Source organism: Pseudomonas sp. S1(2024) (assembly GCF_046557535.1).
In genome coordinates, this window is record NZ_JBKGFP010000114.1 from 1 (window position 1) to 46,690 (window position 46,690).

The following is a 46,690-nucleotide window of genomic DNA, read 5'->3' on the forward strand; positions in this document are numbered from 1 at the left end:
GCGCCCGCGAAGGGCTGCAACGCAGCCCCATTTTCACCTTGCTCCGGCACCGAAACAGGGCCGAAGCACGCCCCTGCCTTGTGCGCCATCCCCCCGTATGCCCGATGCCAGAGCGGCCATGGCAAATCCTTCATCTTCGTTCACCTGCGGAGTTGGCCCGCAACCTGCTATATCCAGCCTGCGAATTTGATCGAGTGGTCAGGGCGCGCACGCCGTAGCCGTGCGTGCCTGCCACTCTAAACGGCCAGCAGGCCACGGATTTCAGGGGCCGCAGGATGTCGCTCGCGGAGCAGATCGAACAACAACACGACGATGCCGGCTGGAGTGCTCACCTGCAGTTGCGCTTCGTCAGACGCGACAAGGTGACCCGCCTTGGTGCGTGGCGGCATTTCGGACCTCTTTTGGTGCAGCGACCGTTCTATCCGGAAGGTGCACCGTGCCATGTCTACGTGCTGCACCCTCCTGGAGGGATCGTCGCTGGCGACCGCCTGGAGCTGGATATCCAGCTGGAGCCGGGCAGCCACGCGCTGCTGACCATGCCCGGCGCCAGCAAGTTCTACCGCAGCATCGGCCCGACCGCGCGGCTGGTCCAGCGTTTTCACCTGGGCGCCGACAGCACCCTGGAGTGGCTGCCGCAGGACAGCATCTTCTTCTCCGGCGCCCGCGCCAGCCTCGACAGCCGTTTCACCCTCGAACCGGGGGCGCGCCTGCTGGCCTGGGAAACCCTGTGCCTGGGGCGCCCGGTGATGAGCGAGCGGTTCGATCACGGAGCCCTCGACAGCCGCTTGCACATCGAACTGCCCGACGAAGTGGGCCTGCACGAGCGCCTACGCGTCGAAGGCGGGCGCCTGAGCAAGCTTGGCGGGCATCCGCTGCTGGCCACCTTCTGCGCCGCACCCGCCGACCAGGCCGTGCTGGATCTGGTGCGCCCGCTGCTCGATGAGATGGCCAACCCGGCCGGCGCGACCCTGCTCGGGTCGTTGCTGGTGATTCGCGTGCTCGACCATGACAACCAACACCTGCAACGCACCCTGCAACGCCTGTGGCATGTGCTGCGCCCGGCCGTCCTCGGCCTGCCGGCCTGCCCGCCGCGTATCTGGGCCACCTGAGAGAGCGCCATGGAGCTGACCCCGAGAGAGAAAGACAAACTGCTGCTGTTCACCGCCGCGCTGCTGGCGGAGCGGCGCCTGGCCCGTGGCCTGAAACTCAACTACCCGGAAGCGGTGGCGTTGATCAGTGCCGCCGTGCTCGAAGGCGCCCGTGATGGCCGCACCGTCGCCGAGCTGATGAGCCTGGGGCGTGAAGTATTGAGCCGCGAGCAGGTAATGCCTGGCATCGCCGAAATGCTCCACGACGTGCAGGTCGAAGCGACCTTCCCGGATGGCACCAAGCTGGTGACCGTGCATGACCCCATCGTTTGAAGTTGCCCAGGAGCCCCGCATGATCCCAGGTGAAATCCAGGTCGCCGCCGGCGACATCGAGCTGAACAGCGGCCGCGCGACAGTCAGCGTCAGCGTGGCCAACCATGGCGACCGGCCGGTGCAGGTCGGCTCGCACTACCACTTTTACGAAGTCAACGAGGCGCTGGTGTTCGAGCGCGCGCCTACGCTGGGCTTTCGTCTGGACATCCCCGCGGGTACCGCCGTGCGCTTCGAGCCTGGCCAGGCGCGTACCGTGCAACTGGTGGCATACGCCGGCAAGCGCGAGGTCTACGGCTTCCAGGGCAAGGTGATGGGCGCGCTGGAGGGCAGGGCATGAGCCGCATTTCCCGCCAGGCCTATGCCGACATGTTCGGCCCCACCGTGGGCGACCGCGTGCGCCTGGCCGACACCGCGCTGTGGGTCGAGGTGGAGCACGACTTCACCATCTATGGCGAAGAGGTGAAGTTCGGTGGCGGCAAGGTCATCCGCGATGGCATGGGGCAGGGCCAGATGCTGGCTGCCGAAGCCATGGACCTGGTACTGACCAATGCCCTGATCATCGACCACTGGGGCATCGTCAAGGCCGATATCGGTATCAAGCACGGGCGTATCGCGGTGATCGGCAAGGCTGGCAACCCCGATGTGCAGCCGGGCGTGAACGTGCCAGTGGGCCCCGGCACCGAGGTGATCGCGGCCGAGGGCAAGATCGTCACCGCCGGTGGTGTCGACTCGCACATCCACTTCATCTGCCCGCAACAGGTGGACGAGGCGCTGAACAGCGGTGTCACCACCTTCATCGGCGGCGGTACCGGGCCGGCCACCGGCACCAACGCCACCACCTGCACGCCCGGCCCCTGGTACCTGGCGCGCATGCTCCAGGCTGCCGACAGCCTGCCGATCAACATCGGCTTGCTGGGCAAGGGCAACGCCTCGCGGCCGGAAGCGCTGCGCGAGCAGATCGCAGCCGGCGCCGTGGGCCTCAAGCTGCACGAAGACTGGGGTTCGACACCAGCAGCCATCGACTGCTGCCTGGGCGTGGCCGAGGAAATGGACATCCAGGTGGCGATCCACACCGACACCCTCAACGAGTCCGGCTGCATCGAAGACACCCTGTCGGCGATCGGCGACCGCACCATCCACACCTTCCACACCGAGGGTGCTGGTGGCGGTCACGCCCCGGACATCATCCGCGCGGCAGGGCAGGCCAACGTGTTGCCGTCCTCGACCAACCCGACCCTGCCGTACACGGTCAACACCGTGGACGAGCACCTGGACATGCTCATGGTCTGCCACCATCTGGACCCGAGCATCGCCGAAGACGTGGCCTTTGCCGAGTCGCGCATCCGCCGCGAAACCATCGCCGCCGAGGACATCCTCCACGACATGGGCGCCTTTGCCATGACTTCGTCCGACTCCCAGGCCATGGGCCGGGTTGGCGAGGTGGTGCTGCGCACCTGGCAGGTGGCCCACCAGATGAAGCTGCGCCGCGGGCCACTGGCGCCGGACACCAGCTACAGCGACAACTTCCGGGTCAAGCGCTACATCGCCAAGTACACCATCAACCCGGCCCTGACCCACGGCATCGGCCACGAAGTGGGCTCGGTGGAAGTCGGCAAACTGGCCGACCTGGTGCTGTGGGCGCCAGCGTTCTTTGCGGTCAAGCCGGCCCTGGTCATCAAGGGCGGGATGATCGTCACCGCGCCCATGGGGGACATCAACGGTTCCATCCCCACGCCGCAACCGGTGCATTACCGCCCGATGTTCGGCGCCCTGGGCGCGGCGCGGCATGCCACGCGCATGACCTTCCTGCCCCAGGCGGCGATGGACCGTGGCCTGGCCGAGGAGTTGAACCTGCGCAGCCTGATCGGCGTGGCCCACGGCTGCCGCCGGGTGCGCAAGCCCGACATGGTCCACAACACCTTGCAGCCGCTGATCGAGGTCGATGCGCAGACCTACCAGGTGCGTGCCGACGGTGAACTGCTGGTCTGCGAACCGGCCCGCGAACTGCCGCTGGCCCAGCGTTACTTCCTGTTCTGAAGGAGCACCGATGATTGTCTTGACCCGCCGTATCACCGAGCCCGGCCAGCTGGGCGAAACCGGCACCGTCACCCTGGACGTGGACAGCCGCATCAAGAGCCGCCTGCGGGTGACCCTGGATGATGGTCGCGAGGCCGGGCTGATGCTCGAACGCGGCCACCTGCTGCGCGGAGGCGAACTGCTGGCCGATGCCGAGGGCACCCAGCTGATCCGTGTGCTGGCGGCGCCCGAGGCGGTGTCCACGGTGCGCTGCGCCGACCCGCACCTGCTGGCCCGCGCGGCCTATCACCTGGGCAACCGCCATGTACCGCTGCAGATCGAACCCGGCCTGTTGCGCTTCCAGCACGACCACGTGCTGGACGACATGTTGCGTGGCCTGGGCCTGACGGTAGAGGCCGAACAGGCGCCGTTCGAGCCTGAAGCGGGCGCCTACCAGAGCGCACCGCACAGCCACAGCCATAGCCATGCCCACGGCCACGATCACCCGTTCGTGCGCCTGCCTGCCCATTCCTGAACTGCCTGGAGCAACCGATGAAAAAGACTTTCGCCCTGTTTCTGCTGATGCTGGCTCTGCCTGCCTTCGCCCACCCCGGGCACGACGCCAACCCGCTGCAGGACGGCCTGCTACACCCGCTGACCGGTCTTGACCACCTGCTGATGCTGCTGGGCACCGGTGCGCTCGCCGCGCTGACCCGGCGCAACCTGACGCTACCCCTGGCAACCCTGGCGGCGATGTTTGGCGGCGCGGTGTGCGGCCACCTGTTCGGCGATGTACTGGGTATGGAAACCCTGATTGCTGTGTCGCTGCTGGTGGCTGCCGGTGCCGTGCTGCTGCCCAGCCGCCAGCTGCTGCTGGCAATGGCCATGCCGGTGTTCGCCCTGTTCCATGGCTGGGCCCATGGCGTGGAAGCCACGCCAAGCGCGTTCTGGCAGTTCAGCGCCGGCTTCGTCACGGTCAGCGGCCTGTTGCTGGCGGCCGGCTTTGCGGTCGGTTGCCTGTTGCGCAGGCATAGCGGCCTGCAGAAGGCCTTTGGCGGCGGCCTGCTGGCCGGCGCCGCGCTGGTACTGGCTGGTTGATGGACAGCGACCTGGCGCTGTTGCGCCTGCTGCAGCTGGCCAGCCCTGGCTTGCCGGTGGGTGGCTTCACCTACTCGCAAGGCCTGGAGTGGGCGGTCGAGGCGGGCTGGGTACGGGACGTGGATGGTTTCGCTGCCTGGCAGCGCGAGCAGATCGACGACACCCTGGCCTGCCTCGACTGGCCGGTGCTGGCGCGCTTGTACCACGCCTGCCAGGCCGAGGACGCCGAAGCCTTCGGCCACTGGAGCCGCTTTCTGCTGGCCAACCGTGAAACCGCCGAGCTGCGCCTGGAAGAACAGCAGCGCGGCGCGGCGCTGGCACGGCTGCTGGACGGCTGGCAACTGGGCCAGGCGCCGGCCTGGCGGGCCAGCCTAGAACTCACCCAGCTGGGCGGTATGGCCTGGCTGGCTGCGCACTGGGCGATCCCACTGCGCCAGTTGGCCCTGGGCCATGGTTTTGCCTGGCTGGAGGGCGCGGTAATGGCCGGGGTCAAGCTGGTGCCGTTCGGCCAGCAGGCCGCCCAGACCTTGCTGCGCGACCTGGGGGCAGGGCTGCCCGCGGCCCTCGACCAGGCACTGGGCCTGGGCGATGACCAGCTTGGCGGTGGCCTGCCATTGCTGGCCATTGCCTCATCGCGTCACGAAACCCAATACACCCGTTTGTTCCGTTCCTGAGGACTGCCTGCATGCAAAGCTATCAACAACCCCTGCGCGTCGGTGTCGGCGGCCCGGTCGGCTCCGGCAAGACGGCGCTGCTCGAAGCCTTGTGCAAGGCCATGCGCGACCATTACCAGATCGCAGTGGTCACCAACGATATCTACACCAAGGAAGACCAGCGCATCCTGACCGAAGCCGGGGCCCTCGAGCCGGAGCGCATCGTCGGCGTGGAAACCGGCGGCTGCCCGCACACGGCGATACGTGAAGACGCCTCGATGAACCTGGCGGCGGTCGAAGCACTGGCGCGCAAATTTGGCAACCTCGAGGTTATCTTTGTCGAAAGCGGCGGTGACAACCTGAGTGCCACCTTCAGCCCTGAGCTGGCCGACCTGACCATCTACGTGATCGACGTGGCCGAAGGGGAGAAGATCCCGCGCAAGGGTGGGCCAGGGATTACCAAGTCGGACTTCCTGGTGATCAACAAGACCGACCTGGCGCCCTATGTGGGGGCTTCGCTGGAAGTGATGGAGCGCGATACCCAGCGCATGCGCCCGGAGCGGCCATGGACCTTCAGCAACCTGAAGAAGGGCGAGGGGCTGCAGGCGGTGATCGACTTCATCGTCGAGCGCGGGATGCTGGGTGTGCGCGGCTGACATACCGCGGCCCCAGTGGGAGCGGGCGCGCCCGCGAAACAGGCGATGCGGTGCCTGGCACCGGCTTTGCCGGTGTTCGCGGGCATGCCCGCTTCCACAAGGGATATGTGTTGCCTCACGTTATTTGTGGCAGCAGTTAGGCTTGTCCGGCTGCCCTTCATAACGGTCGTGGTGCCGCACCCAGTCCATGGTCCCGGCCTCGTTGCGCCCCAGTGGCGCGATGTCGAGGAAGTTGTAGGTGTTGACCAGGATGTCCAGCCCGCGGGCATAGGTCGAGTAGGTGTGGTACACGCTGCCGTCCGGCTCGCGGTAGAACGCACTCAGCCCGGGAAGCTCGCTTTCATCGCCCTCATATGGCTCATAGTTGTACTGCCGCTGGCCCTCGCTGCCGACGCTGACGCCAAAGTCCTCGTTGAAGCCGCTGCCATGTGACGAATACCAGGGAAACTGCCAGCTCATGCGCCGGCGGAATGCCTGGAACTCGGCATACGGCGCACGCGACACCGCCACCAGCGACACGTCGTGATGGGCCAGGTGCAGGTTGGCGCCGTCAAAGTGGTCGGCCAGGAATGAGCAGCCGTGGCAACCTTCGCTCCAGCCTTCGGCGAACATGAAGTGGTAAACCAGCAGTTGGCTGCGGCCTGCGAACAGGTCGGCCAGGCTCAGTTCGCCGTCGGGCCCCTGGAAGCGATAGTCGTGCTCCACCTTGACCCAGGGCAGGGCGCGACGGGCTGCGGACAGCGCGTCGCGGTGGTGGGTGAAGGCCTTTTCGTGCAGCCACAGCTGCCGGCGGGCCGCCAGCCACTGGCTGCGGGAAACCACCGGGTGCCTGCTTTCGCTCGTGCTCATGGTGTTATCTCCACATTGGGTGATTCACACACTAGTCGAGCACGGGCGGGTTGAATCGACAGGTCGCGGCGGCCCGGCGATGAGTGGTACCGTTCAGCCCGAATGGGCGATATGCCCTTCGGTCAGCTCATCCGCTGCTTCATCTTCCCCTGGCAGCGCGGTTATCACACTGAAGTCGCTGATTTCCACCTGGCCACCACCATAGCCCAGCAAATGGAAGGAAAACGCTTTGCGCGCGGTCGGGTTGTCGAAGCTGAACTCCATTTCCAGCGGCTCGTCGGCGGTGACTTTCACTTCGTAAGGCAAGCCTAGCGGTACGTCCTGCTCCAGCTGTTTGGCCTTGAGCTGGATATAGGCTGCGCGCTTGGGGTCCAGCGATCGTACCTTGACCCGTACGCGGGTATGCGAACCCTCGGGCATTTCCAGGTACTGGGCGCCGATCAGGTTGTCGGCCCAGTCATCTTTGATGCGCTTGCGCAGCTGGATCGGCGATGGGCCGCCGAACTGGTAACGCAGGTTGAGCGGTGTCTGCAGCAGGGACTGGTCGAGCACCCCCGCGAGGGCACCGATCTGCTGGCCCAGCAGGCTGTCGCCCAGCCCAAGGTAACGTGCCTGGTCGGCGATGAAGCCCTCGCTGGCGTAACGCCGGCAGCGCTGCTGGAAATCGCATTCGGTGAACACACCCCGGCCGTCGTGATAGCGCAGCATGCCGTTGGTGTAGGAGATCATTTCACGACCGCTGTCGTAATCGCGGTACAGCGAGCGACCGCCGAGCGCCATGGGGATGGGCAGCGCAAAATAGTCGAGCAGGGAGGTGGCCAGGTCGATATGGCCGTAGGTACCCCGCTTGATCCGTGGCAACTGCGCCTGCTCCGGCGCCAGAGTAAGGTTGAAGCCCCAGGACGAGGCCAGGCGCACACCGTCGATGCCGTGGGACTCGTCGGAAGTCACCACCACCAGGGTGTCCTTGAGTACGCCCTGGCGTTCGAGGTTGTCGAGGAATGCACCGAGCGCATCGTCCAGGTAGGCGACTGCCGCCTGTTTCGGCGTGTCGTAGCGCTCCATGTACTCGAACGGCGCCGAGTAGGGCTGGTGGGTGCCCACGGTGAGCAGGGTCAGCATCCATGGCTTGTCCTGCTTTTGCAGCTGGCCGACGTAGTCCAGCGCCCCCTCGAAGAAGGAGCGATCATCCTTGCCCCAGGGGAAGTCCAGGTAGTTCTTGTTGCGGAACCACTCCTGGCCGTGCACCGAGTCAAAGCCGATGTGCGGCATGATGCGGTCCTTGGCCATGAAGCGCAGGCCGGCACCCTGCAGGTAGTGGGTAGTGAAACCGGCCTGGCGCAACTGCGCCGGCAGGCAGGCCTGGTTGCGATCGTTCTGGGTCAGCAGCTCCATGCCCTTGGGCGTGCCGTTGGCCAGTTTGTCATAGTCACCGCAGAGCATCGCGTACAGGCCACGGATGGTCTGGTGGGTATGCAGCACGTAGTCCGGGGTGTTCATGCCGCGCTCGGCCCACTGGCTGAGCTTTGGCATCAGCTCTTCGTCGAAGCGGCTGTGCAGGGCGTGGCGGTTGGGCCGCAGGTAGGCCCCGGGGATGCCTTCCACGGTGATGATCAGCAGGTTGCGGGCGTTGCCTGGCCCGGCGAGCAGCCGCTGGCCATGCAGGTCGGACTGGGTCAGGCCGGTACTGGCCAGAGGGGTGAAGGTATGTGTGCGGCCCATCCAGCCTTCGACCTGGCGCTGCAGGTTGCCGGCCCCGGCCGACAGCAACTGGTGGGTGAGGTTGTATTGCCGCCATTGGTCGGCGTCGGAAGGTACCAGTTGCTGGCTGCCCCAATGGGCGCCAAACAGCAGCAGCGGAATGGCCCAGGCCTGGCTGCCCTTGATCATGGGCACCGGCTGGCTGCGTTGGCTACGGCTGCGCCAGGCGATGGCCAGCCAGCCCAGCAGGCCGGTGCCCATGATCAAGGGCAGCCAGGCATGGGCCAGGCCACCACCGGTCGAGTTTTCCATGAACTGCGGGTCGAGCAGGTATGTGAGGTCAGCGCTGGTGGGCAAACGGCCAACCGCGCTGACCAGTTCGGCCGAAGCCACCCAGAGGGCCGCCCAGGCCAGCAATACGGGGAGCGCCAACCACCACGGCCGACGGTGCAGCAGCAAGACCAGCAGGCTGCCGAGTGCGAGGTCGGACAGGTAACCGAGCGGGTTGGACCAACCCAGCATGGCGCGCGTACCCAGTGGGATCACCAGTACCAGGGTCGCCAGGGCGACAAGCCGGGTACGTGGGTGGTCTGACAGGTTCTTCACGAAAACATCCCTTTTGCCATTAAATCGTCATGCAACTGTGCTTGATGATAACAGGCCGTGGCATGGAAGGCGGTCCGGGACAAGGCTGGTAACCAAAACCGGGCCCTTTAGCGCGGGCCCGGCCGATGGCAAGTATCAGAAGTAGTAGGGGAATTTCAGGCTGAAGGAAAAGTCCGGTGCGTCATCGGTCAGACCAATGGACAGGTTGGGCACGATGGTCAGGTTGTCGGTGGCGGCGAAGGTCATGCCGATGTTGAAGTTGGCTGCGTTGTAGTCGCTGTTGGAGATCGACTGCCAGTCACCACCATCCGGCTTTATCTTGCTCTTGCGGGCGAACTGGTCGGACACCGAGAACGACATGCTCATCTTCTCGTTCAGGGCAAAGGCGATACCGCCGCCGATCTGCCAGGAGTCGCCCAGCTTCACGTCGCCGGGCACCTTGCTGTTGACCTGTGGGCTGATGTCGCTGAACGAGTCTTCCATGTTGTAGGTATACGACAGGCTGCCGAAGAGCACGGCCGGGTCGAACGTCTTGACCAGCGAGATGCCCGGCGTGATCGACCAGACGCCGTTGCCGGTCGGCAGGCTTTCCGGTACCGACAGGTTGTCGTTGCCCTCGACCTGGCGCAATTTGATGCCATACGGGTCTTTGCCGGTCGGTGCCTTTATGCGCAAGGTAGCGACGGCGTCAGGCCAGGTCTCGTCTTCGTCGAGGAACTTGTAGGCGACGCCGACGTTGACGTCGCCAATTTCCGGGTCGCGGGTTACGGTTTCGTCCGAGGTGCTCGCCCCGGCTCCCCCTGCACCGCCGGAAGAATAAGTGGATTCGCGGTACACCACCGGGACGTTGATGTCGAACTGCCAACGCTGGGCGAGGTTGTAGCGGGCAGTCATGTCCAGGGTCCAGTTATCTGCCTTCACCCGGTCAAGGTTGATACTGCCGAGGAAGATCGAGTCCAGTGCCAGGAAGCCGTTGAGCACCAGCGCCCGAGTATCGTAGTGGGTATAGGTGACACCGGTCTCGAAGCTGAACTTGCCGCCGCCGAAGAAGCCGCTGGCCTCGTCATACAGGTTGGACACGCTCTGTGCCGGTTCGGCGTCGGCGGTCAGCGCCTGACCATAGGAGCTGCCGGTGGTGCCCGGTGCACCCGATGCCACCGTCTGTGCGCCCTTGACCCCTTCGGCCGGGGACCTGACCAGGCGTTTGGGCGGTGGTGCTGCCGGGGTTTCCTCGACCTGGCGTACGCGCTGCTCCAGCACCATCAGCGCTTGCTGCTGGGCTTCGTAGCGACGTTTCAGTTCCATCAGTTCCTGCTTGAGAGCCTCAACCTGTGGGTCGGAGGCGGCGTAGAGCAATGTGGCCGGGGCCAAGGTGGTCAAACACACAAAAACTTTGAGCGATAAAGATCGGTGCATGGAATTGCCGTCCCTGCCGACTTCTTTTGATGAGACTGAGCGTAGATCAGTATCCGAATGTGCGAAGACCTTTGAGCTGATCGAGGCTACCGTTCAGCGAAGCGGCTGTTGGCACGCTTTCACGCATCACCACATTGAGCGTGGTGACGTTGTTCACCCGGTTGCCATTGCCCAGCAGCGTCGAGTTCTGCATCAAGCCACCCTGCGCCAGACGCTGCACGCTGCTGCCCTGGTTGTTATTGGCATTGATATTGAACTGCACCCCTACGCCGCTGGCAGACACACTCAGCGCACCCGCGCCGTTTTCGCCCGTCAGCGTCTGGCCGTTGGCCAGTGCTTGGCCCTGCGGCTGCATGGCGGGCGCCTGGTTGGCCTTGGAGACATTGATGGCGACATCGTTGTAGGCGGTGTTGTTGTCGCCAGCGGCGCGTACCACCTGGGTAACACCCTCTGTGGTGTTGAGGCCGGCACCGCCCGTGACGGTACCGGTACCTGGTGCGGTGGATCCAGCTGACGCTGTGCCGGTGCCGCTTTCGTCGATCAACGACACATAGAATTGCGGTTTGATGGTCGACTGCTGAATCTGCATCGTGCTCGTGGCACCGATCACGTCCCCTTTGGCATTCTGCCAGGTGCTGGACATGACAATGCCGAAACTCACGATCCGCCCCGGCATCACGTAGCGGCCACGCAGGGTCGCCAACTCATGGTCCTTCAGCTCGATGGGCTTGAACGTTTCGGCATGGGTGGGAAGGCTGACGGCCAGGCATGCGATCGCGAGCCAGAATGGGTTCTTCATTGGGGTGCTCCCCGGAGCCTCGTGCTCCTTGTCGTTGCAAGAGTCGTTAGAAGAAGTCGCTTTTGATGAAACCGAAGTCCAGCAGCTCTGCATCCTGCACCGGGGTGAAGTTGTTCACCCGGCCCTTGGCGGTCAGCGGCAGGGGCGGGTCAAGCAGGATGTTGTTCTTGTCGTAGCCTTGGCCGATGACGGCGAAGATGATGCCGTTCCAGCCCTTGAGAAAATCTTCGACTTTGTAGCGCTTGTGGCCCAGTACCGGGTCACCGATATACACCCAACCCTTGTCGACCTTCTGCATGACCACGAAGTGCTTGTAGCCGCGCACGTCCATCAGCACCACGACCGGGATGCGCACGCTGTGCAGGGTCTCGGGTGCCACCCGGTAGCCGCGGGCACGCATCCCCAGGCTTTCCACGTAGCGTTTCATGTCGAGCATCGAGAAGCCTTGCGTGCGCACCAGGTCCTGGTCGGCGTGGGCCAGCATGCCTTCGATGATCTGTTGCTCGTCCACATCCAGCCAGTAGGCCTGGCGCAGGATGGTGGCCAGCGCGGCGGCGCCGCAGCTGAAGTCGGTTTTCTGTTGCACCAGGTCGGCGAACTTGCGCTCGCGTATGCTCTGGATGGGCTTGAACACCACGGCGCCGCCCGGCAGGACGGACAGCGGCATTTGTGCAGCTTCGCTCATGCTGGCCAGGCACAGCAAAAACGCCAGGGCAATGATGCGCATGATCGGATGCCTTCCGGTTCTGTTGAAGAAAGGCCCCCCGAAGGGGGCCTCAAGCACAGCGATCAGAACGAGGTGTTGGAGATGGCCAGCGAGTTGCTCTGCTGGTTGCCCACACCGGCTGCCACGTTCACGCCCAGGTTGCCACTGCCGCCATTCACCGAACCACTAAGGGTTGCAGTGTTGGTAACAGGGTTTGCCCATCCGGTCGGGGTCAGCACTTGGAAGGACACGGTATTGCTCAAGTCGTAGGCACTGCTTTCGCTGTAGCTCTTCGACACGTCGTTCGACGATTGAGACGATTTCTCGCCAGACTTTTCAAACGCCGATTCCGATGCATTGGCATAGGACGACTCGTGAGCCTTCTCATACGAGGAGTCGCGAGACTTCTCGTAGCTCGATTGGCGAGCCTTGTCATACGACGAGTCGAATGCCTTCTCGAACGACTTGTCGTAAGAGCTTTCCCGCGAGTGGTCGACATCCACATTGAGCGATGCATTGAGCGAGGCATCGAAGCTGTCGGTGCGAGTGCGCTCGTGACGGCCGTAATCGGTGGTCGTGGTGCGGGTCGCATCGGCTGCCGCGGCCAAGGAGGCGCTCAGGCTGGCACTGCTGGACGAACTGGAGTTGCCGGCCATCGAACCACTGGCGTTCCAGCTGTTGGAGCCGCTGGCAGTGGAACTGTGCGAGCCGCTGGCGTTCATGCTGCTCGAACCGCTGGAGTTCCAGCCACTGGAGCCACTGGAACTGGCACTTCGCGAGCCGGCCACGCTGAAGCTCGAGGACGAGCTGCGGTCGTCGGTCGAATTGAACGTGCCCTCACGCGAGCTGGAACCGCTCTTGGTGGTGGTGATGGTCAGCGTGTCCACCCGGTAGGTGCGGTCGGCGCCGTTGTTCACCGTCAGGCCTGGGCCGTTCTGGTCGGCAGAGGCGGTGGCAGTGGCATTGCCCAGCGGGGCACCGGTGTTGGCGATGGCCATGGTGTTCTTCTGCTGGTTCAGGTCGCCGCCAGCGATGTTGATGCCGACGTTACCCTCCGCACCATCGGCCGAGCCGGCCATGACTGCCGAGTTCTGGGTGGACCAGTTGTCGACACGGTTGTTGTTGCTGAACTGGCGAACGTCAGCGGTGGCTTCGGCGGTGCCGAACACGAAGCTGTTGTCCAGGCTGGACTCGGACGATGCATTGGCAATAGCCGCAGCATTGTCCTGCTGGTTGCCGTTACCGGCTGCCACGTTGACACCCACGTTGCCGCTTGCACCCGTGGCCGAGCTGCTCATTTCGGCTTCGTTGATGGTGCCTTGGTTGGTGATGGTGTTACCCGTGCTGCGTTGGCTGTCCATGGCGTTGGCTGTGGCATACACAGGGATCCGGGTGGGAGGAGGGGTGTGATGCCCGTTATTGTGGTGACCATTGTGGTGCCCGCCACGCCGGTCGTTCTGATCAGCTTGTACAGCAACAGCCATGACCGCAGCAATTGCGAAAACCAGAGGCTTGATTGCCATCGAGGGTTTCATGGTGATTCTCCGTACTTTTAGGTTAAGTGTTGTTCTTAACTGGATGGGTCAATCCGCGACCCGGATGCTCAAGGTGTTGGCCATTCGGTTTCCCACCCCGGCACTCTGGTTCAACTGAATCACTCCACGGCTACCGGTGAAGGCCTGGTCACTTGTGGTGACCTGGCGATTGCCAGTTGAAGTGTCAATCGGACCGGAGTTGTTGAGCAGCGCCACGTTCTGTTGCATGAGGACGCTGTCGTCGATGCTTTGCGGCTGGGCACCGAGACTGATGCTCAGTGCGTTCGCTTGCTGGGTGTTGGCGCCGGCGCTCTGGTTGACCCCCAGGGCGCCGCTACCGTTGCTGAAGGCGTCGCCCTGTATGGTCGCGCGCGCGTCCATCGCGGAAGTTGCGGGGGCGTTCAGCCGTTGGCGGATCTGCGTGGTGGCGCCAGCCTCGGGCCCTGCGGCGAAGGCGCGCGCGTTGGCCTGTTGCTGTTGGTCGCCGGCTGCCTGGTTGACCGACAGGTTGCCCTGGTAACGGCTGCCCGAGCTGTCGATGTCGGCGTTGTTGATCACGGGGACCGGGGATTGCGCGAAGGCCGATGTACTGCACAGCGTGACCAGGATCAGCAGCGTGTGCTTCATCTCACTTGCCTCCGGTCAGGATCTGCAGCGGCGCCAGGCCGCGCTGCACACTCGAGTTGACCATGTTCGAGATGCCATTTCCCGAGCCTGTACCGCGGCCACCGGCCAGGTTGGGCAGTTGGGACTGGTTATTGAGGTTGCCGCCCAGGTTGTTGGTCTGCTGGGTAATCAGGGTGCTGATGCCCGCACCGCTGCTGATGTTGGCGAAGTCGCCATCACTCAGTTCGTTGGTTTGCTTGAGGATGTGAGCGGAAGGATTGGCATTGACGGTGGTGGGGTTGGGGTCGGGTCTTAACGGCGGGACCACAGCGTTGCGTGTCTGCACATCACGGGTTATCACGATGATGCCGTTGTCGGCCTGGGCCGTCAGGCTCAACGAACCCAGCACATAGCCCATCAGCAGCAGGTGATAAAGGCGTTTGTCAGTTTTCCTCACGACGGCAACTCCTTCAATGAGCGCTGGCCCTGTTCGGCGATGTGAACGAGGGAGCAGAAGGTGTGCCGCTTTCGAGAAGCGGTTTCAGATCAAAAGGTTAAGGTAGGCACCATGACAAGCTGCGGCATATTCTGTCTCAGGGCTGAAACAGGCAGCCGCGAGTGGTGCAGGCAAAGCCAGTGTCGGCCTTGATTGGAAGGGTTTTTGCAGGAGTGTTTCAGCGCCTTGACATTACTTTCGACGCCCCGCAAGACCTCATGTTTTCAGGGGCTTCGCCCCACAAGGGTGTGTCAGTGGGTTAACACTCGGTGGGGCAGGATGGCGTATCGCTATCAATGAGCTTAGCGACTGTTTGCAGTGCCAGCAACTGGCGTTGTGGCCAATTGCCCTCAATTATTTTGTACGCCTGCTCATGCCGTTGCAGCCAGTGCAGGCTGTCGTCGAAAAAGCGCTGGCGGTCGCGCAGTTCCGGCTGGCTGCGCTGGCCATCGGCAACCCAATCCACGCCTTGCGGGCTCAGCAGCAGGTGCAGGTGGTAATGCCGCGCCAGCAACGCCTGTTCCAGCCAGGCCGGGCAGTCGCCGAACAGGGCGTGGCTCCAGAGCATGTTGCTGAGCAGGTGAGTGTCGAGAATCAGTAGCGACGGTGCCTGCTCACGGGCCTGGTCTTCCCAGGCCAGCTGACCACGAGCGATGGCAGGGATATCGGCATAGCAGGTGTCGCGGCGTTCCTGATCGATGAAGTGGCGCACGTATTCGGCCACCACCACGCCGCCGAAATGCGCCTGGATCACACCGCTGAGCCAGCTCTTGCCACTGGATTCCGGGCCGCACAGCACCAGTACCTTCATTGATTGTGCCGCGCTCATGGCTGCACCAACGCCGGGTCACGGCGCCATTCCAGCCAGCCGCGCACGGCAATCAGGGTGAGCACGGCGAAGAAACCGGCGGTGAAGTACAACTGCTGGTGCAGGTACTGGCCCACGTAGACGATATCTACCACTACCCACAGCGGCCAGCACTGCAGGCGCTTCTGCGCCATCCACAGTTGTGCCACCAGGCTGAAGCCGGTCAGGGTGGCGTCCAGCCAGGGCAGGGCGGCGTCGGTCCAGGTGGCCATCGCCGCGCCCAAGGTGGCGCTCAACAGCACCCCGCCGGCCAAACCGACGAGCAATGCCGGGCGCTGCAGGCGGGTGACCTGGCGGGCGTCTTCAGCATGGCCCGGGCGCTTCCATTGCCACCAGCCGTAGACCTGCAGGATGGCATAGGCCAGTTGCAGCAACATGCCGGAGTACAGCTTCACCTCGTAGAACAGCCAGCCATAGATCAGCACCATGACCAGACCGATGGGCCAGCACCAGACGTTCTGCTTGACCGTGAGCCAGACAGCGGTGACGCCGAGGACGGCGGCGATGAGTTCAAGGCCGGACATCGGCGATCCTTGGAGACTGCGGGGGAAGGGCGCGATTGTAGCGGGTCGGCCGGGGAAGGTGTAGGGCGTTGGGGTCTTTGGGGCTGCTTTGCAGCCCATCGCGACACAAGGCCGCTCCTACAGGGGGACGCGATCGTCTGTAGGAGCGGCCTTGTGTCGCGAAAGGGCGCAAAGCGCCCCCGGCATTCTCAACCTTATACCCGGAACTGCCGCAACAACTGCTCCAGCTCTTCGCTCAACTGCCCCAGCGCCATCCCGGCATCGCTGGATTGGCGCGCCGCATCGGCGGTCTGCTGAGACAACCCGGCAGTATCCAGCACGTTGCGGTTGATCTCTTCTACCACGTGCGACTGCTGCAAGGTGGCGCTGGCGATGGAGGCATTCAACGCCGTGAGGTTGTTCAGTGATTGGTTGATGGCATCCAGGCTGGCACCGGCCTCGCGGGCCTGCTCGACCGTCTGGCGCGAGGCCTCGCTGCTGGTGTCGATGGCTTTGACCGCAGCGTCCGACTGGCTTTGCAGGTGCTCGATCATGGTATGGATCTCGGCCGTCGACTGCGCCGTGCGCTGGGCCAGCAGGCGCACCTCATCGGCGACCACGGCAAAGCCACGGCCCTGCTCGCCGGCCCGCGCCGCCTCGATGGCCGCATTCAGCGCCAGCAGGTTGGTCTGTTCGGCGATGGAGCGGATCACATCCAGCACACCACCGATGCGCGTGCTGTGCCCGGCCAGTTCACGGATCACCTGCACGGCCTGGTCGATGGTCAGCGACAGCCGGTCGATCTGCGCCAGGCTGCCGTGAATGGCCTCCTGGCCGTGTGCCACCTGCTGTTGCGCGGTGCGCATTTCACCGGCGGCCTGCTCGGCGGTCTTGGCCACGTCTTGCACGGCGTAAGTCACTTCGTTGACCGCGGTCGCCACCTGGTCCATCTGCAGCGATTGCTGGGCGCTGTGCTGCTGCGCGGCACCGGCGTTGTCGCCGACATGCCCGGCGGATCGGGCCAGGGCATGGGCCGCGCCTTGCAACTGGCCGACCACGCCTTGCAGCTTGCCATTGAAGCGGTTGAAGTGCTCGCCCAGGTGGGTGATTTCGTCACGGCCGTGAGTGTCCAGGCGCCGGGTCAGGTCGCTTTCGCCGCTGGCGATGTTGCCCATGGCCTGCACTGCTTCCTGCAACGGGCGGGCGATGCTGCGCGCAATCAGCATGACCACCAGCGCCATCAGCAGGGCAATGGCCACGCCCACCAGCGAGGCGTCGCGCAACTGGCGGGCGAATTCGGCCTGCACGTCGTCGACGTACACGCCTGAGCCGATGATCCAGCCCCAGGGCTTGAACAGCTGGATGTAGGACGTCTTGGCCACCGGCTCGCTGGCACCGGGCTTGGGCCAGCGGTAGTTGACCGGCCCGGCGTCCTGCTGCCGAGCCAGGGCGACCATCTCGTTGAACACGGCAAAGCCGTCGGGGTCGCGGATGGCCGACAGGTCCTGGCCGTCGAGCTTGGGGTTGGCCGGATGCATGATCATCTTCGGCCCCAGGTCGTTGATCCAGAAGTAGTCGTTCTGGTCGTAGCGCAGCGCGCGTACCACTTGCAGCGCCTGTTGCTGGGCCGCTTCACGGCTGAGTGTGCCGGCTGCCTCCAGGCCTTGGTAATAGGCCAGCACACCGGCTGCGGTCTGCACCACGTGGCGGGTTTTCTCCGCTTTGGCCTGGTACAGGTCACCGTGGATCTGGCGCAGCATCAGCAGGCCCAATACCACCAGCATTGCCACCGCCACCAAAAGGATCAGCCACAGACGGCGGCTGATAGACATCGATCTCAGGGTTTTCATACCACAGCTCCCGCATTGTTCTTTTTATTCAGGCGCATCCAAGCATGCTTTGCGCGAGGCCCCCACACGACTAATGGCTAAGTGCTATCCATTCAATAGTCTGCAGCAGTTTGTACAAGGTGATTGCGAAGGCGCTCTGCTAGGATTTCGGCCGCGCAAGATGAAACCTTTAGGCGGCGTGAACTTTTCTACTGGCATTACGCCCAACAGTCGCTGTAAAACAGCCGGGCCGCGCGCGGCAATTTCAAGCAAATCAAGAACAAGGGGCCTGCAACGAGCAGTGCTCCATCGGGGGAACGATGGATTTTTGGACTGCCTTCCAGGCAATCATCTTAGGCGTGGTCGAAGGGCTGACGGAGTTTCTGCCAATCTCCAGTACCGGTCACCAGATCATCGTCGCCGACCTGATCGGGTTTGGTGGCGAACGGGCCATGGCTTTCAACATCATCATTCAGCTGGCGGCGATCCTGGCGGTGGTGTGGGAATTCCGCGGCAAGATCTTCGACGTGGTCTTCGGCTTGACCAGCCAGCCCAAGGCGCGGCGTTTCACCGGTAACCTTTTGCTGGCGTTCCTGCCGGCAGTGGTGCTGGGCGTGCTGTTCGCCGACCTGATCCACGAATATCTGTTCAACCCGATCACCGTGGCGGCTGCGTTGGTGGTGGGCGGGGTGATCATGCTCTGGGCCGAGCGTCGCGAGCACCGTGTGGAGGTGGACCACGTGGACGACATGCGCTGGAGCCACGCGCTGAAGATCGGCTTCATCCAGTGCCTGGCGATGATCCCGGGCACTTCGCGCTCCGGTTCGACCATCATCGGTGGCCTGCTGTTCGGCCTGTCGCGCAAGGCAGCGACCGAGTTCTCGTTCTTCCTGGCGATGCCGACCATGGTCGGTGCGGCAGTGTATTCGGGCTACAAGTACCGCGACCTGTTCCAGCCTAGTGACCTGCCGGTATTTGCCATTGGCTTCGTGACTTCGTTCATCTTTGCCATGATCGCCGTGCGTGGCCTGCTCAAGTTCATTGCCAACCACAGCTACGCGGCGTTCGCCTGGTATCGCATTGCCTTTGGCCTGCTGATTCTGGCGACCTGGCAGTTCGGCTGGGTTGACTGGGCGACGGCCCATGGCTGAGGTGGCACGGGGGCAAAGGGTGGAGGGCGTACGTAATGTGCGCCTGAAGCTGCTGCTGTTGGGCCTGCTGTGCCTGCTGCCCGCCCTGGGCGCGGCGCGCATGGCCTGGGTCGACCAGGCCTGGTGGCCGCTGGCGTTGTACCCGGCAATGAGCCTGATCAGCCTGCTGCTGTATTGGCAGGACAAACAGCAGGCGCGTACCCAGGCCTGGCGTACGCCCGAGAAGGTGCTGCATGCCAGTGAGCTGCTGGGCGGCTGGCCTGGGGCACTGCTGGCGCAGCAGCTGTATCGACACAAGACCCGCAAGGTGTCGTACCAGCTGGTGTTCTGGGGGATTGTGCTGGTGCACCAGGTGTTCTGGGCGGACTGGCTGTTTCTTGGCGGGCGGTATTTGCCCTTCAGTTGATATGTGATTGTGCCGGCCTCTTCGCGGGCGTGCCCGCTCCCACAGGTATTCCACTGGTCTTGAAGGCAGTGAAAAACCTGTGGGAGCGGGCACGCCCGCGAAGAGGCCGGCACAGGCTAGCTAGATTACCAACCCCACCTGCAACCGCTTTGGCAACCGCCGCACCACCAGCTGGTGCGAGCGTTGCAACAGATCACACAGTTCATCACGCCCCAGCGGGTAGGGCGATGCCATGCTGATCCACCGCGCCCGTGCCAGATACGGCGCAGGCCGCACCCCCGGGCGGTCGCAGTAGCCAAGAAACAGTTCGTCGGCCACTTTGAACGACAACCCCGCACCCGCCAGGTCGAGCACCGCGAACATCTTGTTGCCTGCCACGGAGAACACCCGGATGCCACCCCATTTGTAGTCTTCCCGCGCACCCGGCAGGCTCAGGCAGAACGCTGCCACCTGGGCTTCGCTCATGTTTCGCTCAGACATACTTTTCTCCACAGGCCTCGAACGACGCCGCCAGGTGGTCGATCCATACCCGTACCGCCGGCAGCAAGCCGCGCCGGTGCGGGTACACCGCCTGCAGGTAGCCACCCGGCAGCGACCAGTCCGGCAGCAGGCGCACCAGTTCGCCGCGCGCCAGTTCTTCTTCACAGAACATGCTGGGCAGTGCGGTAAACCCGAGGCCTGCCCGTACAGCAGCATTACGTACTACGAAATCATCGATGGCGAGGCGCGGTTCCAGGGCGATTTCCTGCTGTTTGCCATGGGGGCCGAACAGGCGGAAGTGTACCAGCCGGTCCGCCTCGGCAGCGCCCAGCACCGGCAATGATGCCAGTTGGCCCGGTTCGCGGATGTGATCGGCGAAACCGGGCGCTGCAACCAGTTGCATCTGCGCCTGGCGCAGGCGGCGGGTGACCAGGGCCGGGTCCTCATCGCCCAGGTCGCGTACGCGCAGGGCCACGTCGATACCTTCGGAAATGAGGTCTACCCGGCGGTTGAGCAGCACCATGTCCAGTTGCACCAGCGGGTACTGCGCAAGAAAGCGGCTGATCACATCCGGCAGAAAGGCGTGGGCCAATGCCACCGGGCACGACACCCGCAAGCGCCCGCGCGGTTCGCTGCTCATGCTGGCCACGGCCTCGTCGGCGGCTTCGGCTTCCAGCAGCATGGCCTGGCAGTGGTGCAGGTAGCGCTCGCCCACCGCGGTGAGCTTCAGTTGCCGTGTAGTGCGTTGCAGCAGGCGCGTGCCCAGGCGTTCTTCAAGCTCGGCGATACGCCGCGAAAGGCGCGATTTGGGGATGCCCAGCTGGCGGCCCGCTGCGGCGAAACCGCCGGCTTCGACTACTCGGGCGAAGTAAAAAAGGTCGTTGAGGTCTTGCATGGGAATGTCTCACTGTTCCACCAGTAGGACAAACTAACGCATTTTTGCTGCCTTATCAGCCATTGTTGATGTCGGTAGGATTCTCCCCATCGTGATCGCCCAATGTCGCGGTCTTCATTCACAGGAGAATCCCATGAAACTGTTGCACATCGATTCGAGCATCCTGGGCGACAATTCCGCCTCCCGCCAACTGAGCCGTGAAGTGGTCGAAGCCTGGAAAGCCGCCGACCCGAGCGTGGAAGTGGTGTACCGCGACCTGGCCGCTGACGCCATCGCCCACTTCTCCGCGGCAACCCTGGTAGCGGCTGGCACCCCGGAAGACATGCGCGACGCAGCCCAGGCCTTCGAAGCCAAGCTGAGCGCGGAAACCCTGGAAGAGTTCCTGGCTGCCGATGCCGTGGTGATTGGTGCGCCGATGTACAACTTCACCGTGCCGACCCAGCTCAAGGCCTGGATCGACCGCGTTGCCGTCGCCGGCAAGACTTTCCGCTACACCGAAGCCGGCCCGGAAGGCCTGTGTGGCAACAAGAAGGTAGTGCTGGTGTCCACCGCCGGTGGCCTGCACGCTGGCCAGCCGACTGGCGCCGGGCATGAGGACTTCCTCAAGGTATTCCTGGGCTTCATCGGTATCACCGACCTGGAAATCGTCCGCGCCCATGGCCTGGCCTATGGCCCTGAGCACCGCAGCCAGGCGATCGATGCTGCCCAGGCGCAGATTGCCAACGAGCTGTTTGCTGCTGCCTGATCGAAGGTACGCGATCGAATGTAGGAGCGGCCTTGTGTCAGGCCACTGGAATAGCCGGGTCAGCCGCTGCCAGCGCCGCAGCACGTTCGGCCGCCGGTGGATAGATCCACACGGTATTGATCTGCGCCTTCAAAACCTTGGCTTCGGCCTTGTCCTCCGGTGGCGACACCGTGCGTTCCCACCCTTCGGTATACACCGCCCCCCAGGCCCCAAGGTCCAGGCAGGTCACGTACTTGGGCTGGCTGTAAGTCTTCGGTGCCACGCCAATCAGCTCGGCCGCCGCATTGTTGCCCGCATGACGCCCCAGCGGAATCGCATGCTGGCAGGACATCACCGCATGATTGCCAGCCTCGTCGCAGGCGGCGTAGGCCACATCACCCGCCGCGTACACGGCATCATTGCCTTTCACCTTGAGATTGCCATCGACATGCAAGCGGCCCAGGCGGTCGCGCTCGCCACTGATCTGTTCGGTGAGCGGGTTGGCCTTGAAGCCCACGGTCCAGATCACCGTGCTGGCGTCGATGCGCTGGCCGTTGTCCAGCACCACGCCGGCAGAATCGACCGAGGCTACCGTGGCGCCACAGATCCACTCCACGCCCAGGGCCTCGGAGGCCTGTTCGATGGCGGGGCGGATGCCTTCACCCAGGGCCGCGCCAATCCTCGCCCCACGGTCGACCACCACCACGCGCAACGCCGCGTCCTCGCCGAGGATTTCGCGTAGACGGGCCGGCAATTCGGTGGCGGTCTCGATGCCGGTAAAGCCACCACCGGCCACCACCACGGTATTGCGCGCCGGTGTGTCGGGCAGGTTGGCCAGTGACTTCAGGTGGGTCTCCAGGCGCGCGGCGCTGTCGAGCTTGTCGACATCGAACAGATGCTCGATGCCGACCATGTCGGGCCGGTTGAGCACGCTGCCGCAGGCCATGATCAGGCGGTCGTAGGGCAGGGTGCATTGGGTTCCGCTGCGGGTGCGATAGCCCACACGGCGGGCCGCTTCATCTATATGAAAGGCCGTGCCCTGCACGAAGCGGACGTTGGCGGCATCGAACAGCTCCTGCAACGGCGCGGCCATGGTATGTACGTCGGGTTCGTAGAAGCGCGGGCGCACATGCAGCTCGGCCTGGGGTGCAAGCAAGGTGACCTCGACATCCTTGCGGCCATGGAGGTCAAGCTGGCGGGCGGCGCTGAGCGCGCTCCACAGGCCGGCAAAGCCCGCGCCTATGATCAGGATCTGCTTCATGGTTGTGCTCCTCTAAAGTTCGGTTAACAAGGTAGACCCTGTTGCTGGATATTGGGGAGCGAGCATGCTTCAGAATGTTGGCGGCGTGATCACCCAGATCACCACGGCATCGACTTCACCGGGGTTGCCGTAGCGGTGCGGTTCCTGGCTCGAGAAGCTGAAACTGTCCCCTTCACCCAGCTGGAAATGCCGCTCGCCCACCCACAGCTCGAAGCTGCCGCTGAGGATGTAGCCGGCCTCTTCACCGTCGTGGCTGTAGCTCTGTTGGCTGTAGCTGCCCGGAGGGAAGCGCGAATGCAGGATTTCCAGCTGACGGTTGGGCTGGGGCGTGAGCAGTTGATCGACGATACCGTCTTCGTAATGCACGCTCAGGCGGCTGTTGCGTCGTACCACATAGCCTTGGTCTTCGGGCGCAGTGATGGCTTCGCTGGCGAAGAACCACTGGATGGTCACCCCCAGGCTGCGGGCGATGTTGAACAGCGCCGGAATCGATGGATAGGAGAGGTTGCGCTCCAGCTGGCTGATGTAGCCGGCGGTCAGCTCACTGTGCGCGGCCAGCTCCGCCAGGGTCATGCCACGGCGCTTGCGCAGGCCGCGAATGCGGCTGCCGAGAAACTGCGGCGCGGCGCCCCCGGCTTCGCTGGCGGGGGGCTGGGGGAGTTGGCTCATGCACGTCGGTCCATCGTAAAAGCCGCAGTATGTACAGCCTCAGAGCGCCCAGGCAACCGTCAGGCCATCGTGAATCGCTTCTTCGGCGGTACGCGGCGCCAGGCAGTCGCCAATGCGGCGCACCTCGACCAGGCCGGCCAGCTCCGTTGCCAGGCGGTCTTCCGGTTGATGGCCCTGGCACAGTACCAGGGTGTCGATGCCTTCGAAGATCATCGGTTCGCCGCTGGCGGTGTGCTGCAGGTACACCGTGTTGTCGTCGCAGCCATACAGGCGGGCATACGGTGTGATGGGAATACCCAGGCGATGCAGCTCGCCGGCCAGTTGGTCGCGCACGTACAGCGGTAGGCTTTCGCCGCAATGGGTGCCATTGACCGCCAGCCGCACCTGGTGGCCGTCGCGTACCAGGCGTTCGGCGATGCCGGGGCCGATCCAGTCGCAGCGCCAGTCGATCACCAGTACCGAGCGGCCCGGTTTTGCTTCACTGCGCAGTATTTGCCAGGCATCCACCACCTGTAGATCACCGGTGCGCTCGAAGGCCGGCCAGTAGGGGGTGGCACCGGTGGCGGCGATCACCAGGTCGGGGCGTTCCCGTTCGACCAGTGCGCGGTCGACCCGGGTGTTGCGCACCACTTCCACGCCCGCCAGGGCCATTTCCCGTTGCAAGTTGGTGCTGGCGCCACCGAACTCGCTGCGCCGTGGCAGCAACTGGGCCAGCAGCACCTGGCCACCGAGCTGCGGGCCAGCCTCGTACAGCGTGACCTGATGCCCGCGCGCAGCGGCCACGGCGGCGGCTTTCATGCCTGCGGGCCCGCCACCGGCCACGAGGATGCGCTTGGGGCGGGTGGTGGGTGGCAGTTGCTCGTACTGCAACTCGCGGCCAGTCTCTGGTCGCTGGATGCAGGAAATGGGCAGGCCGCGGTGGAAATGGCCGATGCAGGCCTGGTTGCAGGCGATACAGGCACGTACGTCCTCGACCTGGCCATGCTCGGTCTTGTTGGGCATCTGCGGGTCGCATATAAGCGCGCGGGTCATGCCGCAGACGTCGGCCTGGCCACGGGCCAGGATCAGTTCGGCTTCCTGGGGCTGGTTGATACGCCCGGTGACGAACAGCGGGATGCTCAGGTGTTGTTTGAAGGTGCCGGCCTCACGGGCCAGGTAGGCCGGTTGAATAGCCATCGGCGGCACGATATGCACGGCGCCGCCGAGGGACGCCGACGTCCCGGCAACGATGTGCAGGTAGTCGAGCTGGCCTTGCAAGGCAACCGCTGCGGCCAGCGATTCATCCTCGCTCAGCCCTTGGCTGTCGCGCTCGTCGGCACTGATGCGCAGGCCGATGATGAACTGTTCGTCGGTAGCCGCGCGTACGGCGGCCAGCACTTCGCGCAGGAACCGCAGGCGCTGCTCCAGCTCACCGTTGTAGCCATCCGAGCGCTGGTTTACCCGCGGGTTGAGGAACTGCGCAGGCAGGTAGCCATGGCTGGCCACCACTTCAACGCCATCCAGCCCGGCCTGGTGCAGGCGGCGGGCAGCGCTGGCATAGCCCTGGACGATCTCGTCGATCATCGCCTGGTCCAGTGCGCGCGGCATCACCCGGAAGCGTTCATTGGGTACCGCGGACGCCGAGTAGGCCACCGCCAGCAAACCGTCCGCCGACTCCATGATCTCCCGCCCGGGGTGGAACAGTTGTGACAGCACCACGGTGCCATGCTCATGGCAGGCCTCGGCAAGCTGGCGGTAGCCGTCGATGCAGGCATCGACGGTGGCCATCAGCACATGCGAGGTGTAGCGAGCGCTGTCATGCACCCCGGCCACCTGCAGCACGATCAGGCCCACGCCACCGGCGGCGCGGGCGCGCTGGTAGGCGATGAGCTTGTCGTTGACCAGGTTGTCGGTAGGCAGGCAGGTGTCGTGGCCGGTGGACATGATGCGGTTCTTCAAGCGTTTGCCGCGGATCTGCAAGGCTTCGAACAGGTGAGGGAAGGCGGTCTGCATACAGGCGGCTCCGGTGCGGTGTTGTTCTTGTTTTTTATGAAAGTGTAGCGCCAGTAAAAAATCAACTTGTTTTTTTACTGGTCGGCGACTAGGTTTTTCTCACCCTCGTGGCGAGGGCGTGACCTCACAACAACAAGAAAACGGGCCCCTCGGGCACCGGCAGGAGGCAACTACGATGCAGGTATTCCCACGTGTAAGCAGCTTTTGCGCAGCGTTGCTGGCCATGGGCCTGGGCAGTGCGCAAGCGGCACCGCAGATGGTCGTGGTCGGCTATGGTGGTGCCGGCCAGAAAGCTCAGGACGAGGCGATCTTCAAACCGTTCAGTGCCCAGGATGGCAGCAAGCTGATCCAGAGCGAGTACAACGGCGAGATGGCACGGATCCAGGTAATGGCCGACACCGGCAATGTCGACTGGGATGTGGTGCAGATCGAAGGGCCTGACCTGATGCGTGGCTGCGACGAGGGCATCTACGAGCAGCTGGATTGGCAGCGCATGGGCCATGCGGGTGAACTGATTGCCGACGCGGCACAAGCCTGTGGCTCGGCCGCGCTGGTATGGAGCGTGGCCATTGCCTATGACCGCAGCAAGCTGGCCCAGGCGCCTGCGTCGTGGGCCGACTTCTGGGACGTGAACAAGTACCCTGGCAAGCGCGGCCTGCGCAAGCGTGCGGTGTACAACCTGGAGTTCGCCCTGATGGCAGATGGGGTGAAGGTCGAGGATGTGTACCAGGTACTGGCCACCCCGGCAGGGGTCGAGCGTGCCTTTGCCAAACTCAGCGAGCTCAAGCCGTATATCCAGTGGTGGGACGCCGGCGCCCAACCTGCCCAGTGGTTGGCGGCGGGAGATGTGGTGATGACCTCGACCTATAGCGGGCGCATCGCCGTGGCGGCCCAGCAGGGCAGCCCGCTGGCGGTGGTCTGGCCTGGCAGCCTGTATGGCATGGATTACTGGGCGATCATCAAAGGCTCGCGGCATGTCGACCAGGCCAAGCGGCTGATTGCCTACGCCAACCAGCCGGACACCCAGGTGCGTTATGTGCAGCAGATTCCCTATGGGCCGACCAACACCCAGGCGGCGGCGAAGCTAGACCCGTCCCTGGCCAGCTGGGTGCCTACTTCGCCGCAGAACCTGCAGGGGGCGTTGGCGATGAATGTGGAATTCTGGGTCGACCATGGCGAAGAGCTGGAACAGCGCTTCAATGCGTGGGCCAGCAAATAGCGTACTGCAAAGGTATAACGATGATGACCACAACGGAACAAAGCCTGCGCCAGGAGCTGGCCGCCTGCTATCGGCTGATCGCCCACTTCCGCATGAGCGACCTGATCTTCACCCATATTTCCCTGCGCCTGCCGGGGCCGGAGCACCACTTCCTGATCAATCCGTACGGCTCGCTGTTCGATGAGATCACGGCCTCCAGCCTGGTGAAGATCGACCTGCAGGGCCGGCCGGTTGAAGCGACGCCGCACCCGGTCAATCCGGCCGGTTTCGTCATCCACAGCGCCATCCATGCTGCCCGCGAGGATGCCCGTTGTGTGTTGCACACCCACACCCGGGCAGGTTGTGCGGTCGCGGCGCTGGAATGTGGGCTGCTACCGCTCAACCAGATGTCCATGGAGTTTTATGGCAAGGTGGCATACCACGCCTATGAAGGGATTGCGCTGGACATGGATGAGCAGCGAAGGCTGGTAGCCGACTTGGGCGACAAGCCGGTGATGATCCTGCGCAACCATGGCCTGCTGACCACCGGGCGCAGCGTGGCCGAAGCATTCCTGCGCATGTACTACCTGGAAAAGGCCTGCGAGATCCAGTTGGCGGCGCAGAGTGCGGGGCAGGTGATTTTGCCGCCGGCCGAAGTGTGCGCGCATACCGAGCGGCAGTTCAATGAGCCTGGACGAGGGTTGAAACAGGGCGAACTGGCGGATCCGGATGCGTTGCAGCTGGCATGGGCGGCATTGTTGCGGATGCTGGAAAAGGTTGCACCTGGATACCGGAGCTGACGCGCTCCACCAATCACCTCGGCAACCCTTGCACGATAACAGTCACTGTTGCGCACCTCTGGGCCGCAACTGTGCTGGTCCCTGTCAAAGGAATAGCCTTATGCTGTAACGAAATATGTCTAGAAAGCTTGAAGAAGGATGTCGCAATGCCACTCAAGGATCTGCTCATCGCCCTGGTGGTGATTGTCGCCTGGGGAGTCAACTTCGTGGTCATCAAGGTTGGCCTCGATGGCTTGCCGCCGATGTTGCTGGGGGCATTGCGTTTCTTGCTGGTGGCATTCCCGGCGATCTTGCTGGTCAAGCGGCCGAAGTTGCCCTGGCGCTGGCTGATCGCCTACGGCGCGACCATTTCGTTGGGCCAGTTCGCTTTCCTGTTCCAGGCCATGTACAGCGGCATGCCGCCAGGGCTGGCCTCGCTGATCCTGCAATCGCAGGCGTTCTTCACCCTCGGCTTCGCCGCGTTGTTCCTCGGCGAGCGGCTGCGCCTGGCCAGCGTACTGGGGCTGCTGGTGGCCGCCAGCGGCCTGGCGCTTATCGGCAGCGAAGACGGCGGCCATGTACCGATGTTGGCGCTGGTACTGACCCTGTGTGCCGGCGCCATGTGGGGCATGGGCAACATCATCACCCGGCGCTTTGGCTCGGTTGACCTGGTGGCGCTGGTTATCTGGGGCGGGCTGATCCCGCCACTGCCGTTCCTTGCGTTGTCCTGGTGGCTGGAGGGGCCGGAGCGCATCGGCCACGCCATTGCCAATATCAGCTGGAGTTCGGTATTGGCCCTGGCTTACCTGGCGTTTGTCGCCACCATGCTCGGCTACAGCCTGTGGAGCAAGTTGCTGTCGCGCCACCCGGCCGGCAAGGTGGCGCCGTTCTCGCTGCTGGTGCCTGTGATTGGCCTGAGTTCGTCGGCGTTGTTGCTGGGCGAGCGTCTGACCACGACCCAGGGCTGGGGCGCATTGCTGGTGATGGCCGGGTTGCTGGTGAACGTGTTTGGCGCCCGCATTGGCCAACGGCTGCGCGCGGTCAGCGCGTAGTTGATCCTTCAACCACTGCCCGACTGAAAATCGCAAGCCAGCGCAATCCCTGCGGGAGCGGGCCTGCCCGCGAACACGGGCGAAGCCCGTGCCAACCACCGCGGTGCCTGCTTCGCGGGCACGCCCGCTCCCACAATGACGGCATATCTGCGAGTGGATTTGCGCTCTGTTAGAATCGGTCTCTTTTGCCGGCCAATGGAGCACACCCATGATCATTTCCACCACCAGCCAGCTCGAAGGCCGCCCGATTGCCGAATACCTGGGTGTGGTCAGCTCCGAATCGGTGCAGGGCATCAATTTCGTGCGCGATTTCTTTGCACGTTTTCGCGACTTCTTCGGCGGGCGTTCGCAAACCCTGGAAAGCGCGCTGCGCCAAGCCCGGGAGCAGGCCACCGAAGAACTGAAGGCGCGGGCACGCCAGTTGCAAGCCGATGCGGTAGTGGGTGTGGATTTCGAGATCAGCATGCCGTCGGTACAGGGCGGCATGGTCGTGGTATTTGCTACCGGTACAGCGGTGCGCCTGAAGTAGAGCGTCTGCCGCTGGTCGGGTCCAGGGCTTAGGTCCGGGCGGTCCGCAAATGACCAGCTAGTCTCACCTTCACAGGTCGCGTTTGGTGGAGCAACTGTTCTGGTTGCCGGCGCGTCCGCCACTGGAGGGAGACAGGGCATGAGCGAATCCTTTTTCGAAGACCTGAACGACGCGTTCCCCATCAACAGCCAGGTGCGTTGCGGCCAGGCGGCATTTCGCCTGGGCTTCGCCCACATGACGCTGGATGATTCCGAACAGCTCCAGCCTGCACACCTGCAGCGCAGCAAAAAAGGCCGCTTCATGCCGCGGGTTCCGCTGAAGAAGTGATCCCGCTCCAGCACAACCCCGCCGAATGGCGGGGTTTTTATTGCCATTTCTTGATCCGTCTCATGGCATTGCCGGGTAGCGCTCGCAGGATGGCCAAGGCTGTGGTTTTCTTGCGCGGCATTCCAGCAACGGAGGATTGAATGCTCATGCGAGTCAGGGAAGAGACCTATTGGCAATGGGCCGACGCACAGCTGCACAGCCGCTGCCACGACGAAGCACTCAGTGACGGCACCACGCTGGACGTGCAGGTGCGCCTGTCGCGCCTGGGGGCGACCCAGCTGTTCCTGGGGCTGTATGCCGGGGATGGGCGAGCATTGCTGGAGGAGTATTACCCCGCACGGCCAGGCGAGACCATGACCCGCGCCCTGGTGTGGGGTGTCGACCGTGCCCGGGCGATGGCAACCGGCGCCTTGCCGCTGCCAGAGCACCGCAGCCAGCGACGCCAGGCATGAAAAAGCCCGGCCTATGCGGGCCGGGCTCAGGTAAGGGTGGGAACCCTCAGTTGAGCGGTTCGATCACCTTGACTGCCTGCTGCTCACGGGCAGCGGGCCATTCTTGTTGCAGGGTCTGCAGGACGCGGCCAACGAACTCGGTGTCGGCGGCGGCCTTCTTGCCGACGTAGCCTTGGCCACGGCGGTAGACCTTGAAGCGGGCACGCATGCTGGGCAGGTGCTCTTCGAATTCATCTTCGACGGTGTTCGGTGGCAGGCGGTCGAGGCGCACTTCACCGGTCTGGCTTACCCACAGCAGATGGTCGTCAAGGCTGTCCTTGCGTACGGCGAACAGCTGGGCCAATTGGTCGATAGTCGGATTGTTGTTCAAGTTCATCATAAAGCCCCCATTACCCATTCGTAGGTGATTTTTCGCAGTTGGCGCTACCACGGTGTAGCGCACTACCAAGGCTGCTACAGCAGCATCGCAACAGGGGCTTTCTCACGCTGCCTTTTGGACAGTTTCCCTCTCCACGGACGGCCTGCGTTACCGCGCAGGCCGTCTGGAACACCCTTGCCACCGCTCCCGATCAGGGAGACGGCTTCATCATGCCCAAGGGCGATGAACGGCGTCAACCATTTTGTAGTGAATATTTTTGCTCACTACATTGTGTCGTTTTGTTCGACAATCGCTGCCCGCACTACAGCCCGGAGAGAATGTCGAAGGCTGCGCGCACCCGGGCTTCGTTCGGGTAGTTTCGGTTGGCCAGCAACACCACGGCCAGTTGTTCGGCGGGCACGAACGCGGCGTAGGCGCCGAAGCCATTGGTCGAGCCGGTCTTGTTGTACCAGGCTGCCGGCAGCGGCGGCAGGGCTGGTTGCAAGCTTGTGGTTGCCTGCGGTTCACGGATTAGCTGCGGGCCGTTGCCATCGATCAGTGTGGCCAGCGTGACCGGGTAGGGGTAACGCTCCCAGCCCAGGCCCTGGGTCATGGCGCCGACCTGGAAGTAGCCCCGCTGGGTGATGGCCGTGGCTTGTGCCAGCGCCGGTGGCAGCCCCTCCGGCTGCATGTGCAGGCGTACATAGCGCAGCAGGTCGCTGGCGCTGGTCTTGATGCCGTAGGCTTCGTCGGCGTAAGGGCCGGGGCCGACACGCACCGGCTTGTCGGCACTGTCGTAGCCCTGGGCATACAACCCCTGGGCGCTGGCCGGGACCTGCAGATAGGTGTTTTCCAGGCCCATCTGTTTCAGCAGGCCCTCGCTCATCAGCGTGGAAAACGGCTGATGCTGCGCGCGGGCGGCCAGGTCACCGAACAAGCCCAGGCTGGGGTTCGAGTAGCAGCGCTGGGTGCCGGGTTTGGCGCGGGGTTGCCAGTGACGGAAGAAATCGACCACCTGCTGCGGCGTCTGCACCGCATCCGGGAACTGCAACGGCAGGCAGTCGGCACTATAGGCGCCCAGCTCCAGCACGCTTGCGTCGCCGATGGGGGCGCCGGCGAGGGCAGGGTGATAGCGCTTGGCCGGGGCATCGAGGTCCAGTTTGCCTTCGGCACTGGCCAGTGCGGCCAAAGTGGCGGTGTAGGTCTTGCTCAGCGAGCCGATCTCGAACAGCGTGTCGCGGCTGACCGGCACATTGTCTGCCTTGCTGGCCACGCCATAGCTGAAGTAGTGCGCGTGGTTGCGAGCATAGATGGCCACGGCCATGCCTGTGATGCCTTGCTCCTGCATCAGCGGGCGGATGATCTGGTCGACCTTGGCCTGCAACTGGTCGTCGGCCTGGGCGGCACTGTGGCCCAGGGTGAGAGTGATGGCGGCTGCAAGTGCAGCCAGGCGGGAGAGGGGCATGAGCGGGTCCTGTGCTGGAGCGTGTCCGTTGAGCGACACCGGTGGGGGTTCCGGCGTTAGCGGCGAAAAACCGAAGACCTTATCGTCTGCCCTTGCACAATGACAAGACGGAAACTGTGATGAAGTATTTGCGCATGTTATTCGACAATTTCACCCTGGCCTTGCTCGGGGTGGTACTGATTGCCACCGTGCTGCCTTGCTCGGGCGACGGCGCAGTGTATTTTGGTTGGCTGACCAACCTGGCCATCGGCCTGCTGTTCTTCCTGCACGGCGCCAAGCTGTCGCGCGAGGCGATCATTGCCGGAGCGGGGCACTGGCGCCTGCACTTGCTGGTGTTCTCCTGCACCTTCGTGCTGTTCCCGCTGCTGGGTCTGGCGTTCAAGCCACTGTTCGTGCCGCTGGTGGGCAACGAACTTTACCTGGGCGTGCTCTACCTGTGTGCCTTGCCGGCTACCGTGCAGTCGGCCATCGCCTTCACTTCGCTGGCGCGTGGTAACGTTCCGGCGGCCATTTGCAGTGCGGCGGCATCCAGCCTGCTGGGTATCTTCCTCACGCCGTTGCTGGTAATGATGTTGCTGGGGGCCAGCGGTGATACTGGTTCTGGTCTGGATGCGGTGCTGAAGATCACCCTGCAGCTGCTGGTGCCGTTCGTGGCCGGGCAGGTCGCCCGGCGCTGGATCGGTGCCTGGGTCAAGCGCAATGCGCGCTGGCTCAAGGTGGTGGACCAGGGTTCGATCCTGCTGGTGGTCTACACCGCGTTCAGCGAGGCGGTGGTCACCGGGCTGTGGCACACGGTATCGCCGCAGCACCTGGCCGGGTTGTTTGCCGTGTGCGGGTTTTTGCTGGCAGTGGTGCTGTACGGTACACGGCTGCTCGGCAAGTTGCTGGGCTTTGACCTGGAGGACCGCATTACCATCCTGTTCGCCGGTTCGAAGAAGAGCCTGGCTACCGGGGTGCCGATGGCGCAGGTGCTGTTCGTCGGCAGTGGCATTGGCGCGATGATCCTGCCGCTGATGCTGTTCCACCAGATTCAGCTGATGGTCTGTGCAGTGCTGGCGCAACGTTATGCCAGCCGTGAGCAGGTGGCTGAAGAAGCTTCGGCGGCGTCCTGACACCTGGTTTGGCCACTGATGCGGTCGCCATGTAGGAGCGGCCTTGTGTCGCGAAAGGGCCGCAAAGCGGCCCCGGCAATATTTGCTCCAAGCTGAAATCGAGGGGCTGCTGCGCAGCCCTTTCGCGACACAAGGCCGCTCCTACACGGCGACCGCGCAATGACCAGGAATTATCTGGCCTGCCCTGAACCACGCTCGCGCAGCGCCTTGCCTACCTCGGCCTCGATCTTGTAGGCCGGCGCTTCCAGGTCGTCGTAGTTGCGCGTGTAGCGCCGGGCGAACTCTTCTACACCCAGCTGCTGATACTGCTGCACATGCTTGAGCTCATGTGCCCACAACGCCACGTTGTCCTCGGCGTCGGCGGGGCGGCGGAAGATGATCGTGTCGATCAGCGTCACGGCGTTCACATCGGGGTTCTGCAGCAGCGCATTGGCCGCGCTCATCTGCTGTTCGTCACCCACCCGGAAGCGCGCCGCGTCGAGCACGGCAAAGTCGTACCAAGGTTCGAGTTGCGCACGGATATGCAACGGGATCGGCTCGACGCCGCTGGCGGTGGCTTCGTCGCGGGCCTGCTGCAAGGCGAAGGTCAGGCTGGACGAAGCCAGTACTTCCACGTCCTTGAAAATCTGCCCGGCCTGGCCGGGGTCGATGGGCGCACAGAAACATCCCATCAGGCACACCTGGTATTGCCCTGGCGGGCAGGCCTGTTCGGCGAGTGCAGGCAAGCTCATCAGTAGCCCCAGCAGTAGACTAATCCGCTTCATGCAGGGCCTTCTCGACAAAGTGGCGGCTGGCCTCCAGTACCTGCGACTGCACGCTTTCCGTGGCCAGCATGCGCCCGACCAGCAAGGCACCGACGCACTGGCTGATCAGCACCCAGGCCAATTCGCTGTCTTCCAGGGTCGCGCTCCAGGCCTGGTGCAGCTCCACCAGCCAATGCTCGGCCACGGCGCGCACGGGTGCTTCGGCCCGGGCAATCTCCACCCCCAATGGCGGCAGCGGGCAGCCACCTTCGGCATTGTGCAGGTGGGCCAGGCTCAGGTACTGCTGCAGGCAACGGCCCAGGCGTTCGCGACTGGCGCCCTGGTTTGCCAGGCGCGCCAGCGGGCTGTTGCACAATTCCTGCCGCACTACCTCGGTGAACAGGTCGTCCTTGGACGGGAAGTGGTTGTAGAAGGCTCCGCCGGTCAGGCCGATCGCCTTCATCAGCCCGGCTACGCCGGTGCTGGAAAAACCCCCGCGTTTGGCCAGCGCGCCGCTGCTGGCCAGCAGCCGCTCGCGGGTTTGCTGCTTGTGTTCGTTGGTGTAGCGCATTCAGTTGCCTCTGCAGGCGGGCTTGACGGTGGCGGCGATCATAACATAGCGTTCGTTTACTAAACGATCATTCACCAATGGAGACAGGCATGACAGAACAACAAAAAGTGGTGCTCGTGATTGGCGCGGGGGATGCTACCGGCGGCGAGATCGCCAAGCGCTTTGCCCGCGAGGGCTACATTGCCTGTGTTACCCGGCGCCAGGCTGACAAGTTGCAGCCGCTGCTGGACGAAATCCGTGCTGCCGGCGGCCAGGCCCACGGGTTTGGCTCCGATGCGCGCAAGGAGGAGGAGGTGGCGGCGCTGGTCGAAACCATCGAGCGTGATATCGGCCCGATCGAAGCGTTTGTGTTCAATATCGGTGCCAATGTGCCCTGTAGCATTCTTGAGGAAACCCCACGCAAATACTTCAAGATCTGGGAGATGGCCTGTTTTGCCGGTTTCCTCACCGCCCAGGCGGTGGCCCGGCGCATGGTCCAGCGCGAGCGTGGCACCATACTGTTCACCGGCGCCACCGCTGGCACTCGTGGCGCGGCGGGCTTTGCGGCATTCGCCGGGGCCAAGCATGCCTTGCGCGCCCTGGCCCAGAGCATGGCGCGCGAGCTGGGGCCGCGGAACATCCATGTCGCCCACGTGGTGGTTGACGGGGCCATCGACACCGCCTTCATCCGTGAGACATTCCCCGAGCGCTACGCCCTCAAGGGCCAGGATGGCATCCTAGATCCGGCCCACATCGCCGACAGCTACTGGTTCCTGCATGCCCAGCCCCGCGACGCCTGGACCTTCGAGCTGGACCTGCGCCCCTGGATGGAACGTTGGTAAGCCCCTTTCACCGAGCAAGGACCGTAACCATGCACAAGACTGTCGACTTCTTTTTCGATCTGGGCAGCCCGGCCAGCTATCTGGCCTGGACTCAACTGCCTGGGCTGTGTGCCCGCCAGGGTGCCACGCTACGTTACCGGCCGATGCTGCTGGGTGGGGTTTTCCAGGCTACCGGTAATGCTTCGCCGGTGATGATCCCGGCCAAGGGTCGTTACATGTTCACCGACCTGGCGCGCTTCGCCGAGCGCTACGGGGTACCGTTCGGGTTGCCGCCGGGGTTCCCGGTCAATACCTTGACCCTGATGCGCGGGGCAATGGGCACCCAGCTGCGTTCGCCGGAGCGGTTCGATGCGTTGCTGGCGGTGCTGTTCAATGGTCTGTTTGCGCAGCGCCGCAACCTGGGCGACAACGCCGTCCTCGACGACACGCTGAGCCAGGGCGGCTTCGACCCGCAGGCATTTCGCGCGCTGGTGGGTGATGACGAGGTGAAGGCCGCGCTCAGGCACGCGACCGAAGCTGCAGTGGAGCGCGGGGTGTTCGGCGCGCCGACCTGTTTTGTCGGTGACGAGATGTTCTTCGGGCAGGACCGCCTGGACTTTGTCGAAGAGGCCCTGCGTCAGGGTGTCGACAGCCTTACCTGAAGGCGCCTCTCCCACAGGGTTGGCGCGTTTCCTGTGGGAGCGGCTTCAGCTGCGAACACCGGCAAAGCCGGTGCCATCTCCATGCATAAAGCAGTCAGAAGTTCGCCGGGGTGTTGGCGCTGATGATTTCGGCCTCGTCCGGGCCGATGTTCTTGAAACTGTGCGGCAGGGTAGTGGGGATGTAGTAACCGTCGCCCGAGTTGAGCACGCTTACCTGGCCATCGACCCACAACTCGACGGTGCCGCGTGTGACCAGGCCACACTCCTCACCCTCGGCATGCACGATCGGCTCGCCCGAATCGGCACCCGGTGCATACAGTTCACGCAGCATGCGCATCTGCCGGCCTTCGACACTGGCGCCAACCAGCAGCATGCGCAGGCCGTTGCGGCCCAGATCTGGCTGCTCGCCGCCACGGAACACGTAGCGCTCTTCGCGCACCGGCTCGTCGAAACTGAAGAACTCCGCCAGGCTCATCGGAATGCCTTCGAGCAGTTTTTTCAGGGAGCTGACCGAAGGGCTGACGCGATTCTGCTCGATCTGCGAGATCGTCGAATTGGTCAGCCCGCTGCGGCGGGCCAGTTCCCGTTGGGAGAGGTTGTTGCGTTCACGCACCAGTTTGAGTCGCGTCCCCGTGTCCATAGCCGCCTTGTAATCAGAGGTGTCAATAATAATGAGCGATGCGCATTAAAACACACTCTGCGCGCTTGCGCGCTGTGCTTCTCAGGCCCGCTGATCGCGGGGCATCGGCCATGACCCCACCAGCAGCAACAGCGCCGCCACCGCCAGGAATGGCAAGCGTGGATCGACGGCATAAACCAAGGTGCCGGCCAGCGGCCCGATCACTGCGCCCATGCCCTGGGCAGCACCGATGGACCCGGCCGTGGCGCCTTGCTCGGAGGCGTGCATGGCATTGGCCGCCAGCGCCGAAAACGCCGGGAAGACAAAGCCCATGCCCGCCGCCGCGACAAAGTAGCAAGCCCAAAGCCATGGCGCCGTGGTGGCCAGCGAGCCGCAGGCAAAGCCCAGGGCCGAAACCGTGGCGCCGACCCGGATCATCTTCAACGGCGGCCATTCCAGCTGGCGCAGCAGCATCTGCGCCAGGATCAGTGCAACGCCTACCGTGGTCAGGGCGATGCCGGCAGCCTGGGCAGCCTCGGCAGGGCCCAAATGCAGGCGGTCGAGGGCAAAGAAACCGACGATGATCTGCGATACCGTGACGCTGAGCATGGCGCTGAACGCCACCAGCAAAGGCCGGCGCAGGCGTGGGTCGTTCAGGCGCACCGGGCTGGGAGCATGGCTGTGCGGAAGCGCCTGCGGCTTCAGGGTGAACAGCAGGACCAGAAAGGCACTGGCCGGCAGCAGCGACATGATATGGAACGGCAGGCTCAGGCTATGCCGCGCCAGCAGCGCTGCCAGCGCCGGCCCCACCACCAGGCCGACGGCGTTGGCCGCCCCCAGCGAGGCCATGGCCCGGGCCCGGCGTTGCGGTTCGACATGGTCGGCGATCAGCGCATTGCAGCCCACCGGGATGGCAGCATAGAAGGCGCCGATACAGCCGCGCGCGACCATCAGGCCGATGAAGGCCAGGGTCGCCCCCGGTAGCCAGCGCAGCGCACCTTCTACGAACAGGCACAGCAGCCAGTAGGCCAGGGTGAAGCCGGCGCTGCCCAGCAGCAGGATGCGCCGACGGCCCAGACGGTCTGCGGCGCGCCCCCAAGGCCGGGCCAGCAGCACCCAGACCACGCCCGCCACGGTCACGGCGGCACCGGCTTGCCAGGTGGCCATGCCGAGCTGGCGGGCGATCGGGCCGATCAGGGCGACGAAGGCCATCATCGACATGGTGCAGGCCATGTTGGCCAGCAGCAGGGGGCGCAAGTCCAGGGTACTGGCGGGTGCGAGTGTGGCAGGATCCTTTGCGACATTCATAGGGCAGTCCAGGGCGGTACGGCAAATAGAAAGCCGATCTTGTTGGGAATCGTTATCGGTGTCGAGCCCCCGGGCTGCCGAGCGTCATTGGCTGCGGCGCAGCGGGCCAGGCCACATGCTACGCAACACGCCATCGCGGCGCACCCACGCGTGCATCAAGGCCGCACCCACATGCACCAGCACCGTGGCGAACAGCAAGTAGCCAGCCCAGCCATGGGCCTGGCGCAGCACTGCATACAGTTGCAGGTCATGGGGGGCAATGGCCGGCAAGCCCAGCGGGCGGGGGTAGCCACCGGCCGAAAGCATGGCCCAGCCCAGCAGCGGCATGGCAAGCATCAGTCCGTAGAGCACCAGGTGCGAAGCCCCGGCGGCCCAGCGTTGCAGTGCAGGCAGGTCGCGCGGCAGGGCTGGGTGGGGCAGGGCCAGGCGAACGGCGATGCGCAGCAGCACCAGCACCAGCAGGGCCAGGCCGGTTGCCTTGTGCAACCCGATCAGCACGGGGTGGCGCGGCGACAGGTCGGCGACCATGCTCACACCGATGAACAACATGGCCAGGATCAGCACGGCCATCAGCCAGTGCAACAGGCGGGCGAGGGGGTGGAAGGCGTCGGTTTTCATGGGTGGGCTCCGGTGTCGAGCGATTCGCGGCTGCGGCGGTTGAAGGATTCCGAGTAGGCGGCTGAACGGGCGGCGAGAATCGGGTCGGCAGAGGCCTGGATGCCCCGGGGTAGAATCAGCGGGTCGAAGTTGATGTCGCGGCAGGCCCCTTGCTCGGGGCCGTCGACCTGTTCCAGTACCAGCGTGCCGGCGTCCACGCTGCGCCGGTCGGCAGGCCACGGGCTGGCAGGGTCGTCCACTGCATCGCCGGGTTCCGCCAGTACCAGGCGCAGCGTCCAGCGCAGCGGGCCCTGGGCCAGCCGTTGCTGCAGGTCGTGCTGCAGGAACTGTTTGTCATCGACTTGGGCAGGCAGGGCGGCAAACGCTGTCTGCGGCTCCAGTTGCCAACGCACGGGGTGGGACGCGCCGCTTGCGTCGATCAGGCGGAAGGCGTTGATGCTGTGGTACTGCGTGCTGGCGAAGCTGTTGCTGGGCTTGTACCCCGCCGCCCATTGGCGAAACGCCGCGCTTTCCGGGTGGGCGGCGAAAAACGCCTGCAGTTTGCCCGGGTCCGGTTTGCCGGTGGCCGGGTCGGGTGCCCCCGCCAGTACCTGTTCATAGAAGGCTTGTGGCGTGCTTACCGCCAGCACCGACGGGTTGTTCATGCCGGTACGCCAGACTTGCCCGTCGTCGGTGCTCAACTCGATGGCCAGGCTGCGCACCGGTATGCCGGTATCCGGCGCGAACGGGTTGGCGCCGCCGATGGCGAAGCGGCCGATCACTGGCACCCGCGGCTGGCTGAACGCCCGCGCCGTGGACAGGCTGACGGCCTGCCCGCTGGGCTGGAAGTAGCCGCTGACGCACAGGCCCTTGGCGTGGTTCTTACGGTAACCCGGGTAATGCCCGGCCTGGGCTTCGAAGGTGTCGATGATGCGTTGTGGGGTCAGGCGGGTATCGCCAACCCAGCCGGCGGCATAGGCAAAGGCGGCGCCCGCGCCCAGCATCACGACGCCGATGGCGGCCAGGCGCAGGGCCTTGGCCGGGCCGTGCAGGGGTGAGTTCATGGTCATTGTCCGGTTCAGTGAAGGTGCCGGTACGACGGCGCAGGGAAAAACTTATTCCCTTGCCGGGAATAGATTTTCCTCGCAGGCGTCTGCCTCTTACACTGACAACCCCAGAGGCCGGGACCTTGCCATGCATGATCTGGACGACCACCAGTGGCGCGAGCTGCTGGCCCGCCTGCGCCGCTTTGCCGTGTGGCTGACCCGCGAGCCGGGCAGCGCCGACGACCTGGTACAGGCCACGGTCGAGCGGGCCTTGAGCCGGCGCGACCAGCAACGTGATGCCGATGCCCTGCGGGCCTGGCTGTTCACCATCCTTTATCGGCTGTTCCTCGATGGAAAGCGCCGCGAGCGCCTGCACGCGCGATGGCTGTCCTGGTTCGGCCGCGGCGAGCGCGATGACGAGCCGGTTGGTGGCAACCTCGAGGCCATTGTCCTGGCCCAGGCCGACCTGCAGGCTTTCGCCCGGCTCACGGCAGAACAGCGTGCGTTGTTGCTGCTGGTCAGCATTGAAGGTTTGAGCTACAAGGAGGCCGCCCAGGCCCTGGGCATCCCTATCGGCACTGTGATGTCGCGCCTGTCGCGCGCCCGCAATGCCTTGCGCGAACTGACCGAGGGCAGCCCCCAGCCCCCGGCCTTGCGGAGACTGAAATGACGCGCCTGATCCCCAGCGAAGACGAACTGCACGCTTATGTCGACGAGCGCCTGGAGCCTGCGCGCCGGGCCGAGGTTCAAGCCTGGCTGGCGGCCAACCCGCAGGCTGCGGCCAAGGTCGAGGGTTGGCGTGCCGACGCCCGCCGCCTGCGTACGGCGCTGGCCGGGTTTGGCGAAGTGCCGGCGCAGCTGGACCTGGGGCAGTTGCGCAGGCAAGTGCGCCAACGCCGCCAGCGCCGCTGGGCTACGGCGGCGGTGCTGCTGCTGGCGTTTGGCATAGGTGGCCTGGGAGGTTGGCAGGTGCGCGATGCGACCTTGGCGCGTGCCGAGCTGCCGATGGCCGATGCCGTCCAGGCGCACCGCTTGTTTGCCGGTAGCCAGGCGTTGGATATCCAGGCCAGCGACCCAGGCCAGTTGCGCGACTGGCTGGGGCGCCACTTCAGCCGCGTTGGCCACTTGCCGGACCTGGCGGGCTACGGCTTCAAACCGGTGGGCGCGCGCCTGCTAAGCAACGAGCAGGGGCCGGCGGCATTGCTGGTGTTCGAGGATGGCAAGGGCCAGCGCATCAGCCTGTTCCTGCGCTCACCAGGTGATCATTATCGGCGCATGCCGGACGGGCAGCGCGTGGACGGGCAGCTGGAGGCGCGGTACTGGTCGCATGGGGCCTACAACTTTGCTCTGGTCAGCGCGGTGGACGATTTGCGTGGGGCGGGGGTGGGGGAGGCGTTGCGCTTGGGTTTGTGAGCCCGCTCTCGCCGGGATCGCGCGTGGATGCTGTGGTGATCCTGTGGGAGCGGGCGCGCCCGCGAAGAGGCCTCGCCAGGCCACACATTCCTGCCATTTTCCCCTGCTCACTCGCCCAACCGCTGCTCACGCGACGGCGGGTAGCCAAAGTAAGCCGCATAGCATTTGCTGAAGTGCGACACCGAAACAAACCCGCAGGCCACTGCCACTTCCATCACCGACAGGTCGGAATACTGCAGTAGGCGGCGGCTTTTGGTGACGCGCAACTCCATGTAGTAACGCCGCGGCGAAGTGCCCAACTGGGCCTGGAACAGGCGGTCGATCTGTCGGCGCGAGCGCCCGCTGTAGGCGGCCAACTGGTCGAGGCTGAGGGTTTCCTCGAGGTTGTTCTCCATCAGCTCGACGATGGTGCGCAGGTGCAAACTCATGGATTTCTTCGCGCCAGGGCCGACCTGGCGATAGCGGGCACCGGAGAACGACAGGATCTCCTCGACGCCTTCGGCCAAGCCGTCGCCATACAGCCGGCGCACCAGGCCGAGCATCAGCTCCATGGCACCATTGGGGCTGGCAGCGCTGAGGCGGTCGCGGTCGAGAGTGAAGCTGGCCGGGGTGATCCGCGTCTGCGGGCTGCGCTCGGACAGGCTGGCGCGCTGCTCAGGGTGGATACTGCAGCCATAGTCGTCCAGCACCCCGGCGCGGCCGAGGAACCACGCGCCGTTCCACAACCCGCCCAAGGCCATGCCGTGGGCCGCACAATCGCCCAGCAGGCGGTCAAGCTCGGGGTACTTCAATGGCGTGCGCAGGCCGCCACAGATCACCAGCAGGTCCAACTCCTTCAGGGCCTCGGCGGATAACTCGGTAGCCACCAACTCCAACCCCAGGTCGCTGAGCACGCGGTCGCCTGCAAGCGACAGCGGGGTGAATCGAAAGCTGTCGGCGCGCAGCAGGTTGGCCGTGACCAGCACGTCCATGGCCACGGTGAAGCTGGCCATGGAGAAGTGTTCGAGCAATACGAAATCGACCCGATAGGGGGCTTGGGCATTGGCGCTGGTGGACTTCAGCCGCAGCATGTTGCTGGTACTGGTCTTCTTGCTGAACTGGCGTGGCGTGGGCACTCTGGACTCCGCTTCCTGGCTGGCCTTGAGAGTGTGGCGGGTGGCCGGGGGAAAGACAATCTCCCGGGTGGCCGTGTCGTATTCCAGGTCGTGTTCAGGCAACCTGTCTGGCTTGGCCCGTTGCCGCTATGCTGATGCTCCTGTCACTGAGGATACCTTGATGAAGTACGCCGCTGCCCTGTTGCTTTGCCTGATGCCATTGCTGGCCAATGCCCTGGAGCAGGGCGACAAGCTCGCCCCGTGGACGCTGCTCGACCAGTACGACCAGGCCTATAGCCTCGCCGCCGGCACGCACATCCTGCTGGTGGCACGCGACATGGACGGTGCCAAGCTGGTGAAGGCGGCGCTGGCCGAACAGCCCAAGGGTTACCTGGAGGCGCGCGATGCGGTGTTCGTTGCCGACATCCAGCGCATGCCGGCGCTGATCAGCAAGCTGTTCGCCATCCCCGCCATGCGCGATTACAACTACCGCGTGCTGCTCGACCGCGACGGGCGCGTGGCCAGCCGTTATCCAGGGCAGGATGGCCAGGTGCAGTGGTTGCAACTGGAACAGGGCAAGCTGGTGAGCCAGCGGGCATTTGCCGATGCGCCGGCGTTGAAGGCGGCGTTGGAGACTGCACCACGGCATTGAGAGCTGTCACTGCTCCCTGTAGGAGCGGCCTTGTGTCGCGATGGGCTGCATAGCAGCCCCCTGCGGTCCTTTGTAGGGCAAAAATCCTGGGGCCGCTGCGCAGCCCATCGCGACACAAGGCCGCTCCTACAAGGGCCGCGGTGCCATGCCGCCAGCCAAATCAATCTGAACCCTCGGCAGCCTCTGCAACCCAACCCATTACATGCCAAATGGGAGAGCGCTCATGGAAATCGGAACGATCTGGATCATCGTCGCGGCCTTTGTGATCCTGCTGGAAATCTGGGCCATCTGGCACATCATCGGCAGTGACCGGCGCGCCGAGCGCAAGATGCTGTGGATCTTCTTCGTGGTCTACGCACCGTTCCCCGGCTTGCTGTTCTGGGCCTGGCGCGGGCCTCGGGCGGTCAAGGGCAGGGCGGTACTGCAGGAAAAATGATGGAGAACGGCCTCAGGCGCGGGGGCGCCTGAGGCCGTCGATGTTCACTTGGGCAGGATATCGAAGCGAATGGCTGACCCCAGCCCGTCCACCATCAGGCAACCGTAGAACTTCACGGTCGACAGCACACACAGATGCTTGAGCGCTTCATGGATGTAATCGTGAAGCAGCTTTTTGGCATCGCGCCTGCGGTCTGCGAGCGTGGTGCTGCTGAGAGTGATCACCCCGAGCAAGGTGGTTTCAATGTGTTCGACGGTGTCCAGGCCAATTTTTTCGCGCAGGTGCAGGCGCGCCTTTGCCGCATCGTCTTCATCTCGTGCGGTTTTGGGCTTGATGGTATAAGCCAGCTGAAAATCATATTTGCTCATCGCTTTATCCTTGATACGTGCAGGCCTCCATGCCGGGCCTCGCAATCTACCGCCTGGCAGCCACCGCGCATACAAACGCGTGGTTCACGCAAGCCAGCGCGCTGTGCGAAACGTCCTACGCAGACAAGCCCGTTTTACGATGCATGCTTGACCTCGAGTTAACTCAAGGTTCGATACTCCGTCCCTCTTCCAACTGATCGAGGGTTTACCGTGAGCCATTCAACCGCGTTCCAGCTGAGCAACCCCGAAGGCCTGTACGACCCCAGCGGTAATGCCTACTCTCATGTCGCCGAGGTTCATGCCGACAGCCGCCTGTTGTTCATCGCCGGCCAGGGCGGGGAAGACCGCAACGGGCAGCTGTCGCCGCTGTTCGCCGAGCAGGCACGCCAGGCACTGGCCAACCTTGAGATTGCCCTGGCGTCGAAAGGCGCCAGCCTGGCCCAGGTGTTCAAGCTGACCCTGCTGATCGTCGAGCATTCCGAAACGCGACTGCATGAATGGGTAGCCGAGGCTGACAGGGCCTGGGGCCGCAGCATGAAACCGACCTGCACGCTGATACCGGTACCCCGGTTGGCGCTGGACGGCATGCTGGTGGAGATCGAGGCAGTGGCGGCTGTATAGGTCCGGGCGATTCGGTGGTGGCGGCAGATAAACACTATGTTGTATATCGGTGCTGGCCCAACCAGCATGGCCGCTATAACAACAATTGACCTCAAAGGTGACCACACCATGAGCACCGGCACCACCACGCTTGCCGACCCCAAGGCCAGGGCCTGGTTCTGGCCCGCACTTTTCAGCCTGGTGGCCTTCGCTGCCAACTCGGTATTCTGCCGGCTCGCGCTGAAGGATGGGGCCATCGACCCGGCATCCTTCACCGTGGTGCGCCTGGCCAGTGGTGCACTGTTCCTGCTGCTGTTGATCCGCCTGCGCAAACCCGCGCTTGCCATGGGGGGGAGCTGGCGCGGCGGCTTGGCCCTGTTCCTCTACGCATTCCTGTTTTCTGCGGCATATCTGCAACTGGGCGCAGGCGCGGGTGCGTTGCTGCTGTTTGGCGCGGTGCAGATCACCATGTTCGGCTTCGCCTGGTACAAAGGCGAACAAATCACTGCGCGAATGCTGCTGGGCATGCTGATCGCCTTCGTCGGCCTGCTGGTGCTGCTGTTGCCCGGTATTGCGGCGCCACCTTTTGCCAGTGCCTTGCTGATGACCCTGTCTGGCGTGGCCTGGGGCGTTTACACGCTGCTGGGCAAAGGTTCACCCAGGCCGCTGGCCGACACTGCCGGCAATTTCACCAGGAGCCTGCCGTGCCTGGTGCTGCTGGCGCCGATGCTGTTACTGGGCGCCGGCTTGCACCTGAGCCCGCTCGGCGTGCTGTATGCGCTGGGTTCTGGTGTGCTGGCGTCCGGTGCTGGCTATGCCGTGTGGTACGGCGTGGTCAGGCAAGTCAGCGCGCAGCAGGCGGCGACCATGCAGCTCAGCGTCCCGGTGATCGCGGCGTTGGGCGGGGTTTTCCTGATCGGCGAGCCATTGTCGTTGCGCTTGCTGGTGGCCTGCGTGGTGGTGCTGGGCGGTATCGCCCTGGCGCTGGCGCCGCGCCGTTAAAAGAAGCGGCGTTGCGCCTTGAGCGTGACCATGCTGTCGCAATAGGTGTTGATGCCCGAATACGCATCACACCCGCCACCACTGAGGTTTGAGTTGCTGTAGACCAGGTTCAGGTCGATGCCGAGCCAAGGCCGGGAAAGTTCCAGCGACCAATCGGAAAAGGCATTCACCTCGCTGCCATCACCAATGGTGAATGGCGTACCCAGGCGGTGATGGGCGAGCTTGACGCTCAGGTCAACATCAAACAGCGGCAGTTGGCCGAAGTCGGCGAACAGCGTGGCGGTGCGGTTGTCGGGATTGTCGCGCAGCGCTCCACCGAAACGGCTGCCCAGCACCGAAACACCGCCGTACAGGGCATAGCTGTCGGGGCCCGCAATGTTTGGCTGACTATAATGGATCAACCCCACCTCGTAGCCCAGGCTAGTGTCGAACCGGTGCTTGTAGCCCAGATAACTGTCCAGCCGCAGGGTGGAGTCGGGCGTCACGCCCATGCTCGGGGCGTACTGGCCAAGGTACCAGCCGCTGGGGTGGCTGAAGTCGAGGCCACCGTGGAACGCACCGATGGCGCTGGGCGATATCAGCCCCTGGGCCATACTGCGTGAGGGGGTGGTGCCGAGTGTAAAGTCGAAGTCGCCCAGTTCGCGTTTGATCTGTTGGGCCAGCAGCATGGGGCTGAACAGCAGTGCAGCACTCAGCAACAGAAGGGGCCTGGTCATGGTCTCCGTCCTGGAAGGCTTGCGGTTGAGCGGTAAAGCATACCTGTGCAGGTAACGTGAGGGAACCGCCGGCTAGCCCATTCAGCCTTTGGTCGAACGGTCGGCGTCTGCAGCTTCGGTCACCACGGGCAGGTTGCCGGCACGCTGGATTACCCGCCGTTGCTGCTCGTAGTCGTCCAGCGACAGGCCACGGCGTTGCAAGGCTTCCAGTTGCAGTTGACGGGTTTCTTCGGCGGTGTAGGGACGCAGTTCGGGGTGGCTGGCACAGCCGCTGGTGATGGCGATGGCAATGACGGCAAGGGTGGCGGACAGCAGGCGGGCCAAGGTGTTCATCAGGTAGCTCCAGGGGCCGGTGTGGTGGGCGGCGAGTCGATGGAGCTAGGTTATTCGGCCATGTCGTTCGGCAGAAATTGCCATTCTCGATAGTGACTATCGATGGTTCCTGGGAGGGTGCGATGGGGCAAGACGAGCAACCGCGAAAATGGGGCGTGCTGGAACCGATCGACCGGATCACCGAAGTCATCTTCGGCCTGTTGATGGCGATGACCTTCATCGGCTCGCTGAGCGTGGCCACGGCAGGGCGCGAAGACGCGCGGCTGATGCTGATTGCCGCGCTCGGCTGCAACCTGGCCTGGGGCCTGGCCGATGCCGTCATCTACCTGCTGCGTACCTGGACCGAACGTACCCGCAGCCGGACCTTGCTGGCTCGCCTGCAAGCCGGTGATATCACCCAGGGGCGCAGGCTGATTGCCGATACGCTGCCAGAGCGCATCGGCCTGGCACTGGATGAAGACGGGCTGGAGATGCTGCGCGGGCGCATGCTGCGTGATGCTGGCCGCCCGCTGCCGGCACGCCTGGGGCTGGATGATTTCAAGGCTGCCCTGGCCACTTTCCTGCTGGTGGTACTGGCAACTTTCCCGATGGTCATTCCGTTCCTGCTGATCGAGACCACCGGTACGGCCATCCGTGTATCGAACCTGGTCGCCCTGGCCATGCTCTTCCTTGCGGGCTGGCTGCTGGCACGCTATTCCGGTGGCCGCGCCCTGTTGACCGGCGTGGTTCTGGCGGTAGTCGGGGCGTTGCTGATCGTGGCGATCATCGCCTTGGGCGGTTGAGCACCGCCCGCTCAGTATTTTATGTCGCGGGCGCGCTCACGGCCTTGCTGCTTGGTATGGCGTTTGTCCTGCCGGCAGCCGGCGTTGCTTTGCTGGTCGGCGTGGCGGCAGTCCTGTTTGGTCTGCCGCGCGTCCTGGCGGGTTTCCTGCCGCACATCGCGGGCCTCGCGGCGCCGTTCGGCGCGGTCGGTGGCCGCCCAGGCCGAGGTGCAGAGCACGGCCAGCATGATGACAGCGATGAGGGGGGGCGTTTTCATCAGGGTGGCTCCTTTTCTGGATACGGTCTTGTGCATGCGCCGGCCTCTTCGCGGGCACGCCCGCTCCCACAGGGTCACCACAG

Annotated in this window: 56 protein-coding genes and 1 pseudogene; 27 read left to right on the forward strand and 30 right to left on the reverse strand. The window is 64.2% G+C overall.

The annotated features are described in order from the left end of the window. The first annotated feature begins 275 nt into the window (after window positions 1-275). From ACLCGK_RS29500 to ureG, 8 genes are read left to right on the forward strand one after another with little or no spacing between them, the layout of a single operon-like run. A complete protein-coding gene (locus ACLCGK_RS29500) occupies window positions 276-1,109 on the forward strand; it encodes an urease accessory protein UreD (RefSeq protein WP_410952849.1) in 834 nt (277 codons plus the stop codon). A gap of 9 nt (window positions 1,110-1,118) precedes the next feature. Next, window positions 1,119-1,421: an urease subunit gamma gene (locus ACLCGK_RS29505; protein ID WP_003256923.1), complete on the forward strand. Its 303-nt coding sequence runs from the start codon at window positions 1,119-1,121 to the stop codon at window positions 1,419-1,421. A 19-nt stretch (window positions 1,422-1,440) separates the two neighbouring features. After that, complete coding sequence (locus ACLCGK_RS29510; protein WP_015270155.1) at window positions 1,441-1,758, forward strand: urease subunit beta; 318 nt, start codon at window positions 1,441-1,443, stop codon at window positions 1,756-1,758. Further along, window positions 1,755-3,458 carry an urease subunit alpha gene (gene ureC, locus ACLCGK_RS29515; protein WP_013972449.1) on the forward strand — a complete coding sequence of 568 codons (1,704 nt, stop codon included), beginning with the start codon at window positions 1,755-1,757 and terminating at the stop codon, window positions 3,456-3,458. The genes ACLCGK_RS29510 and ureC overlap by 4 nt, the downstream gene beginning before the upstream one ends. Window positions 3,459-3,468: 10 nt before the next feature. Next, entirely contained in the window at window positions 3,469-3,972 is a 504-nt protein-coding gene (gene ureE, locus ACLCGK_RS29520; protein WP_015270156.1) for an urease accessory protein UreE, read from the forward strand. A gap of 17 nt (window positions 3,973-3,989) precedes the next feature. Beyond that, window positions 3,990-4,535, forward strand: coding sequence for a HupE/UreJ family protein (locus ACLCGK_RS29525; protein WP_061552167.1), 546 nt, complete (start codon window positions 3,990-3,992; stop codon window positions 4,533-4,535). Further along, entirely contained in the window at window positions 4,535-5,209 is a 675-nt protein-coding gene (locus ACLCGK_RS29530) for an urease accessory protein UreF (RefSeq protein ID WP_039612955.1), read from the forward strand. The genes ACLCGK_RS29525 and ACLCGK_RS29530 overlap by 1 nt, the downstream gene beginning before the upstream one ends. A gap of 11 nt (window positions 5,210-5,220) precedes the next feature. Beyond that, the gene (gene ureG / locus ACLCGK_RS29535) at window positions 5,221-5,844 is read left to right on the forward strand and encodes an urease accessory protein UreG (protein WP_410952848.1); all 624 of its coding nucleotides are present in this window, start codon (window positions 5,221-5,223) and stop codon (window positions 5,842-5,844) included. A 120-nt stretch (window positions 5,845-5,964) separates the two neighbouring features. On the opposite strand, the gene ACLCGK_RS29540 is transcribed toward ureG, so the two are convergent. From ACLCGK_RS29540 to mcpP, 12 genes and pseudogenes are all read right to left on the reverse strand, one after another. Beyond that, complete coding sequence (locus ACLCGK_RS29540) at window positions 5,965-6,693, reverse strand: DUF899 domain-containing protein (protein ID WP_410952847.1); 729 nt, start codon at window positions 6,691-6,693, stop codon at window positions 5,965-5,967. A gap of 93 nt (window positions 6,694-6,786) precedes the next feature. Next, window positions 6,787-9,000 (reverse strand): LTA synthase family protein, encoded by a 2,214-nt coding sequence (locus ACLCGK_RS29545; protein ID WP_410952846.1) that lies wholly within the window; start codon window positions 8,998-9,000, stop codon window positions 6,787-6,789. Between the two features lie 135 nt (window positions 9,001-9,135). After that, window positions 9,136-10,416 carry a transporter gene (locus ACLCGK_RS29550; RefSeq protein ID WP_015270160.1) on the reverse strand — a complete coding sequence of 427 codons (1,281 nt, stop codon included), beginning with the start codon at window positions 10,414-10,416 and terminating at the stop codon, window positions 9,136-9,138. Between the two features lie 46 nt (window positions 10,417-10,462). After that, a complete protein-coding gene (locus tag ACLCGK_RS29555; RefSeq protein ID WP_410952845.1) occupies window positions 10,463-11,215 on the reverse strand; it encodes a hypothetical protein in 753 nt (250 codons plus the stop codon). A gap of 46 nt (window positions 11,216-11,261) precedes the next feature. Further along, the gene (locus ACLCGK_RS29560; RefSeq protein ID WP_013972457.1) at window positions 11,262-11,942 is read right to left on the reverse strand and encodes a C39 family peptidase; all 681 of its coding nucleotides are present in this window, start codon (window positions 11,940-11,942) and stop codon (window positions 11,262-11,264) included. 62 nt (window positions 11,943-12,004) lie between these two features. Further along, window positions 12,005-13,456 carry a hypothetical protein gene (locus ACLCGK_RS29565; RefSeq protein ID WP_031324312.1) on the reverse strand — a complete coding sequence of 484 codons (1,452 nt, stop codon included), beginning with the start codon at window positions 13,454-13,456 and terminating at the stop codon, window positions 12,005-12,007. A 48-nt stretch (window positions 13,457-13,504) separates the two neighbouring features. Further along, window positions 13,505-14,083, reverse strand: coding sequence for an adhesin (locus ACLCGK_RS29570; protein ID WP_085719915.1), 579 nt, complete (start codon window positions 14,081-14,083; stop codon window positions 13,505-13,507). Between the two features lies 1 nt (window position 14,084). Continuing rightward, the gene (locus ACLCGK_RS29575) at window positions 14,085-14,519 is read right to left on the reverse strand and encodes a hypothetical protein (protein ID WP_015270165.1); all 435 of its coding nucleotides are present in this window, start codon (window positions 14,517-14,519) and stop codon (window positions 14,085-14,087) included. Between the two features lie 298 nt (window positions 14,520-14,817). Next, window positions 14,818-15,387 (reverse strand): AAA family ATPase, encoded by a 570-nt coding sequence (locus ACLCGK_RS29580; RefSeq protein WP_085719917.1) that lies wholly within the window; start codon window positions 15,385-15,387, stop codon window positions 14,818-14,820. After that, window positions 15,384-15,950 carry a nicotinamide riboside transporter PnuC gene (pnuC, locus tag ACLCGK_RS29585; protein WP_410952844.1) on the reverse strand — a complete coding sequence of 189 codons (567 nt, stop codon included), beginning with the start codon at window positions 15,948-15,950 and terminating at the stop codon, window positions 15,384-15,386. The genes ACLCGK_RS29580 and pnuC overlap by 4 nt, the downstream gene beginning before the upstream one ends. Before the next feature lie 194 nt (window positions 15,951-16,144). After that, complete coding sequence (locus tag ACLCGK_RS29590) at window positions 16,145-16,879, reverse strand: methyl-accepting chemotaxis protein (RefSeq protein WP_404940922.1); 735 nt, start codon at window positions 16,877-16,879, stop codon at window positions 16,145-16,147. A gap of 138 nt (window positions 16,880-17,017) precedes the next feature. Next, window positions 17,018-17,779: pseudogene (gene mcpP, locus ACLCGK_RS29595) on the reverse strand (methyl-accepting chemotaxis protein McpP); the annotation flags it as partial. A gap of 299 nt (window positions 17,780-18,078) precedes the next feature. On the opposite strand from mcpP, the gene ACLCGK_RS29600 reads away from it, so the two are divergent. Both ACLCGK_RS29600 and ACLCGK_RS29605 read left to right on the forward strand, forming a co-directional pair. Continuing rightward, window positions 18,079-18,909 (forward strand): undecaprenyl-diphosphate phosphatase, encoded by an 831-nt coding sequence (locus ACLCGK_RS29600; RefSeq protein ID WP_410952842.1) that lies wholly within the window; start codon window positions 18,079-18,081, stop codon window positions 18,907-18,909. Then, window positions 18,902-19,315 (forward strand): DUF1294 domain-containing protein, encoded by a 414-nt coding sequence (locus tag ACLCGK_RS29605; RefSeq protein WP_023660800.1) that lies wholly within the window; start codon window positions 18,902-18,904, stop codon window positions 19,313-19,315. The genes ACLCGK_RS29600 and ACLCGK_RS29605 overlap by 8 nt, the downstream gene beginning before the upstream one ends. A gap of 120 nt (window positions 19,316-19,435) precedes the next feature. Here the strand turns inward: ACLCGK_RS29605 and ACLCGK_RS29610 are convergent, their stop codons facing one another. Both ACLCGK_RS29610 and ACLCGK_RS29615 read right to left on the reverse strand, forming a co-directional pair. Beyond that, window positions 19,436-19,795, reverse strand: a complete 360-nt coding sequence (locus tag ACLCGK_RS29610; RefSeq protein ID WP_410952841.1) for an MmcQ/YjbR family DNA-binding protein — start codon at window positions 19,793-19,795, stop codon at window positions 19,436-19,438. After that, the gene (locus tag ACLCGK_RS29615) at window positions 19,788-20,690 is read right to left on the reverse strand and encodes a LysR substrate-binding domain-containing protein (protein ID WP_013972466.1); all 903 of its coding nucleotides are present in this window, start codon (window positions 20,688-20,690) and stop codon (window positions 19,788-19,790) included. The genes ACLCGK_RS29610 and ACLCGK_RS29615 overlap by 8 nt, the downstream gene beginning before the upstream one ends. A gap of 133 nt (window positions 20,691-20,823) precedes the next feature. On the opposite strand from ACLCGK_RS29615, the gene ACLCGK_RS29620 reads away from it, so the two are divergent. Further along, the gene (locus ACLCGK_RS29620) at window positions 20,824-21,435 is read left to right on the forward strand and encodes an FMN-dependent NADH-azoreductase (protein ID WP_003258995.1); all 612 of its coding nucleotides are present in this window, start codon (window positions 20,824-20,826) and stop codon (window positions 21,433-21,435) included. A gap of 37 nt (window positions 21,436-21,472) precedes the next feature. Here ACLCGK_RS29620 and ACLCGK_RS29625 read toward each other — a convergent pair whose 3' ends face one another. The 3 genes from ACLCGK_RS29625 to ACLCGK_RS29635 form a co-directional block, all read right to left on the reverse strand. Continuing rightward, window positions 21,473-22,675, reverse strand: a complete 1,203-nt coding sequence (locus ACLCGK_RS29625; protein ID WP_410952840.1) for an NAD(P)/FAD-dependent oxidoreductase — start codon at window positions 22,673-22,675, stop codon at window positions 21,473-21,475. Window positions 22,676-22,744: 69 nt separating this feature from the next. Next, window positions 22,745-23,344, reverse strand: a complete 600-nt coding sequence (locus tag ACLCGK_RS29630) for a helix-turn-helix domain-containing protein (protein WP_015270174.1) — start codon at window positions 23,342-23,344, stop codon at window positions 22,745-22,747. A 39-nt stretch (window positions 23,345-23,383) separates the two neighbouring features. Then, complete coding sequence (locus tag ACLCGK_RS29635; RefSeq protein WP_410952839.1) at window positions 23,384-25,336, reverse strand: FAD-dependent oxidoreductase; 1,953 nt, start codon at window positions 25,334-25,336, stop codon at window positions 23,384-23,386. Window positions 25,337-25,511: 175 nt separating this feature from the next. Between ACLCGK_RS29635 and ACLCGK_RS29640 the strand changes: the two genes are divergently transcribed. The 6 genes from ACLCGK_RS29640 (at window position 25,512) to ACLCGK_RS29665 (ending at window position 29,673) form a co-directional block, all read left to right on the forward strand. After that, on the forward strand, window positions 25,512-26,555 hold the full coding sequence (locus ACLCGK_RS29640) for an ABC transporter substrate-binding protein (protein WP_410952838.1): 1,044 nt from the start codon (window positions 25,512-25,514) through the stop codon (window positions 26,553-26,555). 23 nt (window positions 26,556-26,578) lie between these two features. Continuing rightward, the gene (locus ACLCGK_RS29645) at window positions 26,579-27,334 is read left to right on the forward strand and encodes a class II aldolase/adducin family protein (protein ID WP_410952843.1); all 756 of its coding nucleotides are present in this window, start codon (window positions 26,579-26,581) and stop codon (window positions 27,332-27,334) included. 146 nt (window positions 27,335-27,480) lie between these two features. Next, window positions 27,481-28,365, forward strand: coding sequence for an EamA family transporter (locus ACLCGK_RS29650; protein ID WP_410952837.1), 885 nt, complete (start codon window positions 27,481-27,483; stop codon window positions 28,363-28,365). 208 nt (window positions 28,366-28,573) lie between these two features. Continuing rightward, window positions 28,574-28,894, forward strand: coding sequence for a YbjQ family protein (locus ACLCGK_RS29655; protein ID WP_015270179.1), 321 nt, complete (start codon window positions 28,574-28,576; stop codon window positions 28,892-28,894). A gap of 138 nt (window positions 28,895-29,032) precedes the next feature. Continuing rightward, window positions 29,033-29,221 (forward strand): hypothetical protein, encoded by a 189-nt coding sequence (locus ACLCGK_RS29660; RefSeq protein WP_003253897.1) that lies wholly within the window; start codon window positions 29,033-29,035, stop codon window positions 29,219-29,221. 140 nt (window positions 29,222-29,361) lie between these two features. After that, the gene (locus ACLCGK_RS29665) at window positions 29,362-29,673 is read left to right on the forward strand and encodes a hypothetical protein (protein WP_085704872.1); all 312 of its coding nucleotides are present in this window, start codon (window positions 29,362-29,364) and stop codon (window positions 29,671-29,673) included. 46 nt (window positions 29,674-29,719) lie between these two features. On the opposite strand, the gene ACLCGK_RS29670 is transcribed toward ACLCGK_RS29665, so the two are convergent. Both ACLCGK_RS29670 and ampC read right to left on the reverse strand, forming a co-directional pair. Further along, a complete protein-coding gene (locus ACLCGK_RS29670; RefSeq protein ID WP_003253895.1) occupies window positions 29,720-30,052 on the reverse strand; it encodes a hypothetical protein in 333 nt (110 codons plus the stop codon). 301 nt (window positions 30,053-30,353) lie between these two features. After that, window positions 30,354-31,496 carry a class C beta-lactamase gene (ampC, locus tag ACLCGK_RS29675; protein WP_410952836.1) on the reverse strand — a complete coding sequence of 381 codons (1,143 nt, stop codon included), beginning with the start codon at window positions 31,494-31,496 and terminating at the stop codon, window positions 30,354-30,356. Between the two features lie 119 nt (window positions 31,497-31,615). Here ampC and ACLCGK_RS29680 point away from each other — a divergent pair, with 119 nt between their 5' ends. After that, on the forward strand, window positions 31,616-32,608 hold the full coding sequence (locus ACLCGK_RS29680) for a bile acid:sodium symporter family protein (protein ID WP_182328813.1): 993 nt from the start codon (window positions 31,616-31,618) through the stop codon (window positions 32,606-32,608). 170 nt (window positions 32,609-32,778) lie between these two features. On the opposite strand, the gene ACLCGK_RS29685 is transcribed toward ACLCGK_RS29680, so the two are convergent. Both ACLCGK_RS29685 and ACLCGK_RS29690 read right to left on the reverse strand, forming a co-directional pair. Further along, window positions 32,779-33,372, reverse strand: a complete 594-nt coding sequence (locus tag ACLCGK_RS29685) for a DUF4157 domain-containing protein (protein ID WP_410952835.1) — start codon at window positions 33,370-33,372, stop codon at window positions 32,779-32,781. Further along, window positions 33,359-33,922 carry a TetR/AcrR family transcriptional regulator gene (locus tag ACLCGK_RS29690; protein ID WP_410952834.1) on the reverse strand — a complete coding sequence of 188 codons (564 nt, stop codon included), beginning with the start codon at window positions 33,920-33,922 and terminating at the stop codon, window positions 33,359-33,361. Before ACLCGK_RS29690 ends, ACLCGK_RS29685 begins: the two co-directional genes overlap by 14 nt. An 89-nt stretch (window positions 33,923-34,011) precedes the next feature. On the opposite strand from ACLCGK_RS29690, the gene ACLCGK_RS29695 reads away from it, so the two are divergent. Together ACLCGK_RS29695 and ACLCGK_RS29700 are read left to right on the forward strand one after the other, a co-directional pair. Next, entirely contained in the window at window positions 34,012-34,743 is a 732-nt protein-coding gene (locus tag ACLCGK_RS29695; RefSeq protein WP_410952833.1) for an SDR family oxidoreductase, read from the forward strand. A 29-nt stretch (window positions 34,744-34,772) separates the two neighbouring features. Beyond that, on the forward strand, window positions 34,773-35,384 hold the full coding sequence (locus ACLCGK_RS29700; protein ID WP_410952832.1) for a 2-hydroxychromene-2-carboxylate isomerase: 612 nt from the start codon (window positions 34,773-34,775) through the stop codon (window positions 35,382-35,384). A gap of 94 nt (window positions 35,385-35,478) precedes the next feature. Here the strand turns inward: ACLCGK_RS29700 and ACLCGK_RS29705 are convergent, their stop codons facing one another. From ACLCGK_RS29705 to ACLCGK_RS29720, 4 genes are all read right to left on the reverse strand, one after another. Next, window positions 35,479-36,024 carry a cupin domain-containing protein gene (locus ACLCGK_RS29705; RefSeq protein ID WP_003248033.1) on the reverse strand — a complete coding sequence of 182 codons (546 nt, stop codon included), beginning with the start codon at window positions 36,022-36,024 and terminating at the stop codon, window positions 35,479-35,481. Between the two features lie 81 nt (window positions 36,025-36,105). Next, complete coding sequence (locus ACLCGK_RS29710; RefSeq protein WP_041506054.1) at window positions 36,106-37,311, reverse strand: MFS transporter; 1,206 nt, start codon at window positions 37,309-37,311, stop codon at window positions 36,106-36,108. A gap of 84 nt (window positions 37,312-37,395) precedes the next feature. After that, window positions 37,396-37,929 (reverse strand): cytochrome b, encoded by a 534-nt coding sequence (locus ACLCGK_RS29715; protein ID WP_015270187.1) that lies wholly within the window; start codon window positions 37,927-37,929, stop codon window positions 37,396-37,398. Beyond that, complete coding sequence (locus tag ACLCGK_RS29720) at window positions 37,926-38,978, reverse strand: catalase family peroxidase (RefSeq protein ID WP_410952831.1); 1,053 nt, start codon at window positions 38,976-38,978, stop codon at window positions 37,926-37,928. Before ACLCGK_RS29720 ends, ACLCGK_RS29715 begins: the two co-directional genes overlap by 4 nt. Window positions 38,979-39,102: 124 nt before the next feature. On the opposite strand from ACLCGK_RS29720, the gene ACLCGK_RS29725 reads away from it, so the two are divergent. Beyond that, entirely contained in the window at window positions 39,103-39,624 is a 522-nt protein-coding gene (locus tag ACLCGK_RS29725) for a sigma-70 family RNA polymerase sigma factor (RefSeq protein WP_013972484.1), read from the forward strand. After that, window positions 39,621-40,367 carry an anti-sigma factor family protein gene (locus ACLCGK_RS29730; protein ID WP_247847651.1) on the forward strand — a complete coding sequence of 249 codons (747 nt, stop codon included), beginning with the start codon at window positions 39,621-39,623 and terminating at the stop codon, window positions 40,365-40,367. The genes ACLCGK_RS29725 and ACLCGK_RS29730 overlap by 4 nt, the downstream gene beginning before the upstream one ends. A gap of 107 nt (window positions 40,368-40,474) precedes the next feature. Here the strand turns inward: ACLCGK_RS29730 and ACLCGK_RS29735 are convergent, their stop codons facing one another. After that, window positions 40,475-41,482, reverse strand: coding sequence for a GlxA family transcriptional regulator (locus tag ACLCGK_RS29735; protein ID WP_013972486.1), 1,008 nt, complete (start codon window positions 41,480-41,482; stop codon window positions 40,475-40,477). A gap of 160 nt (window positions 41,483-41,642) precedes the next feature. On the opposite strand from ACLCGK_RS29735, the gene ACLCGK_RS29740 reads away from it, so the two are divergent. Continuing rightward, entirely contained in the window at window positions 41,643-42,113 is a 471-nt protein-coding gene (locus ACLCGK_RS29740; protein ID WP_054573118.1) for a hypothetical protein, read from the forward strand. 223 nt (window positions 42,114-42,336) lie between these two features. Further along, window positions 42,337-42,549 carry a PLDc N-terminal domain-containing protein gene (locus ACLCGK_RS29745; protein ID WP_410953470.1) on the forward strand — a complete coding sequence of 71 codons (213 nt, stop codon included), beginning with the start codon at window positions 42,337-42,339 and terminating at the stop codon, window positions 42,547-42,549. Window positions 42,550-42,593: 44 nt separating this feature from the next. Here the strand turns inward: ACLCGK_RS29745 and ACLCGK_RS29750 are convergent, their stop codons facing one another. After that, window positions 42,594-42,917, reverse strand: coding sequence for a hypothetical protein (locus ACLCGK_RS29750; RefSeq protein WP_410953471.1), 324 nt, complete (start codon window positions 42,915-42,917; stop codon window positions 42,594-42,596). A 210-nt stretch (window positions 42,918-43,127) separates the two neighbouring features. On the opposite strand from ACLCGK_RS29750, the gene ACLCGK_RS29755 reads away from it, so the two are divergent. Further along, complete coding sequence (locus ACLCGK_RS29755) at window positions 43,128-43,538, forward strand: RidA family protein (RefSeq protein ID WP_054573119.1); 411 nt, start codon at window positions 43,128-43,130, stop codon at window positions 43,536-43,538. Window positions 43,539-43,646: 108 nt separating this feature from the next. After that, on the forward strand, window positions 43,647-44,519 hold the full coding sequence (locus ACLCGK_RS29760; RefSeq protein ID WP_410953472.1) for a DMT family transporter: 873 nt from the start codon (window positions 43,647-43,649) through the stop codon (window positions 44,517-44,519). Here ACLCGK_RS29760 and ACLCGK_RS29765 read toward each other — a convergent pair. Both ACLCGK_RS29765 and ACLCGK_RS29770 read right to left on the reverse strand, forming a co-directional pair. Beyond that, window positions 44,516-45,235, reverse strand: a complete 720-nt coding sequence (locus ACLCGK_RS29765) for a TorF family putative porin (RefSeq protein ID WP_054573121.1) — start codon at window positions 45,233-45,235, stop codon at window positions 44,516-44,518. The genes ACLCGK_RS29760 and ACLCGK_RS29765 overlap by 4 nt on opposite strands. A gap of 81 nt (window positions 45,236-45,316) precedes the next feature. Further along, on the reverse strand, window positions 45,317-45,568 hold the full coding sequence (locus ACLCGK_RS29770) for a hypothetical protein (protein ID WP_015270196.1): 252 nt from the start codon (window positions 45,566-45,568) through the stop codon (window positions 45,317-45,319). A gap of 122 nt (window positions 45,569-45,690) precedes the next feature. Here ACLCGK_RS29770 and ACLCGK_RS29775 point away from each other — a divergent pair, with 122 nt between their 5' ends. Beyond that, entirely contained in the window at window positions 45,691-46,350 is a 660-nt protein-coding gene (locus tag ACLCGK_RS29775; protein ID WP_410953473.1) for a VIT1/CCC1 transporter family protein, read from the forward strand. A gap of 11 nt (window positions 46,351-46,361) precedes the next feature. Here the strand turns inward: ACLCGK_RS29775 and ACLCGK_RS29780 are convergent, their stop codons facing one another. Next, window positions 46,362-46,607, reverse strand: coding sequence for a hypothetical protein (locus ACLCGK_RS29780; RefSeq protein ID WP_410953474.1), 246 nt, complete (start codon window positions 46,605-46,607; stop codon window positions 46,362-46,364). Between the last annotated feature and the right edge of the window lie 83 nt (window positions 46,608-46,690).

Bases quoted from the DNA above. Each gene is read 5' to 3' on its own strand.
- ACLCGK_RS29500 (WP_410952849.1), top strand. From the start codon at position 276: ATGTCGCTCGCGGAGCAGATCGAACAACAACACGACGATGCCGGCTGG.
- ACLCGK_RS29505 (WP_003256923.1), top strand. From the start codon at position 1,119: ATGGAGCTGACCCCGAGAGAGAAAGACAAACTGCTGCTGTTCACCGCC.
- ACLCGK_RS29510 (WP_015270155.1), top strand. From the start codon at position 1,441: ATGATCCCAGGTGAAATCCAGGTCGCCGCCGGCGACATCGAGCTGAAC.
- ureC (WP_013972449.1), top strand. From the start codon at position 1,755: ATGAGCCGCATTTCCCGCCAGGCCTATGCCGACATGTTCGGCCCCACC.
- ureE (WP_015270156.1), top strand. From the start codon at position 3,469: ATGATTGTCTTGACCCGCCGTATCACCGAGCCCGGCCAGCTGGGCGAA.
- ACLCGK_RS29525 (WP_061552167.1), top strand. From the start codon at position 3,990: ATGAAAAAGACTTTCGCCCTGTTTCTGCTGATGCTGGCTCTGCCTGCC.
- ACLCGK_RS29530 (WP_039612955.1), top strand. From the start codon at position 4,535: ATGGACAGCGACCTGGCGCTGTTGCGCCTGCTGCAGCTGGCCAGCCCT.
- ureG (WP_410952848.1), top strand. From the start codon at position 5,221: ATGCAAAGCTATCAACAACCCCTGCGCGTCGGTGTCGGCGGCCCGGTC.
- ACLCGK_RS29540 (WP_410952847.1), bottom strand. From the start codon at position 6,693: ATGAGCACGAGCGAAAGCAGGCACCCGGTGGTTTCCCGCAGCCAGTGG.
- ACLCGK_RS29550 (WP_015270160.1), bottom strand. From the start codon at position 10,416: ATGCACCGATCTTTATCGCTCAAAGTTTTTGTGTGTTTGACCACCTTG.
- ACLCGK_RS29555 (WP_410952845.1), bottom strand. From the start codon at position 11,215: ATGAAGAACCCATTCTGGCTCGCGATCGCATGCCTGGCCGTCAGCCTT.
- ACLCGK_RS29560 (WP_013972457.1), bottom strand. From the start codon at position 11,942: ATGCGCATCATTGCCCTGGCGTTTTTGCTGTGCCTGGCCAGCATGAGC.
- ACLCGK_RS29565 (WP_031324312.1), bottom strand. From the start codon at position 13,456: ATGAAACCCTCGATGGCAATCAAGCCTCTGGTTTTCGCAATTGCTGCG.
- ACLCGK_RS29570 (WP_085719915.1), bottom strand. From the start codon at position 14,083: ATGAAGCACACGCTGCTGATCCTGGTCACGCTGTGCAGTACATCGGCC.
- ACLCGK_RS29580 (WP_085719917.1), bottom strand. From the start codon at position 15,387: ATGAGCGCGGCACAATCAATGAAGGTACTGGTGCTGTGCGGCCCGGAA.
- pnuC (WP_410952844.1), bottom strand. From the start codon at position 15,950: ATGTCCGGCCTTGAACTCATCGCCGCCGTCCTCGGCGTCACCGCTGTC.
- ACLCGK_RS29590 (WP_404940922.1), bottom strand. From the start codon at position 16,879: ATGGACCAGGTGGCGACCGCGGTCAACGAAGTGACTTACGCCGTGCAA.
- ACLCGK_RS29600 (WP_410952842.1), top strand. From the start codon at position 18,079: ATGGATTTTTGGACTGCCTTCCAGGCAATCATCTTAGGCGTGGTCGAA.
- ACLCGK_RS29605 (WP_023660800.1), top strand. From the start codon at position 18,902: ATGGCTGAGGTGGCACGGGGGCAAAGGGTGGAGGGCGTACGTAATGTG.
- ACLCGK_RS29610 (WP_410952841.1), bottom strand. From the start codon at position 19,795: ATGTCTGAGCGAAACATGAGCGAAGCCCAGGTGGCAGCGTTCTGCCTG.
- ACLCGK_RS29615 (WP_013972466.1), bottom strand. From the start codon at position 20,690: ATGCAAGACCTCAACGACCTTTTTTACTTCGCCCGAGTAGTCGAAGCC.
- ACLCGK_RS29620 (WP_003258995.1), top strand. From the start codon at position 20,824: ATGAAACTGTTGCACATCGATTCGAGCATCCTGGGCGACAATTCCGCC.
- ACLCGK_RS29625 (WP_410952840.1), bottom strand. From the start codon at position 22,675: ATGAAGCAGATCCTGATCATAGGCGCGGGCTTTGCCGGCCTGTGGAGC.
- ACLCGK_RS29630 (WP_015270174.1), bottom strand. From the start codon at position 23,344: ATGAGCCAACTCCCCCAGCCCCCCGCCAGCGAAGCCGGGGGCGCCGCG.
- ACLCGK_RS29635 (WP_410952839.1), bottom strand. From the start codon at position 25,336: ATGCAGACCGCCTTCCCTCACCTGTTCGAAGCCTTGCAGATCCGCGGC.
- ACLCGK_RS29640 (WP_410952838.1), top strand. From the start codon at position 25,512: ATGCAGGTATTCCCACGTGTAAGCAGCTTTTGCGCAGCGTTGCTGGCC.
- ACLCGK_RS29645 (WP_410952843.1), top strand. From the start codon at position 26,579: ATGACCACAACGGAACAAAGCCTGCGCCAGGAGCTGGCCGCCTGCTAT.
- ACLCGK_RS29650 (WP_410952837.1), top strand. From the start codon at position 27,481: ATGCCACTCAAGGATCTGCTCATCGCCCTGGTGGTGATTGTCGCCTGG.
- ACLCGK_RS29655 (WP_015270179.1), top strand. From the start codon at position 28,574: ATGATCATTTCCACCACCAGCCAGCTCGAAGGCCGCCCGATTGCCGAA.
- ACLCGK_RS29660 (WP_003253897.1), top strand. From the start codon at position 29,033: ATGAGCGAATCCTTTTTCGAAGACCTGAACGACGCGTTCCCCATCAAC.
- ACLCGK_RS29665 (WP_085704872.1), top strand. From the start codon at position 29,362: ATGCTCATGCGAGTCAGGGAAGAGACCTATTGGCAATGGGCCGACGCA.
- ACLCGK_RS29670 (WP_003253895.1), bottom strand. From the start codon at position 30,052: ATGATGAACTTGAACAACAATCCGACTATCGACCAATTGGCCCAGCTG.
- ampC (WP_410952836.1), bottom strand. From the start codon at position 31,496: ATGCCCCTCTCCCGCCTGGCTGCACTTGCAGCCGCCATCACTCTCACC.
- ACLCGK_RS29680 (WP_182328813.1), top strand. From the start codon at position 31,616: ATGAAGTATTTGCGCATGTTATTCGACAATTTCACCCTGGCCTTGCTC.
- ACLCGK_RS29685 (WP_410952835.1), bottom strand. From the start codon at position 33,372: ATGAAGCGGATTAGTCTACTGCTGGGGCTACTGATGAGCTTGCCTGCA.
- ACLCGK_RS29690 (WP_410952834.1), bottom strand. From the start codon at position 33,922: ATGCGCTACACCAACGAACACAAGCAGCAAACCCGCGAGCGGCTGCTG.
- ACLCGK_RS29695 (WP_410952833.1), top strand. From the start codon at position 34,012: ATGACAGAACAACAAAAAGTGGTGCTCGTGATTGGCGCGGGGGATGCT.
- ACLCGK_RS29700 (WP_410952832.1), top strand. From the start codon at position 34,773: ATGCACAAGACTGTCGACTTCTTTTTCGATCTGGGCAGCCCGGCCAGC.
- ACLCGK_RS29705 (WP_003248033.1), bottom strand. From the start codon at position 36,024: ATGGACACGGGGACGCGACTCAAACTGGTGCGTGAACGCAACAACCTC.
- ACLCGK_RS29710 (WP_041506054.1), bottom strand. From the start codon at position 37,311: ATGAATGTCGCAAAGGATCCTGCCACACTCGCACCCGCCAGTACCCTG.
- ACLCGK_RS29715 (WP_015270187.1), bottom strand. From the start codon at position 37,929: ATGAAAACCGACGCCTTCCACCCCCTCGCCCGCCTGTTGCACTGGCTG.
- ACLCGK_RS29720 (WP_410952831.1), bottom strand. From the start codon at position 38,978: ATGACCATGAACTCACCCCTGCACGGCCCGGCCAAGGCCCTGCGCCTG.
- ACLCGK_RS29725 (WP_013972484.1), top strand. From the start codon at position 39,103: ATGCATGATCTGGACGACCACCAGTGGCGCGAGCTGCTGGCCCGCCTG.
- ACLCGK_RS29730 (WP_247847651.1), top strand. From the start codon at position 39,621: ATGACGCGCCTGATCCCCAGCGAAGACGAACTGCACGCTTATGTCGAC.
- ACLCGK_RS29740 (WP_054573118.1), top strand. From the start codon at position 41,643: ATGAAGTACGCCGCTGCCCTGTTGCTTTGCCTGATGCCATTGCTGGCC.
- ACLCGK_RS29745 (WP_410953470.1), top strand. From the start codon at position 42,337: ATGGAAATCGGAACGATCTGGATCATCGTCGCGGCCTTTGTGATCCTG.
- ACLCGK_RS29750 (WP_410953471.1), bottom strand. From the start codon at position 42,917: ATGAGCAAATATGATTTTCAGCTGGCTTATACCATCAAGCCCAAAACC.
- ACLCGK_RS29760 (WP_410953472.1), top strand. From the start codon at position 43,647: ATGAGCACCGGCACCACCACGCTTGCCGACCCCAAGGCCAGGGCCTGG.
- ACLCGK_RS29765 (WP_054573121.1), bottom strand. From the start codon at position 45,235: ATGACCAGGCCCCTTCTGTTGCTGAGTGCTGCACTGCTGTTCAGCCCC.
- ACLCGK_RS29770 (WP_015270196.1), bottom strand. From the start codon at position 45,568: ATGAACACCTTGGCCCGCCTGCTGTCCGCCACCCTTGCCGTCATTGCC.
- ACLCGK_RS29775 (WP_410953473.1), top strand. From the start codon at position 45,691: ATGGGGCAAGACGAGCAACCGCGAAAATGGGGCGTGCTGGAACCGATC.
- ACLCGK_RS29780 (WP_410953474.1), bottom strand. From the start codon at position 46,607: ATGAAAACGCCCCCCCTCATCGCTGTCATCATGCTGGCCGTGCTCTGC.